Raw genomic sequence first — 57,671 nt, forward strand, 5'->3', positions numbered from 1 at the left:
TAGCAAGAGGGGAACTGCGCGCTATTGGCGCAACGACTTTAGACGAGTACCAAAAATACTTTGAAAAGGATAAAGCCCTGGAGCGTCGGTTCCAAAAAGTAATGGTAGATGAACCTGATACAGAAAGTGCCATTTCCATACTTCGTGGCATTAAGGAAAAATACGAAACCCACCATAAAGTGCGTATTAAAGACGAAGCTATTATCGCTGCCGTGGAATTGTCGCAACGCTATATTACCAACCGTTTTTTACCTGACAAGGCCATTGACTTAATGGATGAAGCCGCCTCTAAATTGCGTATGGAAATCAATTCCAAACCAGAAGAATTGGATGTTCTGGATAGAAAAATCATGCAATTGGAAATTGAGATTGAAGCGATTAAACGTGAGAAAGATGAGAGTAAATTAAAGTCCTTGCGCTCAGATTTAGCTAATTTAAAAGAGCAACGCAACGAATTGAATGCGAAGTGGAAAAGTGAAAAAGAAGTTGTTGACAATATTCAAACCATTAAACTAAATATCGAAAACTTTAAACTGGAAGCCGAACGTGCCGAGCGTGATGGCGATTATGGCAAAGTAGCCGAATTGCGTTACGGAAAAATAAAAGAAGCCCAAGAGCAACTTGAGAAACTTCAAAAGGAATTACAGGAAAATCAATCCGAAAGCTCTCTTATAAAAGAAGAAGTGACTTATGAAGACATTGCTGAAGTGGTTGCCAAATGGACAGGCATTCCTGTTTCTAAAATGATTCAGAGTGAGCGTGAAAAACTATTAAAATTGGAAGATCAACTGCATAAACGTGTGGTGGGGCAACATGAAGCCATCATAGCCGTGAGTGATGCCGTAAGAAGAAGTCGTGCCGGATTGCAAAATCCGCAAAAACCAATCGGCACCTTCCTATTTTTAGGAACTACCGGCGTTGGTAAAACAGAATTGGCAAAAGCATTGGCAGAATATCTGTTTGATGATGAAAATGCGCTGACACGAATCGATATGAGCGAATACCAAGAGCAACATGCGGTGAGCCGTTTGGTTGGTGCGCCTCCAGGGTATGTGGGTTATGATGAAGGGGGACAGTTAACTGAAGCCGTAAGAAGGAAACCGTATTCGGTTATTTTGTTGGACGAAATTGAAAAAGCGCATGCTGATACATTTAATATTTTGCTGCAAGTGCTGGATGAAGGCCATCTAACGGATAACAAAGGACGAGTGGCAGATTTTAAAAACACGATTATAATCATGACCTCCAATATAGGAAGCCAAATTATACAAGAGCGATTTGAAGCCACAAAAGACATTGATGCCGCTATTGAAGTGGCAAAACTAGATGTGCTTACCTTATTAAAACTAAGTGTTCGTCCGGAGTTTTTAAATAGGATTGACGACATCATTATGTTCACTCCTTTAACCAAGGAAAACATTGTTGATATTGTTGGTTTACAACTTAAAAGCATCACTAAAATGATTGCAAAACAAGGCATTACATTTGATGCTACTCCACAAGCGGTAGCGTATTTAGCGAATAAAGGTTATAATCCAGAATATGGGGCGCGTCCTGTAAAACGTGTTATTCAAAAAGAAGTGCTGAATGCCTTGAGTAAAGAAATCTTATCGGGAAAAGTAACAACCGATAGTATTATTTTGCTGGACGCTTTTGATGATCAACTGGTGTTTAGAAACCAAAGTGACCTAATAACAAAAAACATTTAATCTGTAACAAAAAATATAAATTCAAGTCTTATCATTGGTTGGTTAGTGGAGCAACGAGCGTTAGATACAAATCATTTTGTTGAAAACAATCGTTGCTTTTTTTATTAAATAAACCATAATGGATTGGAAGGCGATAGGTGATTATATGAAAGTCTGTTTTGCCACGGATACACGGATATTTTTTATAAAACATAAAACCATATGCATCGTGTATTTGTGGCGTATATAGGTTTTCAGGTTAATCGCAGTTGAAAACCCTCATAAAAGCAGCATTATTATTTGTGTGGAATCACAAGATTTGTTAAAAAATAGCCAAATTTAAATCCATCACTCAATTTATTTATAATGAAGACGTTATTATCAAATATGTATTTTTTTTAACTAAAATCGATAAAATGCAAAATATCATAATCTATTTTTTGCTTTTTTTCGTAAATTTGCAAAACTACTAGCCCCAACCTAGACATTTATAATTTATTAAAAACCCTTGTCATATATTCTTTATAATAAGATTATGGACAAATTAAAACCCTACTTATAACAATGATAGTATCTAAGTACATAGAGCATACGCTTTTAAAACCTACTGCAACAGAACGAGAGATCATAAATCTGTGCCGAGAAGCCATTGAAAATAAATTTTATGCTGTTTGTGTAAACAGTTGTTATGTGGCCTTGGCAAAACAATTATTGCATGACACAGATGTTAAAGTATGTTCGGTAATCGGGTTCCCCTTAGGAGGTATGTCTACTGATGCTAAAGTATTTGAAGCAAAAAAAGCCATAGAAGACGGTGCTGATGAAATTGACATGGTTATCAATTTGGGCTTCCTTAAAAGTAAAAATTATGTGCTCGTATTCAAAGATATCAGGGATGTAAAATTAGCCATTGGAAGAACCCCTTTAAAAGTCATTATTGAGATTTCTGAATTAAATAAAAATGAGGTTATTAAAATTTGCGAAATTTGCATGGATGCTAAAGCCGATTTCATAAAAACATCTACAGGGTATTCTAAAAGCGGTGCCACGTTAACCGCTGTTAAAATCATCAGGAAAACCGTTAGGGATAAAGCTAAAATAAAAGCCTCTGGCGGTATAAAAGATTATGATATGGCTATGAAATATATTGAAGCCGGGGCTGATAGAATTGGAACATCTTCTGGTGTCGACATTCTTAATATGACCTTAGCACCTAGTATGTATCAAGTAGTTTAAAACATACTTTATTTCCCATAAATTTTTGTGCCATGATATTCATGGTACTTTCTTTTAATTGCAGTACCCTAGGGTAACCTCCAGTAGTTTGGCAATCACGCATTAAAACAATGAGCTTTCCTGAAGGTGTTAATTGAACGGTTCCCGGAAGCACTAAAGAGGTAATAATAGCGTCCAAATTATTTTCCAAAGGTTGCTCCAGTTGGTACGCCATACGGTTGTTATCTTTTGAAATACTAAATTCTTGAGTCAATAATATCTGTTGTTGGTTTTTTGAAAGTTTATCGAATTCCGGTCCTTTGAAAACTTCAACACTATTTGAATGTAAATACTTGTCATTCTTTTTAATAGAAGCATTTTTTTTTAGCATTACTTCAATATGTTCTTTAATTGATAATTCGTCACCTTTTGCAATGACACAGTGTTCAGTTACGCCTTTAAACATACTTCTACTCCCCATGACCTTGTCCGTTTTAAACCCACCTGAAACCGATAAGTAACCTCTAAAACCATCATTCAGTTTTCCAAAAGATAAGACCGCATTTTTAGGAACGTGAATCGCTTTATTATTTACAAGGGGAACATCATTAAGCACGGGGGACATATCCGCACCAGACAAGCAGATAATGGTCTCGCAATCAAATTGTAACGTTGGCCCCGTCATGGTCATTTCCAAAACAGCGGCATTTTCACTATTGCCAAGCACCATATTCGCCATAGAAGCCGCATAGGTATCCATCGCCCCAGAATACGGCACGCCATACTCTTGGAATTCGAAACGCCCAGCATCTTGAATGGTGGAATAAAAACCGGGCTTTAAAACCTTAATCATCAATCACCTCACTTTCTAATTGATACACCTCTGCAGTGGACAACATTTTAATGTCGTTATATTCGTTTATCGATATAGGATAGAAACTAATCTTATCACCTGCCTTGGCAAAACAAGGCGGATTACTTTTGGGATTAAAAAACATGATGGGCGAATTCCCAATGATATTCCAACCGCCAGGACTTTCTATTGGATACACCCCTGTTTGATGTCCGCCAATGGCAACCGCTCCTTTTTCAATTTTTAATCTCGGGGTCGATTTTCTTGGAACATGAAGCGAATCATCCAAACCACCTAAATATAAAAACCCGGGTAAAAACCCAATAAAATAAACCGTGTAAACAGCTTGGGAATGGCGCTGAATAATTTCTGTTTTTGAAAGTTTATTTTCTGCTGAAATAGTATCTAAATCAATTCCAAAATCAGCATCATAACACACAGGAATTTTCCACAGTTTTGACAGAATGACATGTTTTAAATTTGGCGATTTATATATATTTTTTAACAGATTTACTTCATTTTCAAAATTCCTACAAATGGTATCATAAACTATTAATAACGAGTTATATGCAGACTTTAATTCAACAATAGATTCAATATTATTTTTTATAATAGCCGTTTTAAACCTTATGATATCCTTCAATATCATCTCGTCGATTTTGGGCGGCCATTCTATTAAAATAGCGCGTTCTCCAAAGGGTTTATATGTAACATTAAATGTCATTAATTTTATAAGATATTTATTCCTTTTTCTTCCAAATAGATCCTCAAATTTTTTATCAAATTGACAGCATCCAAATTATCACCATGCACACAACAAGTCTCCGCTTTTATGTCCACTTCTTCCCCACCCACTGTTTTCACTTTTTGGTTTACCACCATGTTATAAACATGTTCCACCAACACATCGGAGTCATGAATAAAAGCATTTGTTTTTTTACGGGACACCAATGTTAAATCGGTATTATACTGTCTGTCTGCAAAAACTTCATACACGATCGGGATCTTATTTTTGATTGCCAAATCGGCTATCACCGATTTATAAGGCACGTACAGTTTAACAGGAAGCATAAATCGTTTCAGGGCTTCAATAATAACCATCGCTATTTTTTCATCATTAGCAGCCAAGTTATAAAGTGCGCCATGGGGTTTCACATGATTTAGATTTAGATGCTCCTCCTGAAGAACATGCATCAAACTGTCTATCTGTTTTTGTATGGATACAAACAACGCCGCAAAAGACATGTCCATGGGTTCCCTTCCAAAATGCTCCGTATCTGGAAACGACGGATGTGCGCCGATTTTAACACCATACTGTTTGGCTAATTTCACCACGGTTTGCATGGTTTCTGTTGTTCCGGCATGACCGCCACAGGCAATATTACATGACGTTAGGTAAGGCATTAATGCTGGCTCGTTACCAACACCTTCACCAACATCGGCATTTATGTCAATTGTATATTGCATCATAGCCAATGTAACTATTCTGAAGTAGAATTCAAAGCATACAGCGCAAAACTACCCAACCAATGGCCTCCTTCATAGTTACCATCCACAATACTTGGTAAGGAATAATTGATATGCTGATTGGCTACATTTTTCAGATGTGCATACTCTGGTAAGTCTTCTGCTATGGTATTTAAACTCCACGCCCTAGAGAAATTAACGCCATCTAAGTGTACCAAATGACCATCCGTTCTATCAGACACCTTTCCTGGTTCCAATGTGAAATTTGGATCCTTTAACTGGGGCAAAAAGGCATCCAGCCACGGTTTAAATGCCTCCTTCGTCAGCACACGTCTCATTAAAGCGGCTTCTTCCAAACAAGGCGATAAAAAATCGGTGCCGCTTGGTTCCCATGTCATAGGACAATCTTTATCAATTAGATAAAAATCTTTGGCACGTTGTTCTATAGCGGATTTCAGAACCGTATTATTTAAGGTATGGGCATAATCCCAAGCAAAACTTAGTCCGAATGCTGTATTTGGGTGTTCGCCAACCCGAATGGGGTAGTTTAATTTTGGGAGAAACTCGATGTATTTACCAACGATTAAATCGGTTAAAGGTTGCAGGTTTTGTTCTAACACTCTCGCTGTGGTGTTATCCCAAGTATGTAATTCTTCGGCTAGTTTTAGCAACCACGCCCAGCCATACGTACGTTCGTATGATTTATTATATTCCCCAAAAAAATAGGCGACTTCGGTTTTAATGTTTTCTTCGGACATATTTTGAAGTAACTTTTGCTTGATGGCTTCGGCATTATCCATGTTTGGAAACTGTTTTAACAAACTCACCAAACTCCAATGCCCGTGCACCGATGAATGCCAATCGAAACAGCCATAAAACGCGGGGTGCAATACACGTGGCGATTTTAAATCGGCATCACCGCCCAAAGTTTGCGACAACCTGTTTGGATATTCGGTATCCATGCAATGCAAAGGCAATTGTGCCAACCGATTGGCTTCTTGTAAATTCAAAATAGGTGTTTTTTCTTGTTTTATTTCTGGCATAGCGGGTAGGGTTTCCTTTGGTGAATTGTTGCAACTGAACATGAAAACACATAATAAAAGTGAGTAGTATTTCATAAAAGATTAAAAGTTTATCTGAAGTTTTAAAAACCAACACTCTAATTTATGCAAAAAATAACTGTTGCGGATATTAAAACAAAAAGTCTTTAACCAATTGCGTTAAAGACCTTTCGTATCACCTATTAAAGTGGTTTCTAATTACTCCATGGTGGTGTAATACCATTTGATCTGGCATAAGCAATTAATTGTCCTTTATGCTCGCCTGAATGGTCTAAAATAACTAACAATGTTGATAAAGTATTGAGTTTAGCAAATCCTAAATCAACTTCTTTATCAAAACTATCAGCATTAATTTGGTCTATTTTATCCAAAATGAACACAAACGACTTATTTAATGCATCCAAAACATTGGCTTTTTCCATTATTTTTTCCATGCCCATCATATCCACATCTTCTGGTGGCGCAAACCCTAGTTTTGATGCCAGAAAATAGTTTGCCGCTGCCGTGTGTAAAATGGCTTCTCTAACAGACCTAACACCTTCGGCAGGTCGCCATTCGTATTGTTCTTCAGAAAAAGCATCTGCCAAAGAACTGATTTGATTTTGATTGTTACTCAATAGTCCTTTGAGACTAGATTGTACTATTTGGTCTTGCGCAGACACAAAAAACGTACACATGCATAAAAAGAGGGTTGTTAAAGCTTTCATATTAAAATGGATTAAGGTTGTTACATTATTATTACTTTTTGATGATTAAATATCTTAAAATGAATTGGAAAAACTGGGATATGTCGTTATTATTTTTTAGAACCCATATTTCTTTTTAATCTCACTTCTCACATCCTCCCAGTTTTCACCTTTGGTTTCACCGGATAGATGTTTCCTTCTACGCTCCTCAACAACTTTAGAATGCTCTTCCGAAACTAATGATGGGGATTCTACAATGTTCATAACTTCTTAATTTTATTGCCTCCTTAGCGACAAGTTTACAAATTATTGAATTCTTTTAATGCATTGCTCTTTAAGGTTCAAAAAACTTGACCACGAATTACACAAATTTCCACAAATAAATTCGAGCTAATTGGTGTCATTCGTGGCAAATGAAAATTATCATAGATAAAGGTTATAAATTATTATTTCGCTCTCAAACTCCAAATCTCATGGATAGGATTACCAGTACTGGATAAGCCTTTGTGGTGCCATTTGCCATCTACTAAACTATAGTCAAACGACAAGCTCATGCCCACTCTAGAGTCGTCTCTGGAAAAGAATTCTATATTTTCGGTATATTTTCCATCTTCAGTGGTGTACGTGCCGCCACCAGTTCCCGAAAACTGTTTCGTTTCTGTGTTGTAAGCAATCCATTGAAATCGGGTTCCAGATAGTATTTTCATGGTTTTTCTTGGGCCACTGGTATCTCGTGTTTCTTCTTTACCATCTCTCATCCTTCCAGACATGAGCCAGGCACCTTGTAATGCCCCAGGCGTGCCATCATCAATTCTTTTCATGTCCATATCTTGACCAACAATGGATAAGACCGTACCATTATTTGTCACTTTAAAACTGACTTCACTCCCAACACGCTCTGGGTTATCGGTATCAAACTCCACTTTTTCGGTCATGGTATCACCTTCTAATTTCCAAGTACCGCCATTAGTACTCATAAACTTGCCTGTTTCTGCTTGATAGGTTGTGAGCACTTGATAGCCATCAGCAAATATGACCACACTTTTTAGTTTTTCTCCTTCTTCTGAGGTATGGTACCTTTCCCAAGCCCCCATATAACTTTGCGCTTTAGTACTTATTGACAAAAAAGTACAAACTAGTAAAAAAATGATGTTTTTCATGTCTAAATAGTTTATGATGAATTGTTTAGTGCTAAAATAAGGTTTTTTGTAGAATAATACTAAGTTGGGCTTAGCGGTGAAGTTTGTACTTTCTACCCATAACCCTAAATTACAAAATGCTACTTTAATTGTTTGTCATTTTTTATTAGGACTTTAATTTGCTCACTTAGTATGGCACTCGTTGCAAATGAGCGCTAGCGGTGAGCGAGGCCTTTAAATATTTTTTCTTATAAAATGCCCCTTTTCATCTCTTAAAGGGCTAAGAGCAAAAGTACAAGAACATCCAAATTCATTTGTACATTTATCAGTAGCAATATGACATTCATTTAAGAAATTATCAACTTCATACTCTTTAGCATGAACACTTTTTGCATATTCACAAGTTCCATTTATATTTGTAATAGCTGTAACCTTCATTTTAAAGATACTTTTCTTGGCACTTAATTTATCAGCTTTATTTTGTGATTCAAACCCTAATCTCATAAATTTTCGAACAATTTTAGATGAAGCCCCTTCCTCTCTTCGAAAATATGCCATATTAATGTAAAGATTATAATTGTTTTGATAAAACAATAATTCATCTCCAGTTTGACCAAACATTTCACCATTTATCAATATTGACTTATTAAAAAGAAGCCAAAGAAAATCATTGAAATTTAAACCACTGTTCAAATACCATTCATGATGAATTTTAACAATATCATCATCATTCAAGAATTTTTTTATAATATTATTCTTTCTTATAAAAGAATCAATATCCTTTAAAGTGTATTTTTTCATTAAGGGATAAATCTATTTTTAAAAGTTAAAATAAAGTATTCGTCCCAGCTACCGCGAGCGTCACGTTCGTGTTTTCAAAGATAAAAAGATTCCCCGCTGCGCAAAGTCTCCCGACTTTGCGCACTTCAAACTTACATAACCTTATCCTTCTTAATATTGATTGTATTTGGTTATCGATGAACTCTTTAACACATCTACAACTGGATTATCTACAATTTCTACGTCAATAATACCTTTATTATTCACATAATTGCTCGCACTGGAATAGACATAGTGCGATGCCTTTTCTACAATACCAGCACGCACAGGATTTAAATGGATATAATCTAACTTGGACCACATAAACTTATGAGAATATATTTCCTCAGCATGATTACCGTATTGCCACATTTGAAAAGTGGCATTTCTAGTATATATTTCAATAGCTTTTTTAAACCGTTCTAGCATCCATTCCCTTCGGCTTTCTGGTTCATTTTGTATTTTTTCTAAAATACTTTTACCTGTTAATTTTTTGAAATCTCTTATTAAATCAGATAGTTTGCCATCTTTTGATTGAACAATTAAATGAATGTATTTGCTCATTATGACATAGCCATATAAAAGCATGCCTTTATTTTTTATACAAAACGATAAACACTCAATAATAACATCTTTATAAGACTTTCTGGTAAATACATCTATCCTATCTACTACCGTTGCTGTAATAAAATGTGTCTTTTCTTGATCTCTTATTATGTAACCTTCTTTCAAATTTTTATTTTAATTTATCGATTTGTTTCCAAAAACATTTTCCTCAAAGTCGGGAGACTTTGCGGAGCGGTCTACACGCCAAAGATTGGTTTTATCTTAATTAATAATGAGATTCCTGCCTTCGCATGAATTCATTAACCCAACCAACCTTCCCTATCCAAACTCCTATATTGAATCGCTTCACTAATATGCGAACCATTCACGTCATCAACACCTTCCAAATCGGCTATCGTTCTGGAAACTTTTAAAATGCGGTCGTACGCCCTAGCGGACAGATTCAAACGTTCCATAGCGGTTTTTAAGAGTTTTTTGGAAGGCTCATCTAAAATACAATATTTACGGATTTGCTTGGTATTCATTTGCGCATTGTAATGCACGGCATCACTTTCCTTAAAACGTGCCGTTTGAATCTCCCTAGCTTTGGTAACACGCTTTCTAATATCTACTGAGGTTTCTCCTTTTCGGTCTTCCGACAGTTTTTCAAAAGGTACGGGCGTCACTTCAATATGGATATCTATTCTATCCAACAAGGGTCCGGAAATCTTACTTAAATAGCGTTGCATTTCGGCAGGACTGGAGGTTACTGGTGCATTGGGGTCGTTAAAATAGCCGCCCGGACTTGGGTTCATGCTCGCCACCAACATAAAACTACTTGGATAAGTGACCGTAAATTTCGCTCTGGAAATGGTGACTTCCCTATCTTCCAATGGTTGGCGTAATACTTCCAACACACCACGCTTGAATTCGGGCAATTCATCTAAAAACAAGACGCCATTGTGTGATAAGGAGATTTCACCCGGTTGTGGAAACGCACCTCCCCCGACCAAGGCTACGTCGCTAATGGTATGATGCGGACTCCGAAACGGACGTTGAGCCATGAGTCCCGTATGCGCTTGAACCCTACCTACTACGGAATGTATTTTTGTGGTTTCTAAGGCTTCATGCAAGGTCATAGGTGGTAAAATGGAAGGTAATCGTTTTGCCAACATGGTTTTACCAGCGCCTGGTGGCCCAATTAAAATAATGTTATGGCCGCCGGCGGCTGCAATTTCCATACAGCGCTTGATACCTTCTTGGCCTTTTACATCGGAGAAATCGTGTTCTGGGAAATCCAGGTTTTTTTCAAACTCTTCACGTGTATTGATAATGGTTTGTTCCAGTGGTTCTCCTTTATCAAAATAATCAATGACCTGCTTTATATTATCGACACCAAACACTTTTAAATCACTGACAATCGCTGCTTCTTTGGCGTTCTGACTTGGTAAAATAAAGCCTTCAAAACCTTCTTCCCTAGCTTTTATGGCAATAGGCAACGAGCCTTTTATGGGTTGTAAACTGCCATCAAGGGACAATTCACCCATAATTAAATATTTCTCTAAGTTCTCCGCTTGAATTTGATTGGACGCTGCTAGAATACCGATAGCCAAGGTTAAATCGTATGATGATCCTTCTTTGCGTAAATCGGCAGGCGCCATATTAATCGTAATTTTTTTTCCGGGGATTTTATAACCATTATTCTGAAGGGCTGCAGCAATACGATAATTACTCTCTTTAATAGCATTATCGGGCAAACCCACCAAATGGTAACCAATACCACTATCCACATTCACCTCAACGGTGATGGTTGTAGCCTCCACACCGAACACGGCACTTCCAAAAACTTTTTTAAGCATAATTATTGTTTACTGCCTAAATGTAAGAAATGTATTTTAAATTTTTGTAATACATTTTTTCTAAAAGACATATAAAAATAAAATCTGGATAAATTGTCCGCCTGATTAAATGCTTTGTTTTTTTCTAAGACTAGAATAGTGTATTTTTATTTTTCCAGACACTGGACCAATTAAACTAAAAACCATGAATAAATCTATTTTATTGCTATTTGCCATCCTGTTTTTAAACTACTCTTGCAAAAAAACAGAAACTAAAAATGACCAAACCGAAACCAACACATTCATTACTGAAAAAGTTAAAACCCGTATCGATTCAACCTTAAAAAGTTTTATGGAAGAAGGAAAGGTCGCAGGCATATCCACCTTAATTTTTGAGAAAGACAAAGAAGTGCACTATGCTCAATTCGGCTATGCCGACCGTGAGGATAGCATTCCCATGAATAGAAATACCATTGTTCGTATTTATTCGATGACAAAACCTATTGTAGGCGTTGCGCTCATGACTTTATATGATAAAGGTGCCTTCCAACTAGACGACCCGCTTACCAAATATGCTCCAGAATTTGAAAAGATGATGGTGTATGCAGGCTATGATAGCATTAATAAAAAAGTCCTTTTAGAACCGCTTAATAGACCAATAACTATACGTGACATTACGCGACATAGTGCTGGATTTGATGGATTTATGCCCGGAGTACCACGTTTACGCGGACGAGATAATCCGACAGATAAAGAGAATACCTTACAAGAAATGGCTGAAAAATTAGGAAAACGTCCTTTGGCTTTTCAGCCCGGAACGCGATGGGCTTATGGGGTTTCTGTAGATGTTCAAGCGTTTTTGGTAGAGCGAATTTCGGGAGTACCCTTTGAACAATACTTGAGAGAAAACGTATTAGACCCATTAGGAATGACAGAAACCAGATATTTCATCCCTGAAGAAGATAGAGACCGATTTGCCGCTACCTATAATTACAATCGGGAAACTACAGAGTTAACTAGAGTTCCAGATACGATAACACAAATTTTGAATTATTATAAATGGCCATTTACGCCTGGAGGTTTGGGGCTGACTTCTACGCTAGATAATTATCAAACCTTCGCACAAATGCTTATCAACGATGGAACCATTAACGGTGTGACCATCTTAAAACCTGAAACAGTGAAATTAATGAGAACCAATCACCTAGATCTCAATATTCCCATATCTGATCGGGGGTTCCTGCCCAACAGAGGCCAAATGGGCTTTGGAATTGATTTTGGTGTAAGAGTAGCGCCTCCCATTGATGCAGACGAAAACAATGGTGTTGTGGGTGAGTTTTTCTGGGATGGTGCTTTTAGTACCTTGTTTATTGGTGACCCAGTAAATGATTTGACAATTGTGATGTTTGTACAATTATCGCCGTACGATCAAATCCAATTACACAAAAAATTCAGGGATGCTATTTATGGTAATTTTGTTCCTGAAACTACAGCCAAAACGGAATAACGAATTGTAGCATGTCATTTAAAAAAGAATCCCGCTAAAAGCGGGATTCTAAACATTAAAACACTTTGACCAATTTAAACTATTTAAAATATTATGAAAAGTTAAATAGAATACTAATTTAAAAACTTAGGCTTCATTACTATCATTGCCCATGCCCAGTTTTGAATATCTGATGCATTTGCCTCGCTGACACCCTTTAACTCATACATGCCATCGGCTGCAAACATGTGCGAGTAACCCAATACCATACTATATCCTTTAAATTTCTTTGTATATACTAAATCCACTTCCGTTCCTAACGATTTTTCGCCACTTGCCAGTTCTTGTTCTCCACTAAAATTAAGCGCTTTAATCAATAAACTAGATGTTTCGCTTAATGTGAAGTTTGCACTAACGTGAACATCAAATAACCCGATTGTATTGGCATGGTTGCCTACATAGAAATAATCCATAAAGCCATTGAATTTGTGGTTAGTTCCATATAATGGGAAGAATGCCTCATTTTTAGTAGATGACGGATCGTTACCGCTGATAATTTCTATACCAGCACCCAGACCCACTTTAGGGGTTGCTTTATAACTAAAATCCAACCCTAACAGATAAGCGCCTTTTATTTGGTCTCCTGTTTGAATGAAGGCGTTAGCAGCAATACCAAAACTTCCTTTTTTATAATCCAAATGTGTCCCTAAAGTTTGCAAATTGTTTACACCATCCGGCGTTACACCATCAACTTCAAATTTTTGAAATCCATTGTTCATTAACAATAAACTACCAGAAAAGCTATCCCAAGACTGTTTTAAATAGGCATATTGCATGGTTTTATAGGTAAAGAAACCTGTGGTGTTATAAACGGTACTTGCAGAACGGAACCCAGTTGGGTCTGAATAATCCTGACTAAAAGCCAAGGCTACATCTAGCATGAATTTATCCTTTTTATATTGAATTAATGCGGCATCATGGTTACGACCTTGCTGCGCCCAGTCCAATCCTCCAAAAATACGTTCGTCGTCATAAGAAATGATTTGTCGTCCTAATTTTGTAGAAAACCCAGACCCTAAAGTAAGTTCTCCCCAAGCTTCAAAAACCGCAAATGAATTATTTTGATCATAAGGTAAAATTTGTCTGTTTTCACCCCAAACCATCACGTCTTGTAAGCTCAAATAAAATTTATAGGATTCCGTTGCATAACCAGCGTTTAATCGTATTCTAGTCGAGATACCAAAACCGGCATCAGCAGCATCTGGAATCAAAGTCCCAAATCCATGGCGATACTCTGTTCGTGGTCTGAATTCACCATCAAGTGAAAATTGTGCATTTGCAAATTGAACCGTCACTGCCAATATGCATACTAAAAGATATTGTTTTTTCATTTTCTTTGGTTTTTTAAGTTAATTTGTTGTTTAAAATTTGATTGTTTTTGAGTTAGTTTTTTAGCTAATGTATAGGTAGCTGTTTTTTAGTTTTATGATAATTATCATGTTTTTTTTAATGTTCTAAAAAGTCTATAAGATGCTTTCTGTATTTATAATAATCGTCGTGTTCTAAAACCGCTTTTCGGGTTCTAGGCCTTTCAAAATCGATGTTTAAAATGTCGCCTATGTTGGCTTTTGGGCCACTGGTCATCATTACCACTCTATCAGCTAAAAAGATAGCTTCGTCAACATCGTGGGTAATCATAACGGCGGTGATTTTTTCTTTGTTCCAGATTTCGATAAGAATATCCTGAAGTTCACCTCTGGTTAACGAATCCAACATTCCAAAAGGCTCATCCAGCAATAATACTTTTGGCTTAATGGCAAAGGCCCTAGCAATACCAACACGTTGTTGCATGCCTTGGGAAAGCTCTGTTGCTTTTTTGTTGAATGCTTCCTCCAGCCCTACTTTTTGCAAATAATATTTAGCAATATCCCTACGTTGTGATTTGTTAACATGCGGAAACACTTGGTTAACCCCAAGTAGCACATTTTCAAGTGCCGTCATCCACGGCATTAAGCTAGGCGCTTGAAAAATAACCCCTCTATCAGGACCTGGCCCTTTGATATGTTTTCCCAAAACGGAAATAGCACCTCCTGATATATTATTGAGTCCAGCGATCATGGACAGCATGGTTGTTTTACCACAACCAGAATGGCCTATAATGGTCACAAATTCTTCCTTCATTATTTGAAGGTTTAAATCTTCCAAAACAATGTAATCTCCTTTTGGTGTAGGATATACTTTTTTAAGATGTACCAAATCCAGCATTACATTATTGGAAGGATATACAATCCCGTTTTCTAAATATGTATTCGTTTGATTATTTTCTAGAATGGTTGTGTTCATAATTTCTGTTTTTATTTACCAAACAAAGCTCTTAGGGGTTACATCTGGTAACATGTATTCCTTTTGCACTTCAGATTTACGCTCATTACCTATATCCATTAAATACTCAATGATGGCGTTACGCGTCTTTTTAAAATTAGGGTTGTCGTTTAAAGCGGTTTTATCCCTTGGACGTTCAATATCAATTTTAAATTCTGGTCCTAATGTGGCTCTTGGACCTGGACGCAACGGAATAATGCGGTCTGCCATATAAATACCTTCATCTACATCATTGGTAATCAATAAAGCCGTGCGTTTATCTTTACCCCAAATATTCAAAATTTCGTCCTGTAAATTGCCGCGTGTTAATGCATCTAGTGCACCTAAAGGCTCATCCATAATAATCATTTCGGGTTTCATGGCTAATGCCCTAGCAACTGCAACCCGTTGGCGCATGCCTCCAGATAGTTCCTTGGGACGTTTATTTATGGCTGGTGTTAAGTTTACCATATCTACATAGTCGGCAACAATAGCATGCAACTCCGATCTGCTTTTCTTAGGAAATGCTTCCTTAACAGCCATATATACATTTTGACCAACCGTTAACCAAGGCAGCAATGAATAATTTTGAAAAATAACACCACGTTCATGACTGGTTCCTGCAACTGGTTCGCCTTTAAACAATACCTCGCCTTCAGTTGGCTCCAACAAGCCGTTTATAAGATTAACCAGTGTGGTTTTGCCGCTTCCCGTAAACCCAACAATAGCTACAAACTCGCCTTCCTCAATAGTTAGGTTAATATTGGAAAGCACCTCGGTGACATTGTCTCCTTGTCCGTAGGTTTTGTAGATATTTTTTAATTCTAAGTATGCCATTTCCTTTTCTGTTTATTCGTTGATTCGTTTATTTGCTGATTTGTTGATTTGTTGATGACGTATACACGATTAAACAATTCCACAGTTAAACAAATTTTAAATTCAATCATTTTTGTTGAACGATATCATCTTTTGAATGGTTAGCATGATTCTATCCAACATAAAGCCGATAAGGCCAATCACAAACATGGCTACGATTATTTTTGAATTGGAATCTACTGCGCCATTTTGAAATTCTTCCCAAACAAACGACCCTAAACCTGGACTTTGTGCCAAAAGTTCAATCGCTATAAGAACCATCCACGCTACCGATAATGTAATACGAAGTCCCGTAAAAATTAATGGTAATGAAGACGGCAAAATCACTTTAAAAATCTTTTGTATGGGGCCAAGCTTCAATACTTTTGCCACATTGATATAATCTTTATCTACCGAAGACACACCCATAGCCGTATTAACCAACGTTGCCCACATAGAACACAGACCTACACTTATAAATGAGATTATAAAGGCGTTATCTGTATCGGAATTCTTGGTAAGCGTTTTTACAATCATAAAAACCAATAGCAGCCAAACTACGGGCGACACAGGTTTAAAGATTTGAATCATCCAGTTTACAGAACTTCTTAATGTTTTACTCAGCCCTATAACTATTCCGATAGGAACCGCTATAAATAATGCCAATAAAAATCCTGCGAAAACTGTTTTCAAACTCGTAAATATTTGATCTACAAATGATGGTCTTCCTGTATAAACGATGGGTTTTTCACCATTAGCGATACGTTTTTCATTAAGTACCGCTGTTTTTTCCTTGAAGTCTTTTTTATCAGCGCTAATCACATAATGATCTGCCAACAAGGTTTTATATGATGCCCAAACCTGTAACGGAGAAGGCAATGTGTTTGGCTGACAACTAATATCACCCGCCGCAATACATGCCCTTACCTTTTCTGCTTCTGCTGGACCTTGCTCCTCCAACGCTTTATTAATTCTGTGTTCTGCTTCTTTGTTGTATAGGCTTTTGGCTCCTAAATGCCATAGGCTGAAGAATAAAAAAACGGAAGCAAGAGGTACAATTGCTTTTCGTAAGAAGTTTTTAAAGTCTTCTTTTTCAAGCTTCCCAGTAAACACATTTTTTAATGTTTCTAAAAATCCTGCCAAACCTATAAACTTGGTCACACTTCCTAATGTTATGCTCTGCTTCATTTTTTTTAAGTTTGAATTATTTGTAAAAATTATATGTCCTTGTTTCCTATTTTGAAACTATTGATGTAACCAATAGGGTCTTTAGCATCGTATTTGGTACCATCTATAAAATCTGTTGTAACTGGTTTGTAACCGTCAGTATTTGGAACATCGGCTACAGGCATATGACCTTCTTTCACTAAGATATCAGCGGCTTTTTTCCAGATATCAGGGCGATAAATATCCTTAATGGTTTCTTCGTACCAAGCAGCTGGTTTCGCTTCAGGAATTTGTCCCCAACGACGCATTTGGGTTAAGAACCAAATACCATCAGAATAGAAAGGATAGGTTGCATTGTATTTGTAAAATACGTTGAAATCTGGTAAATCACGTTTATCACCTTTTTCAAATTCAAAAGTACCTGTCATAGAGTTTGCCAAAACCGCTTCATCGGCTCCAACATATTGTGACATCGATAATATTTTTACTGCTTCAACTCTGTTGCTTGGTTCATCCAACCATTTTCCTGCTCTAATTAATGCTTTTGTAACCGCAATAGCTGTATTCGGATTCTCTTCAACAAATTTTTTGGTCATAACAAACACCTTTTCAGGATTGTTTTTCCAGATATCATAATTGGTTACCACTGGCACACCAATACCTTTAAATACCGCTTGTTGATTCCAAGGCTCGCCTACGCAATATCCATAAATGGTTCCAGCTTCCAATGTTGCTGGCATTTGTGGCGGCGGTGTCACAGACAGTAAAACATCGGCATCAATTTGTCCTTGTACATTATCCGCTGTGTACATACCTGGGTTGATTCCAGCTGCTGCTAACCAATATCTTATTTCATAATTATGTGTGGATACGGGAAACACCATCCCCATTTTAAATGGTTTTCCTGAATTTTTATATTGCGTAATTACAGGTTTTAAAGCATCCGCTTTGATAGGGTGAATGGGTTTTCCATCAGAATCAACCGGTACATTTGGTTTCATTTTAGACCAAACATCGTTTGAAACCGTAATGGCATTACCATTTAAGTCCATTGAAAAAGGCGTTACCAATTCCGCTTGTCTACCAAAACCAGCACCAGCCGCAATGGGTTGGCCTGCTAGCATATGAGCTCCGTCTAACTGCCCGTCGATAACACGGTCTAGAATATTTTTCCAGTTTGATTGTGCTTCTACGGACACAAATAAACCTTCGTCTTCAAAAAAACCTTTTTCTTTAGCGATGGCCAACGGCGCCATATCTGTTAATTTGATAAACCCAAAAGTTAATTGTGGTTTTTCAATCGTTAATTTGCTTTCTACAGTTTCTGTTGCGGCTTCTTTCTTTTCAGCTTTGCCTCCACAAGAAAATAACACCACAGAAAGAGAAAAAAGTAATGATGCTTTTGTAATTAGTGTTTTCATTTTTTGATTATTTAAAGTTAACTAAGTATTTATACTTATTTTTGACAAATATATAAGTAGTTTGAAATAATTTTTATGGTTATAACCATTTACAAACAACTTTTTAAACCACTAAAAAACATGCTAAAAAACATAATTATTACGTATATTATTGTTATACATACAATTAAAACAATCGTGGTGTCAAGTTTTAATACTAAATTTTCTAAGTATTTTTTTTATTTAATTACTTAGTATTACTAATTAAAGAAGAGAAGAATTATTTTTCTAGCGACTTCAACCATTCATCTTGAGACAAACCAATATATTTTTTAATGGTTCCATAAGGATCCTCACTTCCTTTGAAATAATCATGAATCGTTTTCATTGGAATAGTGTCCTTTAGTTTGGTTGGTACGTTATAGGTATGGTTGCCATGGAAATCATGACATTGAATACAGGTAAACCATTCCTCATTAGCAATTAGTGTTTTATGATCTATATCAAGTGGATCATTCTCTACTTCTAATTTTTGATGGCAATTCATACAGTAATCAATAGAAGGCACCGTAACACGTTCTGCATGATGTTCAGAATGGCAAGTAATACATGTTCTAGCGTCTATTTGCTTTACAGCTTCCTTAAAACGAGGTTCTGAAAATCGGTAATTTGGATGACGATCATTTGGTCTGTCATGGCATCCCAAACAATTATTCAAAGTAACATCTTGTGTCCCAAAGTCAACACTGTTTTTTCTGGCACCAACAACATGCGACATATTTGATTGTACTTGCTGTAGAAGATTCCCTTTAGCATCTGCATGGCAGGTAAAACAAGATAAATCCTCATGACCAGAATTCATAGGCCCCAGTGAGATATATGTTTCTGAGGATTCCCTGGTAAAGAAATAGAAAATCGAAATCCCCAAAACCAAACCAATGATGCCTCCTAAAAATTGTCTTTTTCTTAACGGACTTACTTTAAACATAAAAATTAAATTTATATCAAATAAAGAATTTTTTGAAACGAACTATCTTCGAGGCAGAGCCATAGAGGTATTTCGCTCGTTTCATTTTGACCTTCGGGCCAAAAATCAAAATTCTCTATTTGGATTCCCGTTTTCACGGGAATGACAATTTCAATGGAAACCCCGACGCAAAGCGTCGAGGAATTCTTTTCGATTAAAACTCCAGAACAACTGCTTCGCTTTCCGGATAACTGATACAGGTTAAAATATGGCCTTTAGCTATGTCTTCTTCGCTTAAAAAGTGACCTTCAATCATTTTAATGTCCCCAGAAACACATGTAGCTTTACATGTAGAACACATACCAGCCCTGCATGAATAAGGCAAAACAATGTTATCTGACATGGCTTGTTGCAATATCGATTTATCGCCTCTTACTTTAATTTGGTGTATTTTGCCTCCTAATTTTATGGTAACATCGCTAATTAAGTCTTTACCAAACATTTTGACAATTGGACTTTTAAAGACTTCTATCTTTATTTTTTCTCTAGAAATGCCGTTGTCCCTTAAAATTTCCTTCACCTTTTCCATATAGCCAAACGGTCCACATATCATATAAACATAATCACCATAAAAAAGGCCATGTTTTAAGAAAATTTCATCAATAAGTTCTTTTGTTGCCAATCCAGAATGATAATTATTATCATTCTTATTTAGGGATGACACAATATGTTCAACATGAAAATTATCAGGGTACTTGTTTTCAATAGCCATTATTTCATTTTTAAAAATAATGGACTCGATATCCCTATTCGCATAAACCAATAATACTTTTGAATTGGGCTCGTTTACCAAAACCGATTCAGCAATGGAATAGATTGGAGTAATACCACTTCCCCCTGCAAACAACACATATTGCTTTTGTGAGGTTTTATTGGGCTCAATGTAAAAGGAACCCCCAGGTTTATCGGTTTCTAGTGTATCGCCCACTTTAATGTGATCATGTATATAATTAGAAACCAATCCTTTTTCTACGCGTTTTATGGTGATTTTTAAATCCTTATCCGTATATGGATTGCTGCTGAACGAATACGCCCTTTTATGCACAACATTATCTATAGGCACATGAATGGTTAAAAATTGCCCTGGCTTATAAGATAGCTTCTTAAAGATATTTCCGTTTTTGAAACTCAAGCTTAATGCATCATCTGTTTCCCTTATAATATTTTTTATCTGAAGTTTCATGGATTAGAATTTTAAAACTATTATTTATAATAAAAAACCACGCCTATGTGAAAGAACATGACTATGGTGACCGTGATAGACAATGCCACATGCGCAATCATCCAACCTTTAAATAACCAATCACTATTGTTTTTAATGACATCCAAATTGAGATAACCCAATAATGTATTTGAAAAAAACACATATGAAAAAAACAACAAATACCCATAACCAAAACCCATGCTGTGGAAGTAAAATAGTAACGGACTCAATGCGGCAGCCCATTTATGAATGAGCAACATGGTTTGTGCATTTTTCCTGAATTTTTTTATGATTCTGCTTAAGGTTAGAAGCCACTGTAATGTTATAAATAGTGCTAGTCCTAATCCAGACCAACGCTTATACATCTCGTCTTGCTGCAAGGTTTTAAGCCATGTCCATTCTATTTTTAAAAAAAACTGCAAAAAAAACAGAGACAGTAATATTAAGCCCAGTAGTGTAGATTTGTTGTTTTTTAACATATTAATGCCAACGCTTTGGTCTTTAATTCAAAGGATTTGAATAGCCCTCTATTCTGGACAATTATTTTACTACGATTAATTTTTTCATGGTTTCATAGGATGTTAATTTCCTAACACTATCCAAAAACACTTCAGCCGTTGGCAAATATTTACCTTCTTGTGGCCATTTATTGCCTATCTCAGGTTTCTCACTATTAATGAATGCTTCCACCTCGCTTAAATATTCTTTGTACGTATCTATAGTGCCTTTAGCATAAGAATCCAATATCGCCACGGTTTCTTTATAGCTCAGGGAGTCTTTTGGATATTGCCACGTGGTTGCTCCCATAACATCCCCAAGTTTCCAATCCGTTTTAGGTGATTGCTTATGGTCATTATGGCACGTGACACATGCAGCCGCACTTGCTAAATCAGCAAACATAGCGGTATGCAACTTGGTATCCTCTTCATAGAAAAATTCTGGTTTTTGGCTCACTTTTATTTTTTCGAATAATTCAGCTTGTTTACCAACAAATTTATTGGCGGCATTTACTGGAAAATCTGAACCTAAATACAAACCAAGTGGCACAGGACTCTTTTGAATACTTGTTGCAATACCTCTTAAAAATAAAGCCGGTAATGGACCAGCTTCCACATCATCCTTTCTCCAATCTTCATCAAACTTCATTCCTTGTAATTTGCCTTTACCCACAATCGCTGATGTATATAAAGTTCTGGTAATATCATTTTCTTTTGCTACCATTTCTAATACTTCATCTACCGAAAATACAGGTTCATCAACTGACGAACTTGATTTCTCTTCCGGAACACCTCCACATGAGGTTAAAAAGACATTAATGGCTAATGCAAAAACGCTTATAAACGAAAACTGTTTTTTACTTTTCATATATGTGAAATTTATTGGTTATTTATTGGTATATGGTATCGCTCAATTTTCATCCGTGTTTGTTTGCACAAACTTTTTATTAATGGCGATTTCATAATATGGTTTATTTTTTAAGATTATCAATTAGTTTTGGTATGAAGCATCTATCATAACAGTAGTCATCGTTCCATAAACTGCGGCCCAAGCTTCTTTAACCTCTGGCGTGAAATCATCACCCAAGCCTACTTTCAATGTATCTAACAATGCAGCACCAACTGTATTATAATGAGATGGTTCTACTTTATAATCTACATGCCTTTTTCCTAAATTTTGCAAAACAGGCACTAATGCTTCAAGATTGCTTAACCCGGCAACCGCAGCGGCTAGCATAGTCATTAACTTATTACCTTGAACTTTCATCGCCTCTTCGCTATTAGGAAACAATGCTTTTAATGTGGGGTCTAATTCAAATAATTTCGAGTAAAATATCTCAGCTGCTGTTGCCGCAATTGGTTTTACTTTTTCAAATGAATCTTGTACGAGCGTGATTGTTTTTTGTTCCATTTTATTATTATTAGTGGTTGTTAAGTTTACCTACAAATAAGTATTAATACTTATTTTGAGCAAAAATAAAAGGAGTTTATTAGAATAATAATGAAATAAGGCAGTGTAAAAAAAGTTTTTTTACATGCAAAAAACTACAGAAACGCAGTTTCTGTATAAAAAAAGCAAGTAGATTTTATATATTACCCTGAAAAATAAAAATAAGTACGTAGTAATGAAGATTAGCTATCTAAGAAGTAGTTATGCTCGCTAATCTCTTTTTTAAGAAGTTCAATGTTATTAATACCTATTCTTTTGCCTTTTGCAATAATTAGGTGTTCCTTTTTTAAGATTGAAAATATACGTATGACTTGTTCTTCGGTAGTCCCTGCATAATCCGCGTATTCCTTTCTACTTAAAACAACATTTAAAAAGCCTTTGTTCTCTCCAAACTTTCTATTAATATATAATAAGGTATCAATAACCCGTTCCCTAACGGTCATTTGGGAAAGTGACTTTACTTTTGATTCACTTTTATTGAGCTCATTAGCATAAAACAGCATCATATCGTACGTAAACTCAGGGTTTTTGTAAAGCGCTTTTTGTAAACTGCTCTTAGAAAAATAGCAAAGCAAGGTATCTTCAAGAGCAATGGCCCCAATAGAATAATACTCCTCTGTTCCAAAACCTCTGTGTCCTATAATTTCGCCTTCCTTTGCAAATCTTACTATTTGCTCCCTGCCATTTATGCCCGTTCTAAAAACTTTCACCTTGCCTCTTAACACAAAGAAAAGTCCATTTACCGGTGCGCCTTCCATAATGAATTGCTGTCCTTTTTTACAACGAAGATTGTTTTTCTCATAAGGAAGGTCAGAAGTAGAGAGCGACGTATAATTTCGTTTTATCAAACAAGATCCATTTTCACAAATACTACACCCCAACCCAGAGAAAGGTCGTCTGACTACATTAGATTGATGTGATTTTGCTATTTCAGAATCCATAACGCTTTAAAATAATCATGTGCATGAAACAAATATACGTATTAATACTTATATTTTTATAAAAATACTTATTTTTTGTAAAAAATATTAAATTTTCGTTATGTTTGTATATATATAACGATTTGTATGATTTCCATTATTGAGGCCATAAACCTAGTTAAAAGCAAAAGCAAACCTTTAGCAAAAGAAACTGTATTCCCTATTGAAAAATCTGGTGGTTACTTGTTGTATAAAGATGTTTTCTCACCTATAAATATGCCACCGTTCAGGCAATCGGCCATGGATGGTTATGCGTTAAATTTACATGACAGTTTTATATACACTATTATTGGGGAAGTAAAGGCTGGCGATGACAATCAACCCATTTTGAAACAAGGTGAAGCGGTACGTATTTTTACTGGTGCTGCGGTTCCCGATACTGCCAATGCCGTTATTATGCAAGAAAAAGTGGTGACAAATGGCTCTGAATTGGTTATAGAAAATCAATTACCCAAAAACCATAACATTCGTGCCATTGGAGAACAAGTAAAAAAAGGTGATTTGGCACTTGCAAAAGACACCAAATTAACGCCAGCTGCTATTGGTTATTTAGCTTCTTTAGGTATCTCACATGTATCCGTCTATAAAAAACCATCTATTGCGTTGCTCACAACTGGCAACGAACTTATTGACGCTGGTCAGGAGTTAAGTTATGGAAAAATATACGAGAGCAATTCGAAAATGCTTCAAAATGCCCTTTATAATTTAAAGTTTTACGACCTCCATTTTCATAAAGTTGAAGACATTTATGAAAAAACACTCGCAACGTTACATGAGGTTATTTTACAACATGACTTGGTGATTATTACGGGTGGTATTTCGGTTGGGGATTATGATTTTGTTGGGAAAGCGCTTCATGAATTACAAGTTGAAGAACATTTTTACACCGTAAAACAAAAACCTGGAAAGCCATTATTCTTTGGAACGAAAAACAACACGCTTATTTTTGCCCTTCCCGGAAATCCCGCAGCAGCTTTAACGTGTTTTTATGCTTATGTGTATGTGGCATTGCAAAAAATGATGAATAATGATGTTATAGAACTACCGCGAGTAAAAGCGAAATCTCTTTCTAATTTTAAAAAGTTTGGTGATAGACCACAATTTTTAAAAGCGATTTATAATGACAATCAAGTTGAAATTTTAGAAGGACAAAGTTCTGCCATGCAACAAACTTTTGCCTTAGCTAATGCTTTGGTATTTATGCCTGAGGATATTGAAAATATTGAAATTGGCAATACTGTAGACGTTATTCTCTTACCAAATTAAAAAATTATGGATTATAAAATTAAAAGTAGAATATGGATAGAATCTGAAAACAATGTGCTTTTGGGTGAAGGACGTGTACATTTATTGAAAGCCATCAACGAGACTGGTTCCCTATCCAAGGCAGCGAAATCAATGAACATCTCCTATAAAAAAGCATGGGGACTTTTAGATTCCATCAACAAATCCGCTAAAAAACCAGTTACCATTAACAGTATTGGTGGAAAAGGGGGTGGTGGTGCCGAATTAACGGACTATGGAAAAGCATTAATTCTGGCATTCGATGACATTAACAAAAACTGCTGGGAATTTTTGGATAAGCAGTTGGAGAAAATTGAAAACATATGATAAGAGTGACTTAAGTTATGAGTTTCTAAAGTGCCTCAAGTAAAAATGAATAATGAATAATTAATAATTAATAGTTAATAGCAAAATGTTACAAAACGAAAACATATATCTATTTTTATTAATGCTACCCATCGTGTCCTTTCTATATTCTAGTGTGGGTCATGGTGGTGCCAGTGGTTACTTGGCTTTAATGGCGTTGTTTTCCTTTGCACCAGAAACTATGAAACCAACAGCCCTGCTACTTAATTTGTTTGTAGCCGGCATATCGTTTTTCTATTATTATAGAGGTGGGCATTTTAACAAAAGGTTATTTATCCCCTTTGCTATAGCTTCCATTCCATTGGCTTTTTTAGGTGGCACTATTGAAATTGATGCGTCTATTTACAAAAAAATTCTAGCGGTTTTATTGGTATTTGCCATTTTAAAAATGTTGAATGTTTTTGGAAAAGAAAATGATTACACAAAGGATGTAAAACTTTGGCAAGGTTTGTTTGTTGGTGGTATTATTGGCTTCTTTTCAGGGCTCATCGGTATTGGTGGTGGTATTATTTTAACACCCGTCATTTTATTGCTTCATTGGGGGAACATGAAAGAAGCCGCAGCAGTTTCGGCTTTATTTATTTGGGTAAATTCAGCTTCTGGACTCGTCGGACAGCTAAGTAGCGGCGTGAATTTAGAAACAGAAACATTTGTATTAGTCGCCGTAGCGTTAATTGGCGGCGTAATTGGTGGATATTATGGCAGTAAAAAAATAAACAATCAAAAACTGAGGTATATATTATCATTTGTACTCGCCATTGCGTGTTTAAAATTATTTTTCGCATAGAATGATAGACAAAAAAAACATAACAGGTATGATTCTTTCTGGGGGAAAAAGCAGTCGCATGGGTACAGACAAAGGTTTTTTATCGTTTAATGGAAAGTCCTTTATGCAACATAGCATCGATGCTTTAAACCCATTGGTAACAGACATTATTATTGTTTCGAATAATAAAGATTATGATGTTTTTGGTTTGAAACGTATTGAAGATGATATAGAAAACGCAGGACCGTTAGCGGGCATTTATTCTGGATTAAAACAGTCTAAAACCGACTATAATTTAGTGTTGAGTTGCGATATTCCATTAATTAGTTCAACCATTTTACAAAAACTGATTGATGCTATTGATGAAGATTCTGAAATTATTCAAATCGAAAGTCATGGAAAAACCATGCCTTTAATCGCTCTATATAAAAAACAATGTGAACGCACATTTTTAAAGCTTTTGAATGAAGGGGAACGCCGATTGCAATATGCTGTCAATCAATGTCTAGTGAAGAATATTATATTAAATGACAACGAGGCATATTTCACCAAAAACATCAATACACCTGAAGCATTAAAAGATATTACGATATGACTATAAATATAAAATATTTCGGACTTATAGCTGAAGTCACCCAACATGAAGAAGAAACCATGAATGTCTCTGGGCGTTTTATTTCTGATCTTTTGGAGGCTTTATATTCCAAATACCCCGATTTAAAAAACAAAGATTTTCAAGTGGCTCAAAATCAGGAATTGGTTTCGGAAAACACCGAACTATCTGGACAAGAACTAGCATTATTACCACCATTTTCTGGTGGATAAAAAAACAAACAGGCAGGATGAGATTTCTGCCTTCGTAGGAATGAACAGATACAACAGACATATTATCCTTTCAGACATTGGTCAAGCAGGACAAGACAAACTATTAAATGCGAAAGTATTGGTGGTTGGTGCTGGAGGCTTGGGTTGTCCTATTCTACAATATTTAGCGGCTGCAGGTATTGGTACCCTAGGAATTATCGATTTTGATGTGGTTGAAATGTCCAACTTACAACGTCAAGTTTTATTTGGAACATCTAGCTTGGGTGAAAACAAAGCCGAAGCTGCAAAAAAGAGATTGGAAGACCTGAATAATGACATTTTAATCATTGCTTATCCCGAACGATTAACATACCAAAACGCGATTGATTTATGCAACGAATATGATATTATTGTAGATGGCTCCGATAATTTTGAAACACGTTATTTGGTAAACGATGCCTGTATCATCACCAACAAACCTTTGGTGTTTGGTGCGATTTATAAGTTTGAAGGACAGGTTTCCGTATTTAATTATCAAAACGGGCCAAGTTATAGATGTCTGTTCCCAAATCCACCACAAAAAGATACGGCGCCAAATTGTTCAGAAATTGGTGTTTTAGGGGTTTTACCAGGTATTATTGGAAGCATGCAAGCTAATGAAGTTTTAAAAATTATTTTAGGCATTGGAAATGTATTATCAGGTAAATTGTTTTGCTACAATGCATTAACCTCACAAACATCAACCTTAAAAATCAATAAATCAGAAGAACAGATTGAATTGGTTTTAAAAGAAAAACATAATTTCAAAAAAAGGCAATTAGAGATTGATTGCGAATTTCAGTCTGATGACATCTCTATTGAAGATGTATTGAACTTTGAAAATATACAATTTATTGATGTTCGGGAAGCTCACGAACAACCTAAAGTTGATGGCTTAAAAATCACCCATATTCCTTTAAATCAATTGGAAAATAATCTAGAAAAAATTGATTTATCAAAACAAAAAATGATCATCTGCCAGTCAGGAATGAGAAGTAAACAAGCCGTTTCTTTATTAAGAAACTCAGGAATATTAAATTGTTATAGCATTAAAGAAGGCGCATTAGATATCATAGAGATTTTAAACAAAAAACACAAAGCAACAACAAATGACAGATAAAAAACCAAAAAACGTGTTTAAGCAAGGCGCTATTTCTTCAGAATTTATAGGAGAATCGATTGCCAAACATCAAACTAAAACAAGTATTGGTGCCCACAATATTTTTTTGGGACAAGTAAGAGCGGATGTTATTGATGGTAAAACGGTTTCAGCGATAGAATACACCGCTTATGAAGACATGGCAAATGCCAAATTTGATGAGATACGCGAAGCCGCTTTTGAAAAGTTTGAACTCACCTGCATGCACATTTATCACAGTTTGGGAACCGTTAAAGCTGGAGAAATTTGTTTATTCGTTTTCGTGTCATCGTCTAGAAGAAAAGTCGTTTTTAAAGCTTTGGAATACATCGTTGAAGAAATAAAAGCACAAGTGCCTGTGTTTGGTAAGGAAATTTTTAAGGACGATTCACATCAATGGAAGGTAAATAATTGATTATTGTTTATTGACTATTTATTATTCAAGTACTATGAAAGAACAATTGAAAATAAGAACCAAAGTATTTGCACATAATTGCGTAAAACTAACGCAGTCATTCCCTAATACCTATCTTTCAAACCATATTAAGAGACAATTAATTCGGTGCTCAACTTCAGTAGCGGCAAATTATAGAGCAACTTGTATTGCACAATCAAAGCCTAGTTTTATTGCGAAAATCAGCATCGTAATTGAAGAAGTTGATGAATCTCATTTCTGGTTGGAATTTGCTTTAGATGAAAATTTAGTTTCAAAAGATAATGTAACGCTTTTGTTAAAAGAAGCCAGTGAATTAACATCTATTTTCATGGCATCAAGAAAAACCGCTAGTTCCAATAATCAATAGAAAATAATAAATATTCAATATAAAATGATCGATATCACACATAAAAACACAACCCTAAGAACCGCAACAGCACAAGCAATCGTTAAGGTGAGTAAACCTGAAACCATTATGGCCATACAAAACGATACTGTTCCCAAGGGCAATGTATTAGCCATGAGTAAAGCTGCGGGTTTGTTGGGCGTGAAACGAACGCCTGATATTTTACCCGATTGCCATCCATTGCCTATTGAGTTTACATGTGTAGAATACGAAATAAACGGATTGGAAATCACCGTTTTATTCACTGTAAAGACCATTTACAAAACGGGCGTTGAAGTAGAAGCGATGCATGGTGCCAGTGTGGTAGCTTTAAATATGTACGATATGCTGAAGCCGATCGATAAAGGCATCGAAATCCATCACATCAAATTATTGAACAAAAAAGGTGGTAAATCTGATTTTAAAGATAGATTCCGAAAGGATTTAACCGCAGCCGTAATTGTGTGTTCCGATACTATTTCAGCAGGACAAAAAGAAGATAAAGCAGGGAAAGCCATTATAGAAAAATTGGAGGCTTGTCTTGTTAAAATTGCCGATTACATCATCATTCCAGATGAAAAAAAGGTTATTCAAGAAAAAGCGGAGATGTACCAAAAGCAAGGTGTCGATTTAATTATTTACACGGGTGGCACAGGACTTTCAGGAAGGGATGTGACCCCAGAAGCACTAATTCCGTTATTAGACAGGCGCATTCCAGGTATAGAAGAAGCCATCCGTAATTACGGACAAGACAGAACACCTTATGCGATGCTATCAAGAAGTGTTGCTGGCACTATAAAAAACACCTTAGTATTGGCATTACCGGGTTCAACAAACGGTGCAAAAGAATCTATGGACGCTATTTTTCCATCGGTGCTGCATATTTTTGGAGTATTAAGAGGGGCGAGACATGACTAAAATGTTTATTTGTTGATTTGTTTAGTCGTTTAACCGATTACACATTTCAACGATTCAACAATTAAACAGAGAGAAGAAATGAGCGAAAACAAAAACATATTACAAGATTCACACGGCAGAGATCATGCGTATTTGCGTATTTCGTTAATAGAACGTTGTAATTTACGCTGCTCGTATTGTATGCCAGAAGAAGGTGTACAACTATCGCCTAAAAGTCATTTAATGACTTATGAGGAAATTTATGAAATAGCCAAAACCTTTGTAAAACATGGCGTTACAAAAATAAGATTGACTGGCGGCGAACCCTTAATAAGAAAGGACATTCCCGTGATTTTAGAGAAATTGGCAACACTTCCCGTGGAATTATCAATTACTTCAAATGCTATAATAATCGATTCATTTATTGATGTTTTAAAGGCAAATAAGGTTAATAAAATCAATGTCAGTTTAGATTCTTTAGATCGCGAAAAGTTTAAACATATCACACGTCGCGATCAATTTGAAAAAGTTTACAGCAATATTTTTCTATTGATCAAGGAAGGTTTCAACGTTAAAGTCAACGCTGTTTTAATCAAAGGTTTTAATGACAATGAAATCATTGATTTTATAAATTTCACCAAGGACTTACCCATTTCGGTTCGCTTTATTGAGTTTATGCCTTTTGATGGCAATAAATGGGATATGAGCAAAATGGTATCTTATAAAGACGTGATGACTTATGTGAACGCTTCTTTTTCTGAAGACCAAATTGAACGTTTACAAGATGCGCCTAACGACACTTCTAAAAATTATAAAATTTCGGGTTATCAAGGTAGTTTTGCTATTATTAGTTCTGTTACCAATCCGTTTTGCGATTCGTGTAACAGATTGCGCTTAACGGCCAACGGACAACTAAAAAATTGTTTGTTTTCTGCAACAGAATCCGATTTATTGACCACACTTAGACAAGGAAATTCCATCGAACCCATCATTCAAAAAGCAGTTCAAGCCAAATTTAAAATCCGCGGCGGTATGGATACCTTGGAAAAACTTCAAGAACCGAAATTGCATAACAATAATAGAAGTATGATTACCATAGGTGGTTGAGTCGTTTGTTATTGAGTTGTTTGTTGGTTAGATGATACTATTTCATCCATTTAAAAAATAAATTTAAATTTAATTAGGATAAATTTGTCCGTTATTATTTTGTGAGTTACTTTTGCAACTTCAATGTTTAATAAATTAAAAATATTTACGACTTAAAATAGGACAAAATTATCCTATTTTAAAGAAAGCTCCACAAATGATATACAAAGTAAACATCATAAGCACCAACAACAAACGGATTGAAATTCCATTCAAGCGATTTGAATACCCAAATTTGATGGAGTTGATTGTTGACACGTATTTTGAAGACATTGGTGAATGCCTTGGAAGAGGTTTGTGTGGTACCTGCCATGTAAAACTTCAATCGGGTTCCATAAATGACAGAATAGAACCAGTTGAAAAAGAAACGCTTACCAATCTTTATAATTCAGAGACAAACAGTCGGTTGGCATGCCAAATCATGCTGGATGAAAAAATAAATAATATGACTTTTAAAATAATAACTGAAAATAAAATAAATACTTAAACCTATGAATACAGCATCTTTAGTAGAACAGCTTGTTTACCAAGAAAACAAACCAGCAGTGACCGTTTTACTTATAACAAAAACAACCAAAGAAATTAGAATTGTCATGAAACAAGGACAAACCATGAAAGAGCACAAAGCCCCCTACCCCATAGTTATTGAACTATTTGAAGGCAGTATCGATTTTGGTGTAAATGGCATAAAAAAACTGCTCAAAAAAGGTGATTTAATTGCTTTGGATGAAAACGTACCGCACGATTTAACATGCGTTTCAGACAGCATCATTCGTTTATCACTTTCAAATTTTGATGATGTTGAACGCGTCAATAGTGTGAATAATTAAATATAAATCAACTAATTAACATTCCAATGAAAAAAATATGGATTACATTTATTAGTGTTGTGTCAATATCCTTCATAATACTAATTTGGATAGGAACAGAAGTATACCAAACACAACCTCCTATTCCAGAAACCGTTATTGTAAAAGAAACACAAGAAATACTTTATACCAAAGAAGATATTCAAATCGGACAAAACGTTTGGGAATCTATTGGAGGTATGGAAGTCGGTTCTATTTGGGGACATGGTAGTTATGTGGCTCCAGATTGGACAGCCGATTGGATTCATAAAGAAGCTACTTTTATGCTCGAAGCATGGTCCCAAAATGATTTTAATACCAATTACGAGGCACTAGATGTAGAGAAAAAAGCAGCGTTAAAAGCACGTTTAATTAAAGACATTAAAACCAATACCTTTAATGAGTCTGATAAGTCTATAACCATATCAGAAAGTAGGTTAGCAGCCATAAAAGAAAATATCAAGCATTACACTAATATTTTTTCTGAAGGAAAAGAAGAATACGCTATTCCCAAAGGTGCACTCGTAGATCCTGAAAAATTAGAACAACTAAACGCCTTTTTATTCTGGACGTCTTGGGCTGCGAGCACCAACAGACCAAATGAAGATTATACCTATACTTCCAATTGGCCCCACGAACCTTTAATTGATAATAACATAACAAGTGATTCATTAATCTGGTCTGGTCTATCAATTGTCTTGCTATTATTGTTCATTGGTATTTTAACGTATTACTATTTATTAAATCACGAAAAAGGAGAATTACTTTCTAAACCAGAAAGTGATCCGTTAACGAATTTAAAATTGTTTAAATCCCAAAAAGCGATATTAAAATATTTTATAGTAATCTCGTTGCTCATAGGCTTACAAGTTATTTTAGGCATTATTACCGTACATTACACTGTTGAAGGACAGGCCTTTTTTAGATTCGATTTATCTAGCTTCCTACCCTATTCAATTACTAGAACGTGGCACACCCAATTGGCCGTTTTCTGGATTGCCGCTACGTGGTTGGCTACAGGGTTATTTCTAGCGCCTATGATTTCTGGAAAAGAAATGAAATACCAACGCTTTGGCATTAACTTCTTATTTATCGCTCTGATTGTTATTGTATTAGGATCTATGATGGGTGAATGGTTGGGTGTACACCAATTCTTAGAATTAACAACCAATTTTTACTTCGGACATCAAGGCTATGAATACATGGATTTAGGTCGTTTTTGGCAAATATTTTTAGGCATTGGTTTAGTGCTTTGGGTGGTTATGGTGAGCAGGCACATTTTTTATGGTATTAGTAAAAAAGATGAATCCAAACACTTACTAATTATCTTGTTAATATCCGTCATGGCGATTGGTATGTTCTTTTTCTCTGGCTTAATGTATGGGGAAAATAGTACCTTACCAGTCATTAATTACTGGAGATGGTGGTTGGTGCATTTATGGGTTGAAGGCTTCTTTGAAGTATTTGCAACCGTAGTTATTGCCTATATCTTTTCAAGACTTAAAATTATTTCTGTTAAAACTGCAGGTCGCGTATCTATAGCTTCGGCATCTATATTTTTAGCTGGGGGAATAATAGGTACATTACACCATTTATACTACTCAGGAACTCCTGTTCAAGCGATTGCTTTAGGCGCTACTTTTAGTGCTTTGGAAGTGGTTCCACTAACACTTATGGGTTTTGAAATCAGGGAAAACTGGAACCTTTTAAAAAGCAAACAATGGATGCAAAAATATAAATGGCCCATCTTTTTCTTCATTGCCGTTGCTTTTTGGAATTTTGTAGGTGCAGGTATATTCGGGTTTTTAATTAACCCTCCCATTGCACTATATTACATCCAAGGTTTAAATACCACCGCAGTGCATGCACACACCGCTTTATTTGGCGTATATGGTATGCTAGGTATGGGGTTCATTATTATATGTTTACGCTTTTATTCTGATAGAGTTTGGCAGAATAAAAAATTAAAACGTGCCTTTTGGCTATTAAATATAGGTTTGGTTGCCATGGTGCTTTTAAGTTTACTACCTATAGGCATTATTCAGGCTTACACCTCTATAACCAAAGGTTATTCGTTTGCTAGAGATGCAGATTTATTATACTCACCAACGGTACAAACCTTAAAATGGATGCGTATGATAGGTGATATTATATTTTCTGTGGGTATCTTTTATTTTTGTTGGTTTACTATTGATGAAACCATTTATAATTTTAAAAGGAAGAACATCAATTAATTTTATGATGGAAAAAAACCTTATAAAACGTTCATTTATAAGGTTTTTTCATTACTGTTCGACAAAAACTCATTAAGATCGCTACATACCTTGATTCTATTACGTCCCTATGGGACTTAAGGTATCTGGGGGCACTTTTGTTTCTATCAATATATGATCCCTAAAGGGACTGCCCATAGGGCAATATATAGGTAGAAAGTCGATTACATTTTAAGGATATAGTCCCGTAGGGACGTGACAAAAATTTGACAAACATCATTGATTTTTTATTATTTTGATTTGGATTGTATGTTTTAGTTGTTGGATTGTTGAGCTGTTTGTTGTTAAGTTGTTGAGTCGACGGCTAAACAACAAACGACTCAACGACTAAACACTTTTTACCAAAATTTTCTTTGCAAAATTACTTTTCGGTGCTTCACAAAGCGAACATTTATAGCTTTCAGGAAGGTCTTTAAATGGGGTATTTGGTTTTATGTTTTGAGTGATGTCTCCGTAGGTTTCATTATAAATAGTTAAGCAATCCTTACATTGATAGACTTTGAGTTCTACTTTTTCCTTTGAAACTGATTTTAATGTATTATCATCTTTTTCCGTTCCTAATTGTTCAAAATACAGCTTACTTAGTTCCATTAATAATTTAGGCAATTCCTCTTTATCAACATCCTGTACATGCATCACATAATCTCGTGTATTGGGATCAAAATTTTTAGCATACAGTAAATTATAAGTTGCACGAATATTAAAATCTTCCAACTCTTTTGGAATGGTATTTTTCTTAATAACTATAGACGTGAAATAATTTGATTTTTTTGCATAATCGCTAATGCCAAATGTTAATCCGTAGGTACTTATATCGTTTTTATCGAAACTATTAACTAAATATTTTTTCAGATTAATGGCTTCTTTGTTGTTTACTGGTAAATGCCAATTAAGTTCAAGCATGGAATGGCGTACATTAATACCATATCTCCCTAAAAATTTTTCCCATTGAAGTTTGGCATTTATAGGGATTCCTTTGACGATAAACGATTTCCAAGGCGTGATGGATATTTTACCAATTTTACATTCATCGCAAAGTTCACACATGGCTTTTAAGAATGAAATATCGTATTTGTTGTTTCTCCAATAGAGTCCTAACCAATATTTATCCATACCAATTCTATTCATCCCTTCATAATAAGGAAACGGATAAAAAGGGACATCCAAAGGTTTATCAACCGTACGATTATTGGTATCAATAGCGTCACTTACCAATTCAAAAACCGTATCAATGTCTTCTGGTTCTTCCTGTAAAATATTCTCTATAGCGGTTTCTATTTTATCCAAATCCCAACTATAAATAAGCGCTGGATACATGTCTGTTTTATCCCATTCGGGCAATCTTACATATAAATACCAATAATCTTCATGCTCTGAAGCGATGAAGTTTAAATGACCAGTAAATAAGGGAACCAATCGTTGTTTCGGGTCGGTTATATTAACTTTTAATTTTAGTTTGGACCGAAATTGTTCTAAGATATACAAATACCGATCACTAGTAAGCCAAGCGGTACTTGGAAAGATGTCTGAACACACATAAGACGATACAATATTTTGAATGGGATCATGATCTTTACCAACGATTTGAAGTTTATCAAAAACCCCCAATTGTTCCTTTTCAGTCTCTTTTGGAAGCAAAATATCTTGTCTAGAACCAAATGAAATCGTTTTTAACCCTAAACTTTCAACACATTCGCAAATGTATTTTAGTTCGCCCGGCGATAACACACCTCCTTTAATTATTAATCTGTTTAACCGACCCATTATAAAAGTACTTTTGTGTTCGTTAATATCTCCCTTACCTCGGTTTTACAACTTCCACAGCCTAAACCTGCACCCGTTTTGTTACAAAGTTCAGCAAAATTAGTGCACCCTGCTTCAATAGCTTCCTTAATATTACCTTCGCCAACCTGACTGCATGAGCATACCAATTTTCCAAGTATGGGTTTTGTATCTGAAGAACCTCTTAACAAGGTATCCCTTTTATCTGCCATTTCAATTTTGCTTTCAATCATGGTCTTGAATTCGGCAAACTCATTTTTATCACCCATTAAAACTGCCCCTACCAGCAAATCGTCTTTAACAATGCATTTTTTATAATAGCGTTTTGAAATGTCCGTGAATATAATTTCTTGATAACTATCATCATTTTCGGGTACTTCAATATCGCCAATACTGCATAGATTAAGGTCGTTAAACTTTAGAATATTCAATAGTACCGAACCGCTGTAAGAACTACTTATGTCTCCTGCTATAAAATTAGCCAATATGGCTGCTTGTTCTTCGGCCGCCGATGTAATGCCGAATAATTGATTGTTATATTCTGCTATTTCACCAATAGCAAAAATATCTGGATTTGATGTTTGCAGGTGCTGATTTACCCTAACACCGCGTCCACAAACAAGACCATTCTCTTTAGCTACTTCAATATTTGGTTGCGTTCCAATGGCATACACAATAGCATGCGAGGTAATCAACTTTCCACTTTTTAAACTGATATTAAGTTGCCCAGTCTCATCATCTTCAAACACGGTACTGACTTCGTTATCAAAATAAATTTGGATACCTCGCTCTTGAACATCTAAAGCCAATAATTTACTGGATACTTTATCCAATTGACGTTCCATGAGCCTGGAAGAACGCTGTATAATCGTTATCTGTATATTTTTATGTTTTAAAGCAGCCGCTAACTCTAGCCCCAATAAACCACCACCAACAATGGTAACATGTTGACTTTCTGGTGGTAACTGTGTTTGTTCTAAATAGGCTTTAAATCTATCCGCATCATTTTTATTTCGCATGGTAAACCTGCCTGGTAAATCTATTTGAACATCCTTTGGAATAAATGCACGACTTCCTGTTGCCAAAATGAGCTTATCGAATGTATGCACATCGCCGTTGCTATCTATGACTTTTTTATTTTCTTGATCTATTTTGGTTATAAATGTTTCTGGATACGCTTTTATATTAAGCTTATTCAATTCCACTTTTTTAATCTTTAAAAGTTGTTCCCAAGTCAGTTCTTCTGTAACATATTCTGGAAGCAGCACCCTATTATAAAATAAGTTAGGCTCCTTAGAAAACACAAGGATTTCATCTTTTTCGTTGTTTTCCCTATAATTCTGGATAAACCTAAAAGCGGCAGCTCCAGCACCGACAACAATTATTTTTTCTAAAGGTTTTTTGTATTTGGAAACCGAAACGGTTGTGAACTTAAAATCGGGTTCTTTAGAAAAGGGATCTACAACGGTATTGGTTAAATTATTTACTCGATTCAGGTCGTTTTCGAGTTGCTTGCCCCAATGCATGGGTAAAAACACGACTCCTTTTCTTATGGAATCTGTTACTTTTGCTCGTACTCTAACAACACCATTTTTACTCTTAATTTCGGTAATATCACCATCTTTAATTTTATTTATAAAGGCATCAACAGGATTGATTTCTAAAACAGGTATGGGGTAATGGGTTTTTAACCGAGACACTTTGCCCGTTTTGGTCATGGTATGCCATTGGTCGCGAATACGTCCATTCGTTAATATAAGCGGAAACGCCTCATCTGGCATGACGGATGTATTTACAATACTTTGGGGTACGTTGAAAATGGCTTTTTTTGATGGCGTATAGAATTTTTTATCTTCAAAAAGTCTTGGAGTTCCTTGATGCCTGTATTCTGGAACTGGCCATTGAAAGGTGCCTTCATTTTTTAGTCTGTCATAATTTAAAAATGAAATATCCATATTGGTTCCTTTGGTCATGGAACAATATTCGTTGTAAACTTCTTCGGCACTGTTAAAATTAAATCCCCTAAAACCCATACGTTGTGCAAAATCGCAAAGTATTTCAACATCTGGCCTTGCTTCTCCAGGTGGCTCCATTTCTTTGGGCAAATAAGAAATACGCCTTTCAGAGTTTGTCATGGTGCCTTCCTTTTCTAACCATCCAGCAGCAGGCAATACCAAATCGGCAAAAGCCACTGTATCGGACTTATGCGATATTTCCTGAACCACCACGAATTTGGCATTCGCCATGGCCTTTTCTATTTTATTGATATTTGGTAGGCTGACTAAGGGATTAGTACACATAATCCAGACTGCTTTTAATGTACCACTTTCAAGTGCATCGAACATTTCTGTAGCCGTTAAGCCTGGTTTAGGTGAAATTTTATCAACGCCCCAAAACTGTGCGACTTCCCTACGATGTTCTTCGTTAGCTAAATCTTTATGTACCGCCAATAAATTAGCCATACCTCCTACTTCGCGACCGCCCATGGCGTTTGGTTGACCCGTAAGTGAAAATGGACCAGAACCCGGTTTACCTACTTGGCCTGTAATAAGCGATAAATTTATAAGGGAAACGTTTTTATCGGTTCCAATGGCACTTTGGTTAAGTCCCATAGCCCACATACTAATAAAGCCTTTTGAAAGTCCGATGATATCGGCAGCTTTTCTAATATCTTTTTCAGGAACGCCACATAATCTTGCTGCATCTTTAACTGATGTTGAAAAAATTAAATCCTTATACTCTTTAAAACCTTCGGTATGGTTCTTTATAAAATGGTCATCAATCAAACCACGTTCAAACAAACGTCTTCCAATGGCATTATAAAGAATCACATCGGTTCCAGGAATGAGTTGCAGGTGTAAATCGGCAAAACTTGCAGAATCCGTTTTACGCGGATCTATAACGATAATTTGTACATGCGGATTTTTTTCCTTGTGCTTTTCTATTCTTCTAAAAATGATGGGATGGCACCAAGCAGGGTTAGCTCCTGTGATTAGAAAACAATCGGCCAATTCTATATCTTCATAAGAAACAGGCACAATATCTTCCCCAAACGCTTTTTTATAACCAACCACGGCCGAACTCATACATAACCTAGAATTTGTATCTATATTATTGGTCCCTAAAAATCCCTTGGTAAGCTTATTGGCAATGTAATATTCTTCGGTTAAACTTTGTCCAGACACATAAAATGCAACACTATCTGGCCCATATTTTTTTATTAAGGATTTAAAAACACCACTCGCCCTATCCAATGCATCGTCCCAACTGACGCGTTCACGTGGATGTGACCTGCTCCATCTCATTTCTGGGTACAAAATTCTATCAGAGGTATCATTAACAACATAGTGCAGGTTCATTCCTTTAGAACAAAGCATTCCTTGACTTACAGGGTGATTGGGGTCAGCTTCAACCAAAACCTTATTATCTATATCTTTTTTTATGATAATACCACAGCCTACACCACAATATGAACACGTTGTTTTAGCTTCATTCTTTATCATTACACCACTGGATTTTACACTAATTAAGAGATTAAATTAACGCTATACAAAAATAACCTACATTATTCTGAATACTTCAAAAACAAACAAAAAAAACTTGTAATTTGATTATTATTAGGACTCATTTTCGATTTTTATTGGGATGAGTTTTTCTAAGGATATATCGGCACTTTCAGCAGACACCTCTTCTTCTTTCATGGAAAAACGAATGGCTAAAGCTAAAATGGCGGTAATGACTACCAAGCATCCAATTAAAAAATAACCACTTGAAACCGCTGCAGATGATGCTGAAGCTTGTGCTGCGCTTACGGCATCTGCAGCTAACCCTTCACTGGAAGCAATAGCCTCTTTTTCCGCAATGGCCGATTTATATTTAAGTAATAGGGCCGCTAAAAAAGCTCCAACATTACCGCCAGCCCCGACAATTCCAGAAACTGATCCTACGGCCTTTTTATTAATGAATGGCACGACCGAAAATGTGGCGCCTTCTGCCATTTGAACTGATAAACTAAATAAAATTAAGAATAAAATCCCTAACACCATACTTGTAATTCCAGAAAACGTGATCAACATAATCCCTTGAACGGCGAGTATACAAGATAAAAATAACACTCTACCACGCAAGCCTTTTAGCTTACCAAATTTATCTCCAAAATGTCCTCCTAAAGTTCTTGCAAAAATATTCATCAAGGCAAACGATAGCACGATGTTACCCGCCGTAATACGCTCCAATTGAAATGTATTTTGAAGATAATCATCCATAGTTCCATACACTGTAAGTTCAATTCCAAAACAAGCAGCGTATACCAAAAACAGAATCCAAATTCTATAATCTTTTATCACTTTCATAAATCGTATTTGGTCTTTTTTAGTGGTTATCATAGTCCCAGACGCTCTTAATTCCTTAAAATTTCCTTCTGGTGTATCTTGGGTAAAAAAGAAGTAAACTATCCCCATTAAAAAACAAATAAGACCTGCAATAATCATGGAATACCTCCAAGCTTCCGCTTCGGCAACACCAAAGCCAATAACCATGGCCGCTATTAAGGGCATGCCTAAGCGGTTGGCACCTCCTCCTAAATTTCCCCATCCAGCCGAGGTTGCATTGGCAGTCCCGACAATATTAGGTGCAAACATTAACGATGTATGTACTTGGGTTATAACAAAAGATGCCCCAATAAAGCCTATAAAAAGTCTACAAACCAAAAACTGGAAAGGTGTTTGTGACAAACCACATAAAACCACAGGAATGGCGCCTAAAACTAAAAGCCACGTATAACACAACCTTGGTCCGTATTTATCACATAATTTACCAACTAATAATCTAGCGAATACAGTGCCTGCGACACCAAAAATAACAGAATTCCATTTTTGATCTGGCGTTAACCCCAAATCTTTAACCACATCTGGCATAAATGGCACAATACCAAACCATGCAAAAAAGCACATGAAGAATGATATAGAGGTAATCCAGAATGTTTGTGTTGGGATACTTTTAAAATTAAAAAGCTCTAATTTAGTTGCTTTTGCGGATTTAGAATTTTTCATGTCAAATTGTTTTATACTTACAAAAGTAAGTATAATTACTTAATTTTAGACATCAAAAATACGTATTTTTTAATAAATGTTGGATTATCAATAATAAAATACGTTTCTGAGAATATTACAATATTATGAGAGTAATTGTTGATTTTTTTACATTATAATGAAGATTTAGCGAGCTGAACTATACAAGTTGAAATTCATTGGCTTTATGATTTAGTTCCATAATATTTTTTACATCCAATTTCTTCATTAAATTGAAACGGTGTACCTCTGCCGTACGTCTGCTGATATTTAGTTCTTCAGCAATATCTTTATTATTTTTTAACTGAAGCACCAAATTCAAAATTTGCTTTTCCCTTTTGGTAAGATTAAATGGATCTTCAACAACTTCTTTTTTTGGCGTATTTTTTATACCGCCATTAACAAAATTATTCATGATGATTGAAGACACATCACCTGTGAAATATTTGCCACCAGCGGCTACCGTATGCAATGCCTTTAAGAACTCATCCTTACTGGCGCCTTTTAATAAATACCCATCCGCCCCAGCTTGAATGGCCTGAATGACATATTCTTCGGAATCATGCATGGAAAGCACAAGTGTCCTTACATCCTTGTACTTGTTATTGCTATTAATAATTCTAACCACCTCAATACCATTAAGTTCTGGCATTCTTATATCTACAATCAGTATGTGTGGTTTGTTTTTAGTAATAACTTCTATGGCTTCTTTTCCGTTGGAAGCCTCGTCAATAACTTTAATGCCTTGCTGATCCTCTAAAAGTGCTTTTATGCCATCTCTAACAAGAACATGGTCATCTGCTAAAACGACATTGATAATATCCATTTTTTTAACTTTTTATAAAAATAATTATAGCAAATTTAGTGAAAATTTACGTAGTTATACTTAATTCCTGCAACGGTATGTTTAACGTTACGCGCGTGCCTTTCTTCAAATCTGAATTAAGAAATAAACGTCCGTTAATATACTTAATACGCTCTCTCATAAATGTCATGCCCATACCTCCATCCCCATTTTTAACGTTCTTAATTTTATTGGGGTCAAAACCCTTACCATTATCATCAATCACGATGCTAAGTATCTCATCACTATTGGAAATGGATACTAATATGTGTGTAGAATCGGCATATTTTATGGCATTATTAATAGCCTCTTGGGTAATTCTATAGATGTTTATTTCTGCAAGGGAATCGAGTCTTTGGGTAAAATCGGTCTTATTGTAAAGTACAATGTTTTTTCCTGTTAATTTAGTCAACTCGGTTGTAAGTTTGGTCAGTGCAGGAACAATACCGTGATCGGCCAATTCTGGTGGTGTTAAATTAAAAGTGGCTGTTCTAACACCTTTTATGATGTTAGAGGTCAACTCCTTTAAATGCTCAATTTTTTTAGCTGTTTTGTTAATGTCCGATATATCGATACTTTCCAAATTAAACTTTAACCCCGTTAGCATTTGCCCAATACCATCGTGTACATCTTTTGCGATGCGGTTTTGTTCTTTTTCTTGGTTTTCTATAATCTTACTGGAAATGACTTTTTGTTGATTCATACGTTCTTCAAAACTTTCTTTTGTTAAACGCTCAATTTCCATTTGCCCTTCTTTACGTTTTGTTATTTCTGAAGCAATAATCAACAATTCGGTTTTATCATCCGTTGGGTTAAAAGGAATAATGGCCATTTCCAACCAAACCGGTTGGTTATCTTTCGTGGTAGCCTTGACCTCTCCTTGCCACCCCGTTTTTTTATGGCTTTTAATTAAACTTTCAATAGCCAATCGCTCACTTTCAACAATTGACAAAACATCACAAAAATTCGCATTGGCACTAAAATTATTGAATTTAAATAATCTTGAAAATTTATTCCCCATATGTACAATAACACCGTTGGATGTGATGCGAGCGAATAACAAGGTATCATCCATGGCCTGACTTAATGCCCGTAATTCTTTAATGGATTTTTCTTTGGCTGTACTTAGCAAATCGGCATCATAGGCCATTTTTTTAGCTTTCTTTTCGGCTTCAATCAATTCTGCAAGACTTTGTTTTACTGTTTTTGCTGTTGGCCAAAAAATAAACAGAAACTCCGCCAATAAAAGCGCCAATGTAATAAACATGATAAATAGTTCCAGTTTTCGTAGCCAAGTTACTTTTCCATCCGCTTCAAAATCATATTGATTTACAATATCGTCCATGATGGCTAAAAAGCCACCTTCTGTTTGCTTTACCGTAGTTATTTCATTTGTAAACATGTCTATAGGAAGCGACGGAATGTTCTCTATTTTTTCAATAATGGCCTTAGAGGCGTCTCTAATAGCATCGAATTTTGGGTTTAATTCATGGAACATTTTTGAAATAACAGCACTATTTGCTCCTGGCAAACCTAAACTATCATTTCCCATTTGAAGCCCATTATGGGAAAGCTCCCAAAGTGCCAAGGTTTCTTTTAGATTATTTTTTAATGCGATTCTTTTTTCTAAATCGTTTTCAGTAGACATAGAAACGATTTCTTTTGTTAATTTCTGACTCAACATACGTTGCCTACCAGCAACATTTATAATTGAAGAATCACTTTCTTGATCGCGAAGATGTTTTCGTACAAGAATCTGACTAATGATTACCGAGAGCGCAATGGCACTTAAGGCAATAATGTACAAACGACTTAATCGCTCAAAAGTATGTTGGTCTAAGGAGGAAATACCTTTTTTAGTCATTTACTATTATATTTTATGCTATTGCTCGCTTTATTAAAGACAAACTTTTTTCTGAAAAACTAATTTTTAATGCGGCATCATGACCTTTATCGGACATCTTTACCCAGGTTTTTTGAAGGATATCAATCACTTTGTCGTCTTCATGTTTCTCTGCAAATTCTTCAAAATAATATTCTAAAAACACCAAACAAATCACATCTTCCAAGGTTTGGCTTCCATCATCTTTTTTAATGAGCTTTTTGTTGATTAAAAAGGACACTCTATCAATAAATTCTGCATCATAATCTACTTCTTTTAAAATATCCGTGGCCATTGCAGCATGCATTTTCTTTAATGTTTCCCGCCATTTTAAATAACCCACTCTATCCATGGGGTATTCGTCCCTTGCTATTTTCCATCTACCAATATGCTGTGCCCGTGCGGCTATCTGTAATTCTTCTGAAGCTTGAGGTTCAAACTGCAATAATTTTTGGGACATCCGTTGGGAATACAATAATTCCTTAGAAATCTCTAAACCATATACTTGATAGGTATTTATATCTTCTGAATTTTTATTATCTATTAAAATAATGGCACTCTCAAATCGTGTTGGCTTCATAATGTTTTGTGTTAATCTGAAAAGCCAATATACACATTTCCATCTTCAATTTTAACAGGATATACCGCAATTTTTAAGTCATCGCCACCAAGATTTGAACCATCTTCCAACGAAAAATTCTTTTTATGCATGGGACAAGCGACTTTAGGAATCCCTTCTTTATCGCCTATCATCCCAAAAGCTAATACCATTTCCATTTTATGTGGACACAGGTTTTGGCATGCGTACCATTTGGACAGTCTGGTAAAATTATAAACGGCAATTTGCTTGGTTTTATATTTTATACAGGCACCGCTATTTTCTGGGAAATCGGACTCGTGACCTACATGAAACCAATTTTTCACACTTTCTCCTGAAACCGATTGATATTGACTTAATATATCTTGCATATCTATTATTTTATTCAATTCTTTATTTTAGCTTTGATGTTTATTCGTTGTGTGTTGGTTATTTGTGCAATCGTTTAATTGTGTAATCGTGTAATCGATAGTAACAATTAAACATTTCAACAATTAAACGATTAAACATTTACCAAGCTTTTGGCATTTTCATCTCCCTCATCGGCACAAACACCAAGTTATCATCCGTATCATCCGAGTTTACAAAGTGCTTAAAGCGTTTTGCTATATTAGGGTCTTCTATAGCTTGTTTCCATTCACACTCATATTTATTAACAAGGCTTTGCATTTCCCTATCAAGTTCCTCTGCAATTCCTAGAGAATCTTCAATAACCACTTTCTTTAAATATTCAATCCCGCCATCCAATTTTTCTAGCCAAGGCGCTGTTCTTACCAACGGTCCAGCCGTACGGATATAGTACATTAAAAACCTGTCCAAATATTTAATAGCGGTGGCATCATCCAAGTGTTCTGCAAAAAGAATGGCATGCTTTGGTGTAGCACCTCCATTACCACAGACATAAAGATTCCAACCACCGTCTACAGCTATCAATCCAAAATCTTTTCCTCTAGCTTCTGCACATTCACGAATACAGCCTGACACACCGCCTTTTAATTTGTGTGGAGAACGCAAACCTTTATATCGGTTTTCAATTTCAATGGCAAACGTCACACTTTCGTGCATACCGTAGCGGCACCAAGTAGAACCCACACAGCTTTTTACAGTTCTAAGCGATTTTCCATAGGCATGACCACTTTCAAAACCGGCATCAATTAATTCTTTCCAAATTAGAGGTAATTCATGTAATTGCGCTCCAAATAAATCAATCCTTTGTCCACCAGTAATTTTAGTATACAAATCATATTTTTTAGCAACCTGACCAAGAACTATCAACTTGTCTGGTGTAATTTCTCCACCAGCAACACGAGGAACTACCGAATACGTTCCATTTCTTTGAATATTCGCCAAAAAGCGATCGTTTGTATCTTGAATTGCGTGTTGTTTATTAGGGGTTTCCATGGTAATGGTCGCAAATATGGAAGCTAAAGCAGGTTTACAAACTTCACAGCCATGACCTTCACCAAACAAATTAAGAGCCTCTTCATAATCCGCTACGCGGTTGATTTTAACCAAATCATACAACTCTTGTCTGTTGAAACTAAAATGCTCACAAATGGTTTCTTTAACTTCTTTACCAAGGGATTTCAAAGTTTCGTTTACCAAATCTACCACCATAGGTTTACAACCGCCACAACCTGTAGTTGCTTTGGTTTTGGTAATAACATCCGATAAATTATTACATCCACCCTCTGTGATGGAACTACAAATAGCACCTTTGGTGATACTTTCGCAAGAACATACTTGAGCTATATCTGGAATATCCATAACACTTCCAAAAGACGAACCACCTTCTCCTCGAGATCCTATAATTAATTCTTCGGCATCATCAGGGATTGGTAAACTGTTCAAATATATTTGATGGAACATATTATAATCGGATGCATCTCCAATTAAAATACCGCCCAATAACTTTTTACCATCATGACTGATGTTAATACGCTTATATAAATTTTTGGTTTTATTTTCATAAATGATGGAATATCCCTTTTCTATGGGCATATAAGGCTCGCCATAACTAGCAACATCGACGCCTATTAACTTTAATTTGGTTGACATATCGATATCTTCAGGCATCATTATTTCTTTAATCCCCAATATTTGATTGATGGCAACTTCAGCCATATCATAACCTGGAGCCACTAAACCGTAAATCATATTATTTAGCAGAGCCACTTCACCAATGGCATAAATTTCGGGATCGGATGTTTGCATTTTGTTATTCACAAGAATACCGCCCCTAGTTCCCATTTTCAAGTCGCACGTTTTTCCCAGTTCATCACGAGGTCTTATCCCTGCGGAAATAACTAACATGTCCACATCCAGCTTATCATATTCGCCAAATTCCATCCCTGTTATGGTATCTTTTCCTAAAATTTTATTGGTAGCTTTGGATAAATGCACATGAATACCCAATGATTCTATCTTTTCTTGAAGCACTTTACTGCCTCTGGTATCCAATTGCCTAGGCATTAACTTAGAGGCGAACTCAACCACATGGGGCTCAAACCCCATATCTTTAACCGCTTTGGCTGCTTCCAATCCTAAAAGCCCACCACCCAACACAGCTGCCTTAATGGTTTCTTTTCTTTTGGCTTTAATTTTATCTGCATAAGCCAACATGCTTTCTAAATCTTCAATGGTTCTATACACAAAAACCCCTTTCTTTTCCACGCCCGGTATATTAGGCACAAAGGGAGATGATCCCGTAGCTAAAACTAAGTAGTCGTATTTATAATGTAAATCTTTAGTTGTAGTTATTTTCTTTGAAGCTCTGTGTATATCTGTGACACGTTCGCTAGTAATCAATTCAATGCCGTGTTCTTCATACCAAGACCGAGGCGCCATTTCTAGAGCTTTAGCATCTCTATTTTCAAAGAATTCACTTAAGTGAACCCTATCATACGCTGGCCTGGGCTCGTCTCCAAACACCGTTATTTTAAAGTGCTCCATATTGGATTTCGATACAAACTTCTCACAGAATTTATACCCTACCATACCATTGCCTACAACTATAATTTTTCTCATGACTACGTATTTAAAATACAAATATAAGTATTATTACTTAATTTTATATACGTAGTTTTAAAAATTTATGCAAATACATTATTATTGCTGATTTCTCAAATAGAAAAGGCTTTCATTGATGTATAAATAAAAATTGAATGAGTAAATACTAATTAGCTTTATCCGCAATGACTCTAATAACCACACTTTTTGAAGCGGGCGTTTTAGCGGTATGTGCAAAACTATCAAGGGGTACTAACACATTGGTTTCTGGAAAATACGTAGCACAACAATTTTTAGGAATATCGTAACCAACGACTTTAAACGAATGGGCTTGTCTTATAACACCATTAAATTTAGATTGCAAGTGAACCACTTGTTGGTCTTTTAAATTCCTGAGTTTCATATCATCTCGATTCATAAAAATGATTCGCCGTTCGTTAAAAACACCTCTATATCTATCATTTAATCCGTAAATAGTGGTGTTAAATTGATCATGACTGCGTATGGTCATCATAATCAGTTCATCATCTTTCAATGTCCATTCCGGAAGTTTATTGATGGAGAAATTGGCTTTTCCTGTGTTCGTTTTAAAATGTCGTTCCCTAGCGCCATTTGGCAAATAGAATCCCGAAGGTTTTTTAAGTCTATTGTTATAATCTTCAAATCCTTCTATAACCTCTTGGATATCATTACGTACCAAATTATAATCATCTTTATAATCAAGCCATTTAATTTTGGTTCTATCTTTTAAAGTCGCATGGGCAATGCCACAAACTACGGCTACTTCACTCATTAAATCAGATGAACATGGTTCTAAAATCCCTTTAGTAGAAGACACCACGCCCATGGAATTTTCGACGCTTTGCACTTGAACGCCTGTTTTTTGATAATCTTTTTCCGTACGACCCAAACATGGCAAAATAAGCGCCTCCTTTCCTGTTACCAAATGAGAACGGTTTAATTTAGTACTGACATGAACCGTTAAATCACATTTAGCCATACCTGTAGCTGAATATGTTGTATCTGGTACGGCCGAAATAAAATTACCTCCCATGCCGAAAAAGACTTTGACTTTACCTTCATTCATGGCTTTTATGGCATCAATGACCGAATAGCCGTGTTCTGATTTTGGTTTAAATCCGTATTTATTTTCAATCTTATCTAGAAAAGCTTGCGGAGCGGATTCCCAAATGCCAACCGTTCTATCGCCTTGCACGTTGGAATGTCCACGAACCGGACAGGTTCCTGCGCCTTCCTTTCCAATACTCCCTTTCAGCAATAATAAATTAACCAATTCCCGAATATTATCCACGGCGTTTTGATGCTGTGTCAGCCCCATTGCCCAACAGATAATAATCTTATTTTTATTTAAAATTAATTCGAAAGCGTCATTAAAAATCTCTTTAGAAATTCCCGCCGCCTGTAAGCATTCGTCAAAATCATAGGTTTTTAAATCGGAAATAAAAGCCTCAAAACCATGTGTATGGTCTTTGATAAAATCCAAATCAAACACACCTCCATCACGCTCTTCTTTTTCTAATAATCTAATCAACAATGCCTTGAAAAAAGCAACATCACCATTGATGGTAATGGGCACAAAAACATCGGTTAATTTAGTGCCGCCAGTAAGTAATTTAATCGGACTTTGCGGATTGGTAAAGCTTATCAAACCAACTTCGGGCAAAGGATTGACTGTTATTATTTTACCGCCATTATTTTTACATTTTTCTAACGCAGTCAACATACGAGGATGGTTGGTTCCTGGATTTTGTCCGATGACCATCACCAATTCCGCTTTATATAAATCGTCTAAAGTGACAGAACCCTTCCCTATTCCTAAGGTTTCGGACAATGCGCTGCCACTGGCTTCGTGACACATATTGGAGCAATCTGGCAAATTAGACGTTCCAAATTCACGCACAAATAACTGATACAAAAAAGCAGCTTCATTGGTGGTTCTTCCAGACGTGTAAAACACGGCTTCATCCGGATTTTCCAAAGCATTTAAATGTGTTGCCACTTTGTTAAAAGCGTCTTCCCACGAAATGGGTTGGTAATGGGTAGCCCCTTCAGCTAAATACATAGGCTCTGAAAGTCTTCCTGATTTACCGATTTCAAAATCCGAAAATGTAGCAAGTTCATCTACCGAATGGGTTACAAAAAACTCCCGATTGATGAGTTTGTTTTGCATTTCTTCTGTCATGGCTTTAATACCATTTTCGCAGAATTCACCTAGGGAAGAACGCTCATCATCTGGATCTGGCCAAGCACAACCTGGACAATCAAAACCCCCTTTTTGATTCATTTTAAGTGCTACTTTTATAGCATCTAATGGCTTTGTATATTTTAAAACATGACCTATAGAAGATTTCACAGCATCAAAACCTACACTTTTTTTTGATGTCTTTTTAATATTTAAACTTGAAAATGTTTCTGGTGTTTGCGCTTTCTTTTCGGCGGAAGAACCCATAGTTATTTTTTAAAATTTGATTGATACAAATTAGTGTAATCTTCCGTTGTATCCAAATCAATATTTTTTTCGGGTGGCAATACGCTTACAACTTGAGCCTTATATTTTATTAAAATGTTCTTAGCGCCTTGGTCGTCACTTAGTATTAACAAGTCTTCAAAATAAATTTTATCGAAAAGTGCCGGAACCCCATGTTTTCCATTGCCATAAGAAGTGGCTATGATTTGCTTTTTATTAGGTTGAAATTTTGAAACTAGTGATTTTAAAAAATCCGTAGTGATTAAAGGTTGATCGCACAAAGTTATTAGGACGCCATCGATGTTTGATTTTGAATTTTGAAGAAAGTCTATAGCAAAAGCAATGGATGTACCTAACCCCTTTTCCCAACTTTGGTTATTTAATATGGTAACTTTAGAAGTTTCAATCTCATTTTTAATCAATTCAAAATGAGCTCCAAAAACGACAATAAGGTCTTTAGGATTTACTTTTGAAGCGGTTTTTACAGCGTGGCTAATTAAAGTGCCTTCTCCCCATTTTAATAATTGCTTTGGCTTACCCATACGTTTGGAAGCGCCAGCAGCTAATATAACGATGGCGATGTTTGATTGTGATGCAATCATTAAAAAACTATGAATTTGAATGGATTTTTCCTAATTTTTTGCTCAATGAGATGGTCTCTCTTTTTCTAGTAACCGCCAACATTTCAGCCATAATGGAAATGGCAATTTCTTGTGGTGTTTCTGAACCGATATCAATCCCAGCAGGCCCGTGAATCCGTTCTAAAAAAACGTCTTCAACATCAGGACAATACTCAATAAATTGTGCCAATAAATCTTCTCGTCTTCTGGTGGGCCCCAAGATACCAATGTAGTTCGGATTCGTATCTTTTAATGCTACCAAAAAACGTAAATCATTGGCAAAACTATGCGTCATTAAAACGATGGCTGTTTGGTTATCGATTAAACTTATATCAATCGCTTCCGGAGAAATGGCATGAAATTCTGATGCCCCAGGAAAATTTTCAATGGTTTTAGCGTCTTTAGCTCCAGCAATGATAGTGACTTCCCAACCTGTTAAAGCGGCATATTTACAAAGTTGCACGGCATCATGTTCCGCACCAACAATAACCAATTTGGAACAAGCTGGTAGGGTTTGTTTGAATACAGAAAGCTTCTCGCTTTGTGTTTTGGAATGATTTCCTAAACTGAATGTTGTGCTCTTTAATTTTACAAAGGAACCTAAGCCAAATACACTTCCTTCATTTTTAGTAAAATAAGAATGGATTTCAAAGGCGTGTCTTTCTTTAATACATTCTGAAAAAGCCGTTTCAAAAGCTTCATCTGGTTGAAACAATTCCAATAAAATGTATAGAACACCTTCACAACCCAATCGGTACCTGCCATCATAGGTCATTATTTTAGCCTGTCCCGTTTTAAAAACAGTTTGAGATTGCAATAGGATTTCCTTTTCGACACATCCACCGCTAACGGCGCCAACCATACTGTTGTTTTCAAGAATCAGCATTCGTACACCTGGCCTGCGATACGATGAACCATCCAATGCCACAACAGATGCCAAAACCGATTTCAATCCGCGTTGTTTGGCCTCTAGTCCTTGCTGGACAATATCCTTAAATTCATGGGTCATATTACTGGTTTTTGTTTAGTTGTTTAGTTGTTGAGTCGAAGTGCTTTGTAACAAACGACTAAACGATTTCACTAACCTGTTCCATATATTTAAGATAGGGTTGAATTCTGTAACGTTGGCCCGTAGCGGCTTTAATGGCATTGGCAATTGCAGCACCCACCGGAGGTAATGACGGTTCTCCTAAACCAGTTGGATCTTCATTACTATCAACAAAATACGTTTCAACAACAGGTGTTTCCATCATTCTTATCAAACGATAACTATCATAATTTAAAGATTGTGGCTTTCCTTTTAGGAATCTCATTTCACCATACATGGCATGTCCGATACCATCAATAATACCACCTTCTATTTGATTTTTTGCACCTAATGGATTAACTACAACACCACAATCAACAGCACAAAATACTTTAGTGACTACGGGTTTACCATCCCTTAAAACAACTTCGGCTACCTCAGCAACATGCGAATTGTGACTATAATAAGCACTAAATCCTTGATAAACACCTTCCTTAGCATTCCCCCAATTGGATTTCTCGGCAGCCAATTTAATGACACCTATCATACGTTCTGGAGACCATTCCAAATCAGCTTTATTTTTCTTGCCTTTTTCCAATAACTCCAATCGTAACGCAACTGGATCTTGGTTCAATTCTTCTGCAAGTTCATCAATAAAAGTCTGTTCTGCCGTTGCTAAAAAATTACAAACAGGCGCACGCCAAGGCCCGGTAGTGATTTCACTAGGTAATTGGGCTGCTTCTACTTTATAATTTTCTACACACCCAGCCGGAAAATAACTTGCTCTCGACCTATTAATACTACTGCCCACAGCGGTTTCTTTTAAATGATAACCAACAAGCTTAGAGTTCTTGATTGCTGCACTTATTTTATATTTTACTATGGGTCTGTAAAACCCTCCTGCCATATCATCTTCCCTTGTGTAAACCAATTTTACAGGTTTTTTTGATATATTGGATATTTCAGCAGCTTCTACGACATAGTCACCTATTAATCTTCTACCAAAACCGCCTCCGATCCTGGTTAAGGATAAATGCACCTGCTCTACGTCCCTTTTCAGCATTCCAGCTACTTGTCTGGCAGTGCCTTCGGGTGTTTGAATGGGACCGACCAACTCCACATTGGTATCGGTTACATGTGCAAAAAAGTTCATCGGCTCCATACAGCTATGTGGTAAAAAGGGTGCTTCATAGGTGTATTCAATCACCTTATCCGCCGTATTTTTTACTCTATCTATATTACCATCAGATCGCACTTCTTTTAGACTTTCAGAATCCAATAATTTGGTGAGTTCCATATCATGGTCTTCGGTGCTCATCAGTTTTTCATCGGAACTCCATTCTGCTATTAATGCTTTTTTTCCATTCATCGCCGCCCAGGTATTAGTTGCCAAAACAGCCACTTTATCCCCAAACTGAAATACGTCTGTTACACCATTAACGTTTCTAGCTTCAGTATCATCAAAACTAACCAGTTTTTGACCAAACGCTGGAGGTCTTAACGTAACGGCATAAACCATGCCTTCCGTTTTATAATCCAATCCGAATAATGGCTTGCCCGATATAATTTTATCGATATCCACATTTTTAATATCTTTTCCTATAATTTTGAAATCCTTAGGGTCTTTCAATTTAACATTTTCTGGAACTTCCAACAGCGCTGCTTCTGAAACAACAGCACCATAGCTTAGTTTTTCTCCCCTGGAATTTTTTATAATACCTTCTTCTGTATAACATTCTGAAGGATTAACGCCCCATTTTATGGCAGCGGCATTGATAAGTATTTGTCGTGCAGTTGCGCCTGTTTGTCTTAGCGGCATCCAAGAAGCACGAATAGATTGGCTACCCCCTGCTACTTGTCTTTGGAAATTTTTTGTATCTAAATCTGCTTGCTTTACTAAAACATGTTCCCAAGGCACATCCAATTCTTCAGCTATCAACATGGGCATGGATGTTTTAACCCCTTGACCAATTTCTGGATTTGGCGAATAAATGGTCACCATACCATTTTCTGCAATTTTTATAAAGGCATTAAAGTCTTTATAATTTAGGGTTTCTAGGTCAATCATCACATTGCTATCAGGCTTACAAGCCTCAAACAAGGTAAAACCTATCATTAAACCGCCAGTAGATAAACCAATGGTTTTTATAAATGACCTTCTATTAAATGATATCTTATTAGTTGTTTCCATGGTTAGGTATTAGTTGGTTTACATTTTAGCGGCAAGATTCACGGCTTCCTCAATACGATTGTAGGCACTGCATCTGCAAATATTTCCATGCATGGCAGACCTTACTTCTTCTTTGGTCGGACTAGAATTTTCCTCTAAAAACGCAGAAGCCGTCATGATTTGTCCAGCTTGACAATAGCCACATTGTGGAACATCAACCTCTTTCCATGCCTTTTGAACAGGATGGCTATTATCTTCGGAAAGTCCTTCAATGGTGGTGATTTTAGCATCTCCGACGGATGATACCGGCATCAAACAACTTCTTGAGGCAGCACCGTCAAGATGAATGGTGCAAGCACCACACTGTCCAATTCCACATCCAAATTTGGTTCCCACCAAATCCAAAAGATCTCTTAAAACCCATAATAAAGGCATGTTTTCATCTGCCTCTACAGTATGATTTTTCTTGTTGACATTTAAGTTATACGTTGGCATTTTTGTTGGTTTTTTTAAGTTTTTAAAAGATGAATGACCCTAAAAAGAAGTATGTCATACTCTCTAAAAATACAAAAAAGGAAACTAAATTTGAGGTTTTAACTTTTTTTTAAGAAACAAACTCAAGTGCTCGACGTTCATTGTAATAGATATTCTTTTTACCAATAAACCCCACATGCCCACCATACTGTGGCATTTCCAAATATAAATTCGGATTATTTTTGGCTTCTTTAATCGGATAACATTCCGGAGATAAAAAAGAATCATTCAAAGCATTAATAATCAACGTTGGCGTTTTAATGCTGGGAAGAAATTGTTTGCAACTGCATTTAGCATAGTAGTCGGCGGCATCTGCAAAACCGTGTGCTTTGGATGTGTAAACATTATCAAAATCTCGTAAGGACAGAATGGAGCAATACGCTTCCACCGATAAATCTTCTGGATAATTATTCATTTTACTAAGCAACTTTCTTTTTAAATGATTTAGAAAACGATTTGCAAATGGTCGGTTTTTTAATTTATGTAATTCTGCGCAAGAACCATTTAAATCGGCTGGCACAGAAATGGCGATGGCCGATTTTATTTCATTGGGTACAAATTCTCGTTCCCCTAAATATTTTAATATGAGGTTAGCGCCCAAACTCACGCCATATAAATAAATCTCGGTATATTTATTAGACGCCAAAACATGTTCAATAATTTCTTCTAAATCTTCAGTAGAACCCGAATGATACGTTCTATATTTTAAATTGTCTTCACCACTACATCCCCTAAAATTCACACAAATAGCATCCATGCCATTATCATTAAAAAGTTTGGCTACACCAGTGACATACGGCCGTTGTCCGTGACCTTCCAATCCGTGAAAACATAAAATAATTTTGTCTGCTTTTTCTTTGGAAAAACTCCAATCCAAATCCATAAAATCGCCATCACTTAACAAAAGACGTTCACGCTCTTGTTTTAAACCGGTCACTTTTCTGAATAACCCAGAATACACCGTAGCAATAAAGCCGTTCTTAAAAAAAAATAGTGGTTTGTACGTTGAGTCTATTATAGGCATGTTGGTTGATGGTTTGTGGTTTGTGGTTGTTGGATCTAGGGTTTTGGCTTATGGATGTTGGGTTTTGGGTATTAGGTAATGGGTCTTCCGTCTTCGGTCTATATTCTTTTATCTTACGTCTATTATCTTTTGTCTAACATCTTACATCTCCAACGTCACAAATTTAAAATCATTTCCGTTAAAAAGGCCTTTGTCACTTAATTTTAATGACGGAATCACCAATAATGCCATAAAAGATAAGGTCATATAAGGCGCATTAAGGGTTGAACCTAATTGTTTAGCTATCTTGTCCAACTCAGCATATGCCATTCCGACTGTATTTCCATCTCTATCACTCATGATACCAGCGACTGGGAGTGGAAGGATTTTTTCCTTGTACCGATGGCTATCAGTATCCAAAACCACACATATCCCTCCTTGATGTTCGATAATTAAATTTACCGCTTTACAAATGGCTTCATCTGAAACGCCGACTGCAATAATATTATGTGAATCATGGGCGACCGAAGACGCGATGGCTCCTGTTTTCAATCCGAAATTCTTTATAAAAGCAATGGCAGGTTTTTTATCGTTATACCTGTTAACAACGGCTATTTTTAAGATATCCGTTTGGGTATTCGAAATTAAATTTCCGTTTTCAATGGTTGAATTTTCAATAAGTTCATTCGTTACCAATTGTCCTTCCAACGCTTCAATAACCCTTATTTTTTTTTCTGACGATTCCACTTTAAAATCAGACACATGTTTTTTAGTCGTTTTGAAATTATTGGGATGTTCAAATGGCACGGATTTTATTAAAGTTTTACCTTTATCAAAAACCAATTCGCCGTCAATATAGGTTTGAATTGTTTTAAAATTCATCAAATCTTCAACCACAATAAAGTCAGCTAAATTGCCTTCCTGCAATAAACCTACATCCAATTTATAATGTTTTACAGGATTGACGCAAGCCACTTGAAGCACTTTAAAAACATCCATCCCTTTAGCAACTGCTCTGGCACATAACGCATTGATGTGGTTGACCATCAAGTCGTCCGGATGTTTATCATCACTACAAAACATCATGTTTTCAAAATGTTCTGGAAGCAAATCAATTAAGGCTTCAAAATTTTTGGCGGCACTGCCTTCGCGAATCAATACCTTCATGCCTTTTTGAAGTTTTTCTAAGGCTTCTTCATACGTAAAAGATTCATGGTCGGTTGAAATGCCTGCATTAATATATTTTGTGAGGTTATCTCCTGTTAATCCTGGCGCATGCCCATCAATGGGTCTATTGTAATGCTTTGCCCAAGCTATTTTTTTTATAACCTCTTCATCATCAAATAACACGCCTGGATAATTCATCATCTCGGTTAAATACTTGATGTCTGGATTTTCAAGAAGCGTTTTAATGGCTTCGGAATCTATAATAGCACCAGCAGATTCAAAAGTAGTGGCAGGCACACAGGATGGCGCACCAAAATTGAATTTAAAAGGGACTTGTTTACCGTTTTCTATCATAAAGTGGACGCCTTCCACACCCAAAACATTGGCAATTTCATGTGGATCGGATACCGTGGCGACCGTGCCATGCGTAACTGCTAACTTAGCGAATTCGCTAGGCACCAACATGGAACTTTCTATATGGATATGGGCATCAACAAACCCGGGAAGTATATAATGATTTACGTTATGATTCTTTTCACTAACGGAAATGATCTTGCCGTTTTCAAAGGTTATCTCACCTTTAAAAATACGTTTGTTTTGTATGTCAACGATATTGCCTTGTAGTTTCATGCCTCTCTGTCCTTCGGACATCTCTCCAAAGGAGAGAACTATTTTAATTCAATCTTTAGAATTTGTTTTGTATTTTCAGTGACTTTAAAACGGTCATCCGCTCGCTTTCCAATAACCCAAACAATATCATCTCCAAAACACAATAACCAAGTATTTTCTTTATCCAACAACGACAATTTCTCGTCCTTAAAATATTTACTGAGTTTCTTTTTACCCGACATGCCTAACGGAAAAAACACATCGCCTTCTTCCCATGTTCGTAACGTTAATGGGAAATGAAGTTTATCTCTATCAACATAAATGGTGTGTTTTGGACTTTCGGAAACCGTATCAACATCATTAAAAACCAAGGTTCCAAAAGGTGCTTCCACATTTTTATCAGTTTTTAAAATGCTTATTTTTTCATATGTTTTTGTTTGAATGTCACTCAACAATAAATAATCCCGATCTTTAATCAGTCGCCACTGTTCTGAAAACACTTGTTTTCCAGATTGGGCATCCAATAAATTCAATACATCGTTCCATTCCGTAAATCCGAAATCCTTAAAAACCTCAAACAAATACGCTTTGGGATTATGCTTCCTTTTGAATTCTGAAATTTTAAATTGAGCATGACTTCCTTTAGAAATATGGGAAGCTTTTTTTAAAAATGCATCAATACTGTCCGCTACAATATCCTGCGAATCTTTCAAGTTTAACTGCGTCGTCTCAAAATTCCGTAATATAT

53 protein-coding genes (2 of these 53 cut by a window edge) are annotated in these 57,671 nt (G+C 36.0%); 16 read left to right on the forward strand and 37 right to left on the reverse strand.

Going from position 1 to position 57,671, the window contains the following annotated elements; translation table 11 throughout:
* Together clpB and deoC are read left to right on the forward strand one after the other, a co-directional pair.
* Positions 1–1,709 carry the 3' portion of an ATP-dependent chaperone ClpB gene (gene clpB / locus CSW08_RS03495; RefSeq protein ID WP_106658700.1) on the forward strand. The gene continues 901 nt to the left of window position 1, outside the view, so only the last 1,709 of its 2,610 coding nucleotides appear in the window; the start codon falls outside the window, past its left edge; it ends in the stop codon at positions 1,707–1,709.
* Between the two features lie 543 nt (positions 1,710–2,252).
* A complete protein-coding gene (deoC, locus tag CSW08_RS03500) occupies positions 2,253–2,924 on the forward strand; it encodes a deoxyribose-phosphate aldolase (protein ID WP_106658515.1) in 672 nt (223 codons plus the stop codon).
* On the opposite strand, the gene CSW08_RS03505 is transcribed toward deoC, so the two are convergent.
* From CSW08_RS03505 to CSW08_RS03545, 10 genes are all read right to left on the reverse strand, one after another.
* The gene (locus CSW08_RS03505) at positions 2,902–3,756 is read right to left on the reverse strand and encodes a 5-oxoprolinase subunit C family protein (RefSeq protein WP_106658516.1); all 855 of its coding nucleotides are present in this window, start codon (positions 3,754–3,756) and stop codon (positions 2,902–2,904) included. The genes deoC and CSW08_RS03505 overlap by 23 nt on opposite strands.
* On the reverse strand, positions 3,749–4,480 hold the full coding sequence (gene pxpB / locus CSW08_RS03510) for a 5-oxoprolinase subunit PxpB (RefSeq protein ID WP_106658517.1): 732 nt from the start codon (positions 4,478–4,480) through the stop codon (positions 3,749–3,751). Before pxpB ends, CSW08_RS03505 begins: the two co-directional genes overlap by 8 nt.
* Before the next feature lie 5 nt (positions 4,481–4,485).
* On the reverse strand, positions 4,486–5,226 hold the full coding sequence (pxpA, locus tag CSW08_RS03515; protein WP_106658518.1) for a 5-oxoprolinase subunit PxpA: 741 nt from the start codon (positions 5,224–5,226) through the stop codon (positions 4,486–4,488).
* 11 nt (positions 5,227–5,237) lie between these two features.
* Positions 5,238–6,341, reverse strand: a complete 1,104-nt coding sequence (locus tag CSW08_RS03520; protein ID WP_106658519.1) for a DUF2891 domain-containing protein — start codon at positions 6,339–6,341, stop codon at positions 5,238–5,240.
* A gap of 137 nt (positions 6,342–6,478) precedes the next feature.
* Complete coding sequence (locus tag CSW08_RS03525; protein ID WP_106658520.1) at positions 6,479–6,991, reverse strand: DinB family protein; 513 nt, start codon at positions 6,989–6,991, stop codon at positions 6,479–6,481.
* A 96-nt stretch (positions 6,992–7,087) separates the two neighbouring features.
* On the reverse strand, positions 7,088–7,234 hold the full coding sequence (locus tag CSW08_RS18065; protein ID WP_157831420.1) for a hypothetical protein: 147 nt from the start codon (positions 7,232–7,234) through the stop codon (positions 7,088–7,090).
* Between the two features lie 182 nt (positions 7,235–7,416).
* The gene (locus CSW08_RS03530; RefSeq protein WP_106658521.1) at positions 7,417–8,130 is read right to left on the reverse strand and encodes a membrane or secreted protein; all 714 of its coding nucleotides are present in this window, start codon (positions 8,128–8,130) and stop codon (positions 7,417–7,419) included.
* Positions 8,131–8,343: 213 nt separating this feature from the next.
* Positions 8,344–8,910: a hypothetical protein gene (locus tag CSW08_RS03535; protein WP_106658522.1), complete on the reverse strand. Its 567-nt coding sequence runs from the start codon at positions 8,908–8,910 to the stop codon at positions 8,344–8,346.
* 150 nt (positions 8,911–9,060) lie between these two features.
* Complete coding sequence (locus CSW08_RS03540; protein WP_106658523.1) at positions 9,061–9,660, reverse strand: REP-associated tyrosine transposase; 600 nt, start codon at positions 9,658–9,660, stop codon at positions 9,061–9,063.
* Between the two features lie 134 nt (positions 9,661–9,794).
* On the reverse strand, positions 9,795–11,333 hold the full coding sequence (locus CSW08_RS03545) for a YifB family Mg chelatase-like AAA ATPase (RefSeq protein ID WP_106658524.1): 1,539 nt from the start codon (positions 11,331–11,333) through the stop codon (positions 9,795–9,797).
* Positions 11,334–11,517: 184 nt separating this feature from the next.
* On the opposite strand from CSW08_RS03545, the gene CSW08_RS03550 reads away from it, so the two are divergent.
* Positions 11,518–12,819 carry a serine hydrolase domain-containing protein gene (locus CSW08_RS03550; protein ID WP_106658525.1) on the forward strand — a complete coding sequence of 434 codons (1,302 nt, stop codon included), beginning with the start codon at positions 11,518–11,520 and terminating at the stop codon, positions 12,817–12,819.
* 113 nt (positions 12,820–12,932) lie between these two features.
* Here CSW08_RS03550 and CSW08_RS03555 read toward each other — a convergent pair whose 3' ends face one another.
* The 11 genes from CSW08_RS03555 to CSW08_RS03605 form a co-directional block, all read right to left on the reverse strand.
* A complete protein-coding gene (locus CSW08_RS03555; RefSeq protein ID WP_106658526.1) occupies positions 12,933–14,189 on the reverse strand; it encodes an alginate export family protein in 1,257 nt (418 codons plus the stop codon).
* 115 nt (positions 14,190–14,304) lie between these two features.
* On the reverse strand, positions 14,305–15,141 hold the full coding sequence (locus tag CSW08_RS03560) for an ABC transporter ATP-binding protein (RefSeq protein ID WP_106658527.1): 837 nt from the start codon (positions 15,139–15,141) through the stop codon (positions 14,305–14,307).
* Positions 15,142–15,156: 15 nt separating this feature from the next.
* A complete protein-coding gene (locus CSW08_RS03565) occupies positions 15,157–15,996 on the reverse strand; it encodes an ABC transporter ATP-binding protein (RefSeq protein ID WP_106658528.1) in 840 nt (279 codons plus the stop codon).
* A 102-nt stretch (positions 15,997–16,098) separates the two neighbouring features.
* Positions 16,099–17,202, reverse strand: coding sequence for an ABC transporter permease (locus tag CSW08_RS03570; protein WP_106658529.1), 1,104 nt, complete (start codon positions 17,200–17,202; stop codon positions 16,099–16,101).
* Positions 17,203–17,231: 29 nt separating this feature from the next.
* Complete coding sequence (locus tag CSW08_RS03575) at positions 17,232–18,602, reverse strand: CmpA/NrtA family ABC transporter substrate-binding protein (RefSeq protein WP_106658530.1); 1,371 nt, start codon at positions 18,600–18,602, stop codon at positions 17,232–17,234.
* A gap of 259 nt (positions 18,603–18,861) precedes the next feature.
* Entirely contained in the window at positions 18,862–19,569 is a 708-nt protein-coding gene (locus CSW08_RS03580) for a cytochrome c3 family protein (RefSeq protein ID WP_106658531.1), read from the reverse strand.
* Between the two features lie 193 nt (positions 19,570–19,762).
* The gene (locus CSW08_RS03585) at positions 19,763–20,791 is read right to left on the reverse strand and encodes a ferredoxin--NADP reductase (RefSeq protein ID WP_106658532.1); all 1,029 of its coding nucleotides are present in this window, start codon (positions 20,789–20,791) and stop codon (positions 19,763–19,765) included.
* Between the two features lie 20 nt (positions 20,792–20,811).
* Positions 20,812–21,291 carry a hypothetical protein gene (locus CSW08_RS03590; protein ID WP_106658533.1) on the reverse strand — a complete coding sequence of 160 codons (480 nt, stop codon included), beginning with the start codon at positions 21,289–21,291 and terminating at the stop codon, positions 20,812–20,814.
* Between the two features lie 61 nt (positions 21,292–21,352).
* The gene (locus CSW08_RS03595; protein WP_106658534.1) at positions 21,353–22,177 is read right to left on the reverse strand and encodes a c-type heme family protein; all 825 of its coding nucleotides are present in this window, start codon (positions 22,175–22,177) and stop codon (positions 21,353–21,355) included.
* A 123-nt stretch (positions 22,178–22,300) separates the two neighbouring features.
* The gene (locus CSW08_RS03600) at positions 22,301–22,720 is read right to left on the reverse strand and encodes a globin family protein (protein ID WP_106658535.1); all 420 of its coding nucleotides are present in this window, start codon (positions 22,718–22,720) and stop codon (positions 22,301–22,303) included.
* A 221-nt stretch (positions 22,721–22,941) separates the two neighbouring features.
* Positions 22,942–23,700 carry a Crp/Fnr family transcriptional regulator gene (locus CSW08_RS03605; protein ID WP_106658536.1) on the reverse strand — a complete coding sequence of 253 codons (759 nt, stop codon included), beginning with the start codon at positions 23,698–23,700 and terminating at the stop codon, positions 22,942–22,944.
* A 126-nt stretch (positions 23,701–23,826) separates the two neighbouring features.
* On the opposite strand from CSW08_RS03605, the gene CSW08_RS03610 reads away from it, so the two are divergent.
* The 13 genes from CSW08_RS03610 to CSW08_RS03670 all read left to right on the forward strand — a co-directional run bounded on the left by CSW08_RS03610 (position 23,827) and on the right by CSW08_RS03670 (position 34,082).
* A complete protein-coding gene (locus CSW08_RS03610) occupies positions 23,827–25,005 on the forward strand; it encodes a molybdopterin molybdotransferase MoeA (protein ID WP_106658537.1) in 1,179 nt (392 codons plus the stop codon).
* A gap of 6 nt (positions 25,006–25,011) precedes the next feature.
* Positions 25,012–25,350: a winged helix-turn-helix domain-containing protein gene (locus CSW08_RS03615; protein WP_106658538.1), complete on the forward strand. Its 339-nt coding sequence runs from the start codon at positions 25,012–25,014 to the stop codon at positions 25,348–25,350.
* 85 nt (positions 25,351–25,435) lie between these two features.
* On the forward strand, positions 25,436–26,176 hold the full coding sequence (locus CSW08_RS03620; protein ID WP_203226844.1) for a sulfite exporter TauE/SafE family protein: 741 nt from the start codon (positions 25,436–25,438) through the stop codon (positions 26,174–26,176).
* 1 nt (position 26,177) lies between these two features.
* Entirely contained in the window at positions 26,178–26,750 is a 573-nt protein-coding gene (gene mobA, locus CSW08_RS03625; RefSeq protein WP_106658540.1) for a molybdenum cofactor guanylyltransferase, read from the forward strand.
* A complete protein-coding gene (locus CSW08_RS03630; RefSeq protein WP_106658541.1) occupies positions 26,747–26,980 on the forward strand; it encodes a MoaD/ThiS family protein in 234 nt (77 codons plus the stop codon). Before mobA ends, CSW08_RS03630 begins: the two co-directional genes overlap by 4 nt.
* Positions 26,973–28,118 (forward strand): molybdopterin-synthase adenylyltransferase MoeB, encoded by a 1,146-nt coding sequence (gene moeB, locus CSW08_RS03635; RefSeq protein WP_238987194.1) that lies wholly within the window; start codon positions 26,973–26,975, stop codon positions 28,116–28,118. Before CSW08_RS03630 ends, moeB begins: the two co-directional genes overlap by 8 nt.
* Positions 28,108–28,551 (forward strand): molybdenum cofactor biosynthesis protein MoaE, encoded by a 444-nt coding sequence (locus tag CSW08_RS03640; protein WP_106658542.1) that lies wholly within the window; start codon positions 28,108–28,110, stop codon positions 28,549–28,551. Before moeB ends, CSW08_RS03640 begins: the two co-directional genes overlap by 11 nt.
* A 34-nt stretch (positions 28,552–28,585) precedes the next feature.
* On the forward strand, positions 28,586–28,939 hold the full coding sequence (locus tag CSW08_RS03645; RefSeq protein ID WP_106658543.1) for a four helix bundle protein: 354 nt from the start codon (positions 28,586–28,588) through the stop codon (positions 28,937–28,939).
* A gap of 24 nt (positions 28,940–28,963) precedes the next feature.
* Positions 28,964–29,875 carry a bifunctional molybdenum cofactor biosynthesis protein MoaC/MoaB gene (gene moaCB, locus CSW08_RS03650; RefSeq protein WP_106658544.1) on the forward strand — a complete coding sequence of 304 codons (912 nt, stop codon included), beginning with the start codon at positions 28,964–28,966 and terminating at the stop codon, positions 29,873–29,875.
* A gap of 78 nt (positions 29,876–29,953) precedes the next feature.
* A complete protein-coding gene (gene moaA / locus CSW08_RS03655) occupies positions 29,954–30,961 on the forward strand; it encodes a GTP 3',8-cyclase MoaA (RefSeq protein WP_106658545.1) in 1,008 nt (335 codons plus the stop codon).
* A 196-nt stretch (positions 30,962–31,157) separates the two neighbouring features.
* Positions 31,158–31,487: a 2Fe-2S iron-sulfur cluster-binding protein gene (locus CSW08_RS03660; RefSeq protein ID WP_106658546.1), complete on the forward strand. Its 330-nt coding sequence runs from the start codon at positions 31,158–31,160 to the stop codon at positions 31,485–31,487.
* Positions 31,488–31,491: 4 nt separating this feature from the next.
* Entirely contained in the window at positions 31,492–31,830 is a 339-nt protein-coding gene (locus CSW08_RS03665) for a cupin domain-containing protein (RefSeq protein ID WP_106658547.1), read from the forward strand.
* Positions 31,831–31,856: 26 nt separating this feature from the next.
* Positions 31,857–34,082 carry a nitric-oxide reductase large subunit gene (locus tag CSW08_RS03670; RefSeq protein ID WP_106658548.1) on the forward strand — a complete coding sequence of 742 codons (2,226 nt, stop codon included), beginning with the start codon at positions 31,857–31,859 and terminating at the stop codon, positions 34,080–34,082.
* 366 nt (positions 34,083–34,448) lie between these two features.
* Here CSW08_RS03670 and CSW08_RS03675 read toward each other — a convergent pair whose 3' ends face one another.
* The 16 genes from CSW08_RS03675 to tilS all read right to left on the reverse strand — a co-directional run.
* On the reverse strand, positions 34,449–35,885 hold the full coding sequence (locus CSW08_RS03675; protein WP_106658549.1) for a rubredoxin: 1,437 nt from the start codon (positions 35,883–35,885) through the stop codon (positions 34,449–34,451).
* Positions 35,885–39,406 carry a nitrate reductase gene (locus tag CSW08_RS03680; protein WP_106658550.1) on the reverse strand — a complete coding sequence of 1,174 codons (3,522 nt, stop codon included), beginning with the start codon at positions 39,404–39,406 and terminating at the stop codon, positions 35,885–35,887. The genes CSW08_RS03675 and CSW08_RS03680 overlap by 1 nt, the downstream gene beginning before the upstream one ends.
* 114 nt (positions 39,407–39,520) lie before the next feature.
* Entirely contained in the window at positions 39,521–40,954 is a 1,434-nt protein-coding gene (locus CSW08_RS03685; protein WP_106658551.1) for an MFS transporter, read from the reverse strand.
* A 178-nt stretch (positions 40,955–41,132) separates the two neighbouring features.
* Positions 41,133–41,798, reverse strand: a complete 666-nt coding sequence (locus CSW08_RS03690; RefSeq protein ID WP_106658552.1) for a response regulator transcription factor — start codon at positions 41,796–41,798, stop codon at positions 41,133–41,135.
* Between the two features lie 46 nt (positions 41,799–41,844).
* Entirely contained in the window at positions 41,845–43,680 is a 1,836-nt protein-coding gene (locus CSW08_RS03695) for a PAS domain-containing sensor histidine kinase (RefSeq protein ID WP_106658553.1), read from the reverse strand.
* Positions 43,681–43,693: 13 nt separating this feature from the next.
* Complete coding sequence (locus CSW08_RS03700) at positions 43,694–44,278, reverse strand: DUF4202 domain-containing protein (RefSeq protein ID WP_106658554.1); 585 nt, start codon at positions 44,276–44,278, stop codon at positions 43,694–43,696.
* Positions 44,279–44,289: 11 nt separating this feature from the next.
* A complete protein-coding gene (nirD, locus tag CSW08_RS03705) occupies positions 44,290–44,667 on the reverse strand; it encodes a nitrite reductase small subunit NirD (protein WP_106658555.1) in 378 nt (125 codons plus the stop codon).
* 139 nt (positions 44,668–44,806) lie between these two features.
* Positions 44,807–47,323: a nitrite reductase large subunit NirB gene (gene nirB, locus CSW08_RS03710; protein ID WP_106658556.1), complete on the reverse strand. Its 2,517-nt coding sequence runs from the start codon at positions 47,321–47,323 to the stop codon at positions 44,807–44,809.
* 148 nt (positions 47,324–47,471) lie between these two features.
* Positions 47,472–49,775, reverse strand: coding sequence for an FdhF/YdeP family oxidoreductase (locus CSW08_RS03715; RefSeq protein WP_106658557.1), 2,304 nt, complete (start codon positions 49,773–49,775; stop codon positions 47,472–47,474).
* Positions 49,776–49,777: 2 nt separating this feature from the next.
* A complete protein-coding gene (locus CSW08_RS03720) occupies positions 49,778–50,395 on the reverse strand; it encodes a nucleotidyltransferase family protein (RefSeq protein ID WP_106658558.1) in 618 nt (205 codons plus the stop codon).
* Positions 50,396–50,402: 7 nt separating this feature from the next.
* Positions 50,403–51,422 (reverse strand): XdhC family protein, encoded by a 1,020-nt coding sequence (locus CSW08_RS03725; protein ID WP_106658559.1) that lies wholly within the window; start codon positions 51,420–51,422, stop codon positions 50,403–50,405.
* 58 nt (positions 51,423–51,480) lie between these two features.
* The gene (locus tag CSW08_RS03730) at positions 51,481–53,631 is read right to left on the reverse strand and encodes a xanthine dehydrogenase family protein molybdopterin-binding subunit (protein ID WP_106658560.1); all 2,151 of its coding nucleotides are present in this window, start codon (positions 53,629–53,631) and stop codon (positions 51,481–51,483) included.
* A gap of 18 nt (positions 53,632–53,649) precedes the next feature.
* Positions 53,650–54,105, reverse strand: a complete 456-nt coding sequence (locus CSW08_RS03735) for a (2Fe-2S)-binding protein (RefSeq protein ID WP_106658561.1) — start codon at positions 54,103–54,105, stop codon at positions 53,650–53,652.
* 109 nt (positions 54,106–54,214) lie between these two features.
* Positions 54,215–55,168 (reverse strand): YheT family hydrolase, encoded by a 954-nt coding sequence (locus tag CSW08_RS03740; RefSeq protein WP_106658562.1) that lies wholly within the window; start codon positions 55,166–55,168, stop codon positions 54,215–54,217.
* 141 nt (positions 55,169–55,309) lie between these two features.
* Positions 55,310–56,944: an adenine deaminase gene (gene ade / locus CSW08_RS03745; RefSeq protein WP_106658702.1), complete on the reverse strand. Its 1,635-nt coding sequence runs from the start codon at positions 56,942–56,944 to the stop codon at positions 55,310–55,312.
* Between the two features lie 38 nt (positions 56,945–56,982).
* Positions 56,983–57,671, reverse strand: the 3' portion of a protein-coding gene (tilS, locus tag CSW08_RS03750; protein WP_106658563.1) for a tRNA lysidine(34) synthetase TilS. The gene runs 622 nt beyond the window's last position; the window shows 689 of its 1,311 coding nt (coding positions 623–1,311); the start codon falls outside the window, past its right edge; its stop codon occupies positions 56,983–56,985.

Source organism: Confluentibacter flavum (genome assembly GCF_002843175.1).
Taxonomy (GTDB): Bacteria; Bacteroidota; Bacteroidia; order Flavobacteriales; family Flavobacteriaceae; genus Confluentibacter; species Confluentibacter flavum.

Bases quoted from the DNA above. Each gene is read 5' to 3' on its own strand.
- CSW08_RS03670 (WP_106658548.1), top strand. From the start codon at position 31,857: ATGAAAAAAATATGGATTACATTTATTAGTGTTGTGTCAATATCCTTC.
- moaA (WP_106658545.1), top strand. From the start codon at position 29,954: ATGAGCGAAAACAAAAACATATTACAAGATTCACACGGCAGAGATCAT.
- CSW08_RS03640 (WP_106658542.1), top strand. From the start codon at position 28,108: ATGACAGATAAAAAACCAAAAAACGTGTTTAAGCAAGGCGCTATTTCT.
- CSW08_RS03545 (WP_106658524.1), bottom strand. From the start codon at position 11,333: ATGCTTAAAAAAGTTTTTGGAAGTGCCGTGTTCGGTGTGGAGGCTACA.
- deoC (WP_106658515.1), top strand. From the start codon at position 2,253: ATGATAGTATCTAAGTACATAGAGCATACGCTTTTAAAACCTACTGCA.
- CSW08_RS03605 (WP_106658536.1), bottom strand. From the start codon at position 23,700: ATGGATTCTGAAATAGCAAAATCACATCAATCTAATGTAGTCAGACGA.
- CSW08_RS03630 (WP_106658541.1), top strand. From the start codon at position 26,747: ATGACTATAAATATAAAATATTTCGGACTTATAGCTGAAGTCACCCAA.
- CSW08_RS03660 (WP_106658546.1), top strand. From the start codon at position 31,158: ATGATATACAAAGTAAACATCATAAGCACCAACAACAAACGGATTGAA.
- CSW08_RS03505 (WP_106658516.1), bottom strand. From the start codon at position 3,756: ATGATTAAGGTTTTAAAGCCCGGTTTTTATTCCACCATTCAAGATGCT.
- CSW08_RS03535 (WP_106658522.1), bottom strand. From the start codon at position 8,910: ATGAAAAAATACACTTTAAAGGATATTGATTCTTTTATAAGAAAGAAT.
- mobA (WP_106658540.1), top strand. From the start codon at position 26,178: ATGATAGACAAAAAAAACATAACAGGTATGATTCTTTCTGGGGGAAAA.
- CSW08_RS03550 (WP_106658525.1), top strand. From the start codon at position 11,518: ATGAATAAATCTATTTTATTGCTATTTGCCATCCTGTTTTTAAACTAC.
- CSW08_RS03695 (WP_106658553.1), bottom strand. From the start codon at position 43,680: ATGACTAAAAAAGGTATTTCCTCCTTAGACCAACATACTTTTGAGCGA.
- CSW08_RS03680 (WP_106658550.1), bottom strand. From the start codon at position 39,406: ATGATAAAGAATGAAGCTAAAACAACGTGTTCATATTGTGGTGTAGGC.
- CSW08_RS03575 (WP_106658530.1), bottom strand. From the start codon at position 18,602: ATGAAAACACTAATTACAAAAGCATCATTACTTTTTTCTCTTTCTGTG.
- CSW08_RS03525 (WP_106658520.1), bottom strand. From the start codon at position 6,991: ATGAAAGCTTTAACAACCCTCTTTTTATGCATGTGTACGTTTTTTGTG.
- nirD (WP_106658555.1), bottom strand. From the start codon at position 44,667: ATGCAAGATATATTAAGTCAATATCAATCGGTTTCAGGAGAAAGTGTG.
- CSW08_RS03730 (WP_106658560.1), bottom strand. From the start codon at position 53,631: ATGGAAACAACTAATAAGATATCATTTAATAGAAGGTCATTTATAAAA.
- CSW08_RS03665 (WP_106658547.1), top strand. From the start codon at position 31,492: ATGAATACAGCATCTTTAGTAGAACAGCTTGTTTACCAAGAAAACAAA.
- pxpB (WP_106658517.1), bottom strand. From the start codon at position 4,480: ATGACATTTAATGTTACATATAAACCCTTTGGAGAACGCGCTATTTTA.
- CSW08_RS03595 (WP_106658534.1), bottom strand. From the start codon at position 22,177: ATGAAAAGTAAAAAACAGTTTTCGTTTATAAGCGTTTTTGCATTAGCC.
- CSW08_RS03740 (WP_106658562.1), bottom strand. From the start codon at position 55,168: ATGCCTATAATAGACTCAACGTACAAACCACTATTTTTTTTTAAGAAC.
- CSW08_RS03690 (WP_106658552.1), bottom strand. From the start codon at position 41,798: ATGGATATTATCAATGTCGTTTTAGCAGATGACCATGTTCTTGTTAGA.
- CSW08_RS03725 (WP_106658559.1), bottom strand. From the start codon at position 51,422: ATGACCCATGAATTTAAGGATATTGTCCAGCAAGGACTAGAGGCCAAA.
- CSW08_RS03620 (WP_203226844.1), top strand. From the start codon at position 25,436: ATGTTACAAAACGAAAACATATATCTATTTTTATTAATGCTACCCATC.
- CSW08_RS03645 (WP_106658543.1), top strand. From the start codon at position 28,586: ATGAAAGAACAATTGAAAATAAGAACCAAAGTATTTGCACATAATTGC.
- nirB (WP_106658556.1), bottom strand. From the start codon at position 47,323: ATGAGAAAAATTATAGTTGTAGGCAATGGTATGGTAGGGTATAAATTC.
- CSW08_RS03610 (WP_106658537.1), top strand. From the start codon at position 23,827: ATGATTTCCATTATTGAGGCCATAAACCTAGTTAAAAGCAAAAGCAAA.
- CSW08_RS03565 (WP_106658528.1), bottom strand. From the start codon at position 15,996: ATGGCATACTTAGAATTAAAAAATATCTACAAAACCTACGGACAAGGA.
- pxpA (WP_106658518.1), bottom strand. From the start codon at position 5,226: ATGATGCAATATACAATTGACATAAATGCCGATGTTGGTGAAGGTGTT.
- CSW08_RS03560 (WP_106658527.1), bottom strand. From the start codon at position 15,141: ATGAACACAACCATTCTAGAAAATAATCAAACGAATACATATTTAGAA.
- CSW08_RS03720 (WP_106658558.1), bottom strand. From the start codon at position 50,395: ATGATTGCATCACAATCAAACATCGCCATCGTTATATTAGCTGCTGGC.
- CSW08_RS03570 (WP_106658529.1), bottom strand. From the start codon at position 17,202: ATGAAGCAGAGCATAACATTAGGAAGTGTGACCAAGTTTATAGGTTTG.
- CSW08_RS03715 (WP_106658557.1), bottom strand. From the start codon at position 49,775: ATGGGTTCTTCCGCCGAAAAGAAAGCGCAAACACCAGAAACATTTTCA.
- CSW08_RS03530 (WP_106658521.1), bottom strand. From the start codon at position 8,130: ATGAAAAACATCATTTTTTTACTAGTTTGTACTTTTTTGTCAATAAGT.
- moaCB (WP_106658544.1), top strand. From the start codon at position 28,964: ATGATCGATATCACACATAAAAACACAACCCTAAGAACCGCAACAGCA.
- CSW08_RS03600 (WP_106658535.1), bottom strand. From the start codon at position 22,720: ATGGAACAAAAAACAATCACGCTCGTACAAGATTCATTTGAAAAAGTA.
- CSW08_RS03555 (WP_106658526.1), bottom strand. From the start codon at position 14,189: ATGAAAAAACAATATCTTTTAGTATGCATATTGGCAGTGACGGTTCAA.
- CSW08_RS03580 (WP_106658531.1), bottom strand. From the start codon at position 19,569: ATGTTTAAAGTAAGTCCGTTAAGAAAAAGACAATTTTTAGGAGGCATC.
- ade (WP_106658702.1), bottom strand. From the start codon at position 56,944: ATGAAACTACAAGGCAATATCGTTGACATACAAAACAAACGTATTTTT.
- CSW08_RS03590 (WP_106658533.1), bottom strand. From the start codon at position 21,291: ATGTTAAAAAACAACAAATCTACACTACTGGGCTTAATATTACTGTCT.
- CSW08_RS03700 (WP_106658554.1), bottom strand. From the start codon at position 44,278: ATGAAGCCAACACGATTTGAGAGTGCCATTATTTTAATAGATAATAAA.
- CSW08_RS03615 (WP_106658538.1), top strand. From the start codon at position 25,012: ATGGATTATAAAATTAAAAGTAGAATATGGATAGAATCTGAAAACAAT.
- CSW08_RS03735 (WP_106658561.1), bottom strand. From the start codon at position 54,105: ATGCCAACGTATAACTTAAATGTCAACAAGAAAAATCATACTGTAGAG.
- CSW08_RS03685 (WP_106658551.1), bottom strand. From the start codon at position 40,954: ATGAAAAATTCTAAATCCGCAAAAGCAACTAAATTAGAGCTTTTTAAT.
- CSW08_RS18065 (WP_157831420.1), bottom strand. From the start codon at position 7,234: ATGAACATTGTAGAATCCCCATCATTAGTTTCGGAAGAGCATTCTAAA.
- CSW08_RS03520 (WP_106658519.1), bottom strand. From the start codon at position 6,341: ATGAAATACTACTCACTTTTATTATGTGTTTTCATGTTCAGTTGCAAC.
- CSW08_RS03675 (WP_106658549.1), bottom strand. From the start codon at position 35,885: ATGGGTCGGTTAAACAGATTAATAATTAAAGGAGGTGTGTTATCGCCG.
- CSW08_RS03585 (WP_106658532.1), bottom strand. From the start codon at position 20,791: ATGAAACTTCAGATAAAAAATATTATAAGGGAAACAGATGATGCATTA.